Origin of the sequence: Pseudomonas sp. TREG-RG-20F-10-E-6-01, from assembly GCF_022662455.1 — a bacterium.
GTDB lineage: Bacteria > Pseudomonadota > Gammaproteobacteria > Pseudomonadales > Pseudomonadaceae > Aquipseudomonas.
In genome coordinates this window covers 1-55,328 of the sequence record NZ_JAKNQP010000004.1, presented here as the reverse complement: position 1 = coordinate 55,328, position 55,328 = coordinate 1, and the positions used below count along the sequence as shown (strand labels likewise).

General features: G+C 59.0%; 57 protein-coding genes and 4 pseudogenes (1 of these 61 running past the window's edge). 37 read left to right on the top strand and 24 right to left on the bottom strand.

Translation table 11 applies throughout. The features are described 5' to 3' along the window. The 22 genes and pseudogenes from L8K08_RS14310 to L8K08_RS14205 form a co-directional block, all read left to right on the top strand. A protein-coding gene (locus L8K08_RS14310) for a phage portal protein (RefSeq protein WP_242198040.1) crosses the window boundary here: on the top strand, window positions 1-1,404 show its 3' portion. The gene continues 78 nt to the left of window position 1, outside the view; the window shows 1,404 of its 1,482 coding nt (coding positions 79-1,482); its start codon lies beyond the left edge, outside the window; it ends in the stop codon at window positions 1,402-1,404. Next, window positions 1,401-2,537 (top strand): head maturation protease, ClpP-related, encoded by a 1,137-nt coding sequence (locus tag L8K08_RS14305; RefSeq protein ID WP_242198038.1) that lies wholly within the window; start codon window positions 1,401-1,403, stop codon window positions 2,535-2,537. Before L8K08_RS14310 ends, L8K08_RS14305 begins: the two co-directional genes overlap by 4 nt. After that, window positions 2,534-2,872, top strand: coding sequence for a head decoration protein (locus L8K08_RS14300; RefSeq protein WP_065929222.1), 339 nt, complete (start codon window positions 2,534-2,536; stop codon window positions 2,870-2,872). Before L8K08_RS14305 ends, L8K08_RS14300 begins: the two co-directional genes overlap by 4 nt. 62 nt (window positions 2,873-2,934) lie before the next feature. After that, window positions 2,935-3,930 (top strand): major capsid protein, encoded by a 996-nt coding sequence (locus L8K08_RS14295; RefSeq protein WP_099489030.1) that lies wholly within the window; start codon window positions 2,935-2,937, stop codon window positions 3,928-3,930. Between the two features lie 2 nt (window positions 3,931-3,932). Further along, on the top strand, window positions 3,933-4,253 hold the full coding sequence (locus tag L8K08_RS14290; protein ID WP_242198036.1) for a hypothetical protein: 321 nt from the start codon (window positions 3,933-3,935) through the stop codon (window positions 4,251-4,253). Next, complete coding sequence (locus tag L8K08_RS14285) at window positions 4,250-4,915, top strand: phage tail protein (RefSeq protein ID WP_242198034.1); 666 nt, start codon at window positions 4,250-4,252, stop codon at window positions 4,913-4,915. Before L8K08_RS14290 ends, L8K08_RS14285 begins: the two co-directional genes overlap by 4 nt. Beyond that, the gene (locus tag L8K08_RS14280; protein WP_242198033.1) at window positions 4,908-5,423 is read left to right on the top strand and encodes a hypothetical protein; all 516 of its coding nucleotides are present in this window, start codon (window positions 4,908-4,910) and stop codon (window positions 5,421-5,423) included. Before L8K08_RS14285 ends, L8K08_RS14280 begins: the two co-directional genes overlap by 8 nt. A gap of 29 nt (window positions 5,424-5,452) precedes the next feature. Further along, a complete protein-coding gene (locus tag L8K08_RS14275; RefSeq protein WP_124418879.1) occupies window positions 5,453-5,986 on the top strand; it encodes a phage baseplate assembly protein V in 534 nt (177 codons plus the stop codon). Between the two features lie 56 nt (window positions 5,987-6,042). Further along, entirely contained in the window at window positions 6,043-6,321 is a 279-nt protein-coding gene (locus L8K08_RS14270; RefSeq protein WP_242198031.1) for a hypothetical protein, read from the top strand. 5 nt (window positions 6,322-6,326) lie between these two features. Beyond that, window positions 6,327-6,653 carry a GPW/gp25 family protein gene (locus tag L8K08_RS14265; protein WP_124417579.1) on the top strand — a complete coding sequence of 109 codons (327 nt, stop codon included), beginning with the start codon at window positions 6,327-6,329 and terminating at the stop codon, window positions 6,651-6,653. Continuing rightward, window positions 6,650-7,531, top strand: a complete 882-nt coding sequence (locus L8K08_RS14260) for a baseplate J/gp47 family protein (protein WP_124417578.1) — start codon at window positions 6,650-6,652, stop codon at window positions 7,529-7,531. Before L8K08_RS14265 ends, L8K08_RS14260 begins: the two co-directional genes overlap by 4 nt. Before the next feature lies 1 nt (window position 7,532). Next, window positions 7,533-8,222 (top strand): phage tail protein I, encoded by a 690-nt coding sequence (locus L8K08_RS14255; protein ID WP_242198029.1) that lies wholly within the window; start codon window positions 7,533-7,535, stop codon window positions 8,220-8,222. Continuing rightward, window positions 8,219-9,760, top strand: coding sequence for a phage tail protein (locus tag L8K08_RS14250; protein ID WP_242198027.1), 1,542 nt, complete (start codon window positions 8,219-8,221; stop codon window positions 9,758-9,760). The genes L8K08_RS14255 and L8K08_RS14250 overlap by 4 nt, the downstream gene beginning before the upstream one ends. Then, window positions 9,757-10,188, top strand: coding sequence for a phage tail protein (locus tag L8K08_RS14245; protein WP_124417576.1), 432 nt, complete (start codon window positions 9,757-9,759; stop codon window positions 10,186-10,188). The genes L8K08_RS14250 and L8K08_RS14245 overlap by 4 nt, the downstream gene beginning before the upstream one ends. A gap of 104 nt (window positions 10,189-10,292) precedes the next feature. Continuing rightward, a complete protein-coding gene (locus tag L8K08_RS14240; protein ID WP_242198024.1) occupies window positions 10,293-11,459 on the top strand; it encodes a phage tail sheath family protein in 1,167 nt (388 codons plus the stop codon). Window positions 11,460-11,471: 12 nt separating this feature from the next. Beyond that, window positions 11,472-11,975, top strand: a complete 504-nt coding sequence (locus tag L8K08_RS14235; RefSeq protein WP_124417574.1) for a phage major tail tube protein — start codon at window positions 11,472-11,474, stop codon at window positions 11,973-11,975. A gap of 14 nt (window positions 11,976-11,989) precedes the next feature. After that, window positions 11,990-12,298, top strand: a pseudogene (locus tag L8K08_RS14230) (phage tail assembly protein); the annotation flags it as partial. A gap of 6 nt (window positions 12,299-12,304) precedes the next feature. Beyond that, window positions 12,305-12,589: a phage tail assembly protein gene (locus tag L8K08_RS14225; RefSeq protein ID WP_242198626.1), complete on the top strand. Its 285-nt coding sequence runs from the start codon at window positions 12,305-12,307 to the stop codon at window positions 12,587-12,589. A 150-nt stretch (window positions 12,590-12,739) separates the two neighbouring features. Continuing rightward, window positions 12,740-16,018: a phage tail tape measure protein gene (locus L8K08_RS14220; RefSeq protein WP_242198020.1), complete on the top strand. Its 3,279-nt coding sequence runs from the start codon at window positions 12,740-12,742 to the stop codon at window positions 16,016-16,018. A 9-nt stretch (window positions 16,019-16,027) separates the two neighbouring features. After that, window positions 16,028-16,873 (top strand): phage tail protein, encoded by an 846-nt coding sequence (locus tag L8K08_RS14215; protein ID WP_242198018.1) that lies wholly within the window; start codon window positions 16,028-16,030, stop codon window positions 16,871-16,873. Continuing rightward, window positions 16,848-17,054, top strand: coding sequence for a tail protein X (locus tag L8K08_RS14210; protein WP_124417570.1), 207 nt, complete (start codon window positions 16,848-16,850; stop codon window positions 17,052-17,054). Before L8K08_RS14215 ends, L8K08_RS14210 begins: the two co-directional genes overlap by 26 nt. Before the next feature lie 92 nt (window positions 17,055-17,146). Continuing rightward, on the top strand, window positions 17,147-18,193 hold the full coding sequence (locus L8K08_RS14205) for a contractile injection system protein, VgrG/Pvc8 family (protein WP_242198016.1): 1,047 nt from the start codon (window positions 17,147-17,149) through the stop codon (window positions 18,191-18,193). A 153-nt stretch (window positions 18,194-18,346) separates the two neighbouring features. Here L8K08_RS14205 and L8K08_RS14200 read toward each other — a convergent pair whose 3' ends face one another. Then, window positions 18,347-18,667: a hypothetical protein gene (locus tag L8K08_RS14200; RefSeq protein ID WP_242198014.1), complete on the bottom strand. Its 321-nt coding sequence runs from the start codon at window positions 18,665-18,667 to the stop codon at window positions 18,347-18,349. 131 nt (window positions 18,668-18,798) lie between these two features. On the opposite strand from L8K08_RS14200, the gene L8K08_RS14195 reads away from it, so the two are divergent. The 3 genes from L8K08_RS14195 (at window position 18,799) to L8K08_RS14185 (ending at window position 20,830) form a co-directional block, all read left to right on the top strand. Next, window positions 18,799-19,362, top strand: a complete 564-nt coding sequence (locus L8K08_RS14195; RefSeq protein WP_242198012.1) for a glycoside hydrolase family 19 protein — start codon at window positions 18,799-18,801, stop codon at window positions 19,360-19,362. After that, window positions 19,344-19,886, top strand: coding sequence for a lysis system i-spanin subunit Rz (locus L8K08_RS14190; RefSeq protein WP_242198010.1), 543 nt, complete (start codon window positions 19,344-19,346; stop codon window positions 19,884-19,886). The genes L8K08_RS14195 and L8K08_RS14190 overlap by 19 nt, the downstream gene beginning before the upstream one ends. 149 nt (window positions 19,887-20,035) lie before the next feature. Beyond that, window positions 20,036-20,830: a DNA adenine methylase gene (locus tag L8K08_RS14185; RefSeq protein WP_242198008.1), complete on the top strand. Its 795-nt coding sequence runs from the start codon at window positions 20,036-20,038 to the stop codon at window positions 20,828-20,830. A gap of 283 nt (window positions 20,831-21,113) precedes the next feature. Here the strand turns inward: L8K08_RS14185 and L8K08_RS14180 are convergent, their stop codons facing one another. From L8K08_RS14180 to L8K08_RS14170, 3 genes are all read right to left on the bottom strand, one after another. After that, entirely contained in the window at window positions 21,114-22,085 is a 972-nt protein-coding gene (locus L8K08_RS14180; RefSeq protein WP_242198006.1) for a hypothetical protein, read from the bottom strand. A gap of 619 nt (window positions 22,086-22,704) precedes the next feature. After that, a complete protein-coding gene (locus L8K08_RS14175; RefSeq protein WP_242198004.1) occupies window positions 22,705-23,688 on the bottom strand; it encodes a DUF3644 domain-containing protein in 984 nt (327 codons plus the stop codon). A gap of 529 nt (window positions 23,689-24,217) precedes the next feature. Beyond that, window positions 24,218-24,433: a hypothetical protein gene (locus L8K08_RS14170; protein ID WP_242197999.1), complete on the bottom strand. Its 216-nt coding sequence runs from the start codon at window positions 24,431-24,433 to the stop codon at window positions 24,218-24,220. Window positions 24,434-24,886: 453 nt separating this feature from the next. Between L8K08_RS14170 and L8K08_RS14165 the strand changes: the two genes are divergently transcribed. After that, window positions 24,887-25,060: a hypothetical protein gene (locus tag L8K08_RS14165; RefSeq protein WP_242197995.1), complete on the top strand. Its 174-nt coding sequence runs from the start codon at window positions 24,887-24,889 to the stop codon at window positions 25,058-25,060. Window positions 25,061-25,242: 182 nt separating this feature from the next. Here the strand turns inward: L8K08_RS14165 and L8K08_RS14160 are convergent, their stop codons facing one another. After that, window positions 25,243-25,566 (bottom strand): hypothetical protein, encoded by a 324-nt coding sequence (locus L8K08_RS14160; RefSeq protein ID WP_145161003.1) that lies wholly within the window; start codon window positions 25,564-25,566, stop codon window positions 25,243-25,245. A 636-nt stretch (window positions 25,567-26,202) separates the two neighbouring features. Here L8K08_RS14160 and arr point away from each other — a divergent pair. Further along, a pseudogene (gene arr / locus L8K08_RS14155) lies at window positions 26,203-26,627 on the top strand (NAD(+)--rifampin ADP-ribosyltransferase). A 29-nt stretch (window positions 26,628-26,656) separates the two neighbouring features. Here the strand turns inward: arr and L8K08_RS14150 are convergent. The 7 genes from L8K08_RS14150 to L8K08_RS14120 form a co-directional block, all read right to left on the bottom strand. Then, on the bottom strand, window positions 26,657-26,914 hold the full coding sequence (locus tag L8K08_RS14150) for a hypothetical protein (protein ID WP_242197993.1): 258 nt from the start codon (window positions 26,912-26,914) through the stop codon (window positions 26,657-26,659). A 110-nt stretch (window positions 26,915-27,024) separates the two neighbouring features. Then, window positions 27,025-27,786, bottom strand: coding sequence for an SDR family oxidoreductase (locus L8K08_RS14145; RefSeq protein ID WP_242197991.1), 762 nt, complete (start codon window positions 27,784-27,786; stop codon window positions 27,025-27,027). Window positions 27,787-27,824: 38 nt separating this feature from the next. Beyond that, the gene (locus L8K08_RS14140; protein WP_242197989.1) at window positions 27,825-28,652 is read right to left on the bottom strand and encodes a DMT family transporter; all 828 of its coding nucleotides are present in this window, start codon (window positions 28,650-28,652) and stop codon (window positions 27,825-27,827) included. 74 nt (window positions 28,653-28,726) lie between these two features. Beyond that, window positions 28,727-29,632 carry a transcriptional regulator GcvA gene (gene gcvA, locus L8K08_RS14135; RefSeq protein ID WP_242197986.1) on the bottom strand — a complete coding sequence of 302 codons (906 nt, stop codon included), beginning with the start codon at window positions 29,630-29,632 and terminating at the stop codon, window positions 28,727-28,729. Between the two features lie 63 nt (window positions 29,633-29,695). Beyond that, window positions 29,696-31,117, bottom strand: a complete 1,422-nt coding sequence (locus L8K08_RS14130) for an efflux transporter outer membrane subunit (protein ID WP_242197984.1) — start codon at window positions 31,115-31,117, stop codon at window positions 29,696-29,698. Then, window positions 31,114-32,679, bottom strand: coding sequence for a DHA2 family efflux MFS transporter permease subunit (locus tag L8K08_RS14125; protein ID WP_242197981.1), 1,566 nt, complete (start codon window positions 32,677-32,679; stop codon window positions 31,114-31,116). The genes L8K08_RS14130 and L8K08_RS14125 overlap by 4 nt, the downstream gene beginning before the upstream one ends. Further along, window positions 32,672-33,781, bottom strand: a complete 1,110-nt coding sequence (locus tag L8K08_RS14120; RefSeq protein ID WP_242197979.1) for an HlyD family secretion protein — start codon at window positions 33,779-33,781, stop codon at window positions 32,672-32,674. The genes L8K08_RS14125 and L8K08_RS14120 overlap by 8 nt, the downstream gene beginning before the upstream one ends. Before the next feature lie 98 nt (window positions 33,782-33,879). Between L8K08_RS14120 and L8K08_RS14115 the strand changes: the two genes are divergently transcribed. From L8K08_RS14115 to L8K08_RS14090, 6 genes are all read left to right on the top strand, one after another. Continuing rightward, entirely contained in the window at window positions 33,880-34,590 is a 711-nt protein-coding gene (locus L8K08_RS14115; protein WP_242197977.1) for a CerR family C-terminal domain-containing protein, read from the top strand. A 32-nt stretch (window positions 34,591-34,622) separates the two neighbouring features. Then, complete coding sequence (locus L8K08_RS14110; RefSeq protein WP_242197975.1) at window positions 34,623-35,144, top strand: DUF1993 domain-containing protein; 522 nt, start codon at window positions 34,623-34,625, stop codon at window positions 35,142-35,144. A gap of 234 nt (window positions 35,145-35,378) precedes the next feature. Continuing rightward, entirely contained in the window at window positions 35,379-35,843 is a 465-nt protein-coding gene (locus tag L8K08_RS14105; protein WP_145160981.1) for a hypothetical protein, read from the top strand. Between the two features lie 403 nt (window positions 35,844-36,246). Continuing rightward, window positions 36,247-36,855 carry a LysE family translocator gene (locus L8K08_RS14100; protein WP_242197974.1) on the top strand — a complete coding sequence of 203 codons (609 nt, stop codon included), beginning with the start codon at window positions 36,247-36,249 and terminating at the stop codon, window positions 36,853-36,855. 438 nt (window positions 36,856-37,293) lie between these two features. Next, window positions 37,294-38,277, top strand: coding sequence for a GlxA family transcriptional regulator (locus tag L8K08_RS14095; RefSeq protein ID WP_242198624.1), 984 nt, complete (start codon window positions 37,294-37,296; stop codon window positions 38,275-38,277). Between the two features lie 50 nt (window positions 38,278-38,327). Further along, window positions 38,328-39,242 carry an ADP-ribosylglycohydrolase family protein gene (locus L8K08_RS14090; RefSeq protein ID WP_242197972.1) on the top strand — a complete coding sequence of 305 codons (915 nt, stop codon included), beginning with the start codon at window positions 38,328-38,330 and terminating at the stop codon, window positions 39,240-39,242. A 22-nt stretch (window positions 39,243-39,264) separates the two neighbouring features. Here L8K08_RS14090 and L8K08_RS14085 read toward each other — a convergent pair whose 3' ends face one another. Genes L8K08_RS14085 through L8K08_RS14065 form a run of 5 tightly spaced genes read right to left on the bottom strand, consistent with a single transcriptional unit; the run spans window position 39,265 to window position 45,710 of the window. Next, complete coding sequence (locus L8K08_RS14085; RefSeq protein WP_242197970.1) at window positions 39,265-40,524, bottom strand: FAD-dependent oxidoreductase; 1,260 nt, start codon at window positions 40,522-40,524, stop codon at window positions 39,265-39,267. A 3-nt stretch (window positions 40,525-40,527) separates the two neighbouring features. After that, a complete protein-coding gene (locus L8K08_RS14080; protein ID WP_242197968.1) occupies window positions 40,528-42,099 on the bottom strand; it encodes an aldehyde dehydrogenase (NADP(+)) in 1,572 nt (523 codons plus the stop codon). Between the two features lie 59 nt (window positions 42,100-42,158). Next, window positions 42,159-43,106 carry a dihydrodipicolinate synthase family protein gene (locus L8K08_RS14075; protein ID WP_242197967.1) on the bottom strand — a complete coding sequence of 316 codons (948 nt, stop codon included), beginning with the start codon at window positions 43,104-43,106 and terminating at the stop codon, window positions 42,159-42,161. Between the two features lie 39 nt (window positions 43,107-43,145). Beyond that, window positions 43,146-44,072 (bottom strand): 4-hydroxyproline epimerase, encoded by a 927-nt coding sequence (locus L8K08_RS14070; protein ID WP_242197964.1) that lies wholly within the window; start codon window positions 44,070-44,072, stop codon window positions 43,146-43,148. 12 nt (window positions 44,073-44,084) lie between these two features. Beyond that, window positions 44,085-45,710, bottom strand: coding sequence for an APC family permease (locus L8K08_RS14065; protein WP_242197962.1), 1,626 nt, complete (start codon window positions 45,708-45,710; stop codon window positions 44,085-44,087). A gap of 176 nt (window positions 45,711-45,886) precedes the next feature. On the opposite strand from L8K08_RS14065, the gene L8K08_RS14060 reads away from it, so the two are divergent. Both L8K08_RS14060 and treS read left to right on the top strand, forming a co-directional pair. Further along, window positions 45,887-46,657, top strand: coding sequence for an AraC family transcriptional regulator (locus tag L8K08_RS14060; protein WP_242197960.1), 771 nt, complete (start codon window positions 45,887-45,889; stop codon window positions 46,655-46,657). 256 nt (window positions 46,658-46,913) lie between these two features. Continuing rightward, window positions 46,914-48,980: a maltose alpha-D-glucosyltransferase gene (gene treS / locus L8K08_RS14055; RefSeq protein WP_242197958.1), complete on the top strand. Its 2,067-nt coding sequence runs from the start codon at window positions 46,914-46,916 to the stop codon at window positions 48,978-48,980. An 8-nt stretch (window positions 48,981-48,988) separates the two neighbouring features. On the opposite strand, the gene L8K08_RS14050 is transcribed toward treS, so the two are convergent. Further along, window positions 48,989-49,159, bottom strand: coding sequence for a LysR family transcriptional regulator (locus L8K08_RS14050; RefSeq protein ID WP_242197956.1), 171 nt, complete (start codon window positions 49,157-49,159; stop codon window positions 48,989-48,991). Window positions 49,160-49,277: 118 nt separating this feature from the next. Between L8K08_RS14050 and L8K08_RS14045 the strand changes: the two genes are divergently transcribed. After that, window positions 49,278-49,670, top strand: coding sequence for a tautomerase family protein (locus L8K08_RS14045; RefSeq protein ID WP_242197954.1), 393 nt, complete (start codon window positions 49,278-49,280; stop codon window positions 49,668-49,670). Window positions 49,671-49,716: 46 nt separating this feature from the next. On the opposite strand, the gene L8K08_RS14040 is transcribed toward L8K08_RS14045, so the two are convergent. Further along, the gene (locus L8K08_RS14040; RefSeq protein WP_242197952.1) at window positions 49,717-50,322 is read right to left on the bottom strand and encodes a cysteine hydrolase; all 606 of its coding nucleotides are present in this window, start codon (window positions 50,320-50,322) and stop codon (window positions 49,717-49,719) included. A 108-nt stretch (window positions 50,323-50,430) separates the two neighbouring features. Continuing rightward, window positions 50,431-50,616 (bottom strand): annotated as a pseudogene (locus tag L8K08_RS14035) (aldo/keto reductase); the annotation flags it as partial. Between the two features lie 275 nt (window positions 50,617-50,891). On the opposite strand from L8K08_RS14035, the gene L8K08_RS14030 reads away from it, so the two are divergent. After that, window positions 50,892-51,431: a GNAT family N-acetyltransferase gene (locus L8K08_RS14030; protein WP_242197950.1), complete on the top strand. Its 540-nt coding sequence runs from the start codon at window positions 50,892-50,894 to the stop codon at window positions 51,429-51,431. Window positions 51,432-51,630: 199 nt separating this feature from the next. Here L8K08_RS14030 and L8K08_RS14025 read toward each other — a convergent pair whose 3' ends face one another. The 4 genes and pseudogenes from L8K08_RS14025 to L8K08_RS14010 all read right to left on the bottom strand — a co-directional run. Beyond that, a complete protein-coding gene (locus tag L8K08_RS14025; protein WP_242197948.1) occupies window positions 51,631-53,145 on the bottom strand; it encodes a PAS domain-containing sensor histidine kinase in 1,515 nt (504 codons plus the stop codon). Continuing rightward, the gene (locus tag L8K08_RS14020; protein WP_242197946.1) at window positions 53,135-53,956 is read right to left on the bottom strand and encodes an alpha/beta hydrolase; all 822 of its coding nucleotides are present in this window, start codon (window positions 53,954-53,956) and stop codon (window positions 53,135-53,137) included. The genes L8K08_RS14025 and L8K08_RS14020 overlap by 11 nt, the downstream gene beginning before the upstream one ends. Before the next feature lie 498 nt (window positions 53,957-54,454). After that, entirely contained in the window at window positions 54,455-54,985 is a 531-nt protein-coding gene (locus L8K08_RS14015) for a GAF domain-containing protein (protein ID WP_145160951.1), read from the bottom strand. Between the two features lie 84 nt (window positions 54,986-55,069). Beyond that, a pseudogene (locus tag L8K08_RS14010) lies at window positions 55,070-55,328 on the bottom strand (methyl-accepting chemotaxis protein); the annotation flags it as partial.

Sequence of the window (55,328 nt, the reverse complement as noted above, 5' to 3'; positions counted from 1 at the left end):
GGTGAGGGCCGACGCTCGGCCAGTTGGGAAGCCACCGACAACGGCATCAACAGCATCAATACCCCGGCCCTGCGCAACCTGCGTGCGCGTTCGCGGGCGGCGGTGCGTAATGACCCGTACGCGTTCAACGTCATCGACAAGCGCGTCAGCAACCTGATCGGCACCGGCATCACGCCCAGGCCGACCACGGACGACGCCGAGCTGCGCAAGCTCAAGCAGCAGCTGTGGGATGACTGGGTGGATGAGGCGGATGCCGATGAGCTGACCGACTTCTACGGCATGCAGGCTCTGGTGGCGCGCACCGTTGAAACGGCCGGTGAATGCTTTGTGCGGTTGCGACCACGCAGCCCCAGTGAGGGCTTGGCGGTGCCGCTGCAGCTGCAGGCGCTGGCGCCTGAGTTTGTCCCCCATGACAAGTTCGAGACCGCCAAAAACGGCAACATGATCCGCGCCGGTATCGAGTTCAACCCGGCCGGTAAGCGTGTGGCGTATTGGATGTACCTCTCACACCCACGCGACTCGTCGTCACTGAACGTTGGTTACAACCAGTTGGTTCGCGTACCGGCAACACAGGTGCTGCATATCTTCGAACCGATGGAGCCCGGGCAGTTGCGCGGCGTCCCACGGTTGGCCCCGGTGCTGAAGCGCCTGCGCAGCCTCGACAATTACGACGACGCGGTGCTGTTCCGGCAGGAAGTGGCGAACCTGTTCGCGGGCTTCATCAAGCGCCCGGCACCGGAGGCTACGCAGCAGCCTCGCGATCCCGTTACTGGCATGCCATTGAACGTTGACCGTGACGGCTTCACGCCGATGGTCGCCTTGGAGCCCGGCACCATGCAGGAGCTGGGGCCAGGTGAAGAGGTGGAGTTCTCCAAACCACCGGATGCCGGCAACAACTACCCGGACTTCATGCGGCAGCAGTTGATGGCGGCGGCGGCGGGTTCGGGCACCCCGTACGAGATCCTTACCGGCGACATGCGCGAGGTCAACGACCGGGCACTCCGGGTAGTGCTCAACGAGTTCCGCCGGCGTCTGGAGCAACTGCAGTTCGGCGTGTATGTGCACCAGTTGTGTCGCCCGGTGCGTGCCGCCTGGATGGACATGGCGGTGCTGTCCGGTGCCCTGGCGCTGCCGGACTACGCGCAACGTCGACGCGAATATCTGCGCACGCGTTGGGTGCCGCAGGGCTGGGCCTACATCCAGCCGGTGCAGGACGTTCAGGCGCGTCGGATGGAAGTGCAGGCGGGCTTTGGCTCGCGCAGCGAGATGTGTCTGCGCAACGGCTACGACGCGGAAACCATCGACGCGGAAAACGCCGCTGACCTCGCCCGGTCCACGGACCTCGGCCTCAACTACACCACGCTTGATGCCATCGAGACGAATGACGACAAGGAACAATCATGAGTAAAAAAGCCAAGCCCCGCGTCTTTGACAAGGCGGGCAAGCAGGTCAAGGTCGCCGACAAAAGCTGGTACACCCTTCAGGCTAGCGGCGAAGCCGAGCAACGCAGCATCGAAATCTTCGTGTATGGCGAGATCGGCGCCTGGGGCGTTACCGCCAATCAGTTCGTGCAGGATCTGCGCGCCATGGATGACGGCGCATCACCGGTGATTGTTGCCTTTAACAGCATCGGCGGGGACTTGTTCGACGGCCTGGCGATCCACAACGCGCTGTCGCGCCTGGGCGAGCGCTGCACGGGTCGCATTGATGCCCTGGCGGCGAGCGCTGCCAGTGTCGCAGTGTGCGGCGCTCACCGAGTGGTGATCGCGGCCAATGCCATGTTGATGATCCACAACCCCTACACCTTTACCGGTGGTGATGCCGAAGACTTCCGCCGTGTCGCGGATGTGCTGGACCAGACCCTGGAAGCGATCATCGCTGCTTACAAGGCCAAGGCGCCTGACATCGACGAAGCCGAGCTGCGACGCATGGTCAATGCTGAAACCTGGCTTACGGCCAACGAAGCGGTGGCACTGGGTCTGGCTGATGAGGTGGGCGACGGCTTGAAGGTCAGCGCCTGTCTCGGCCAAGGCAGTGTGCTGCAGCGTTTCCAGAATGCTCCGGCCGAACTGCTCGCCCAGCTTGATGAAGAGCCGGAAGTGGAGCTGCCTGAGCTTGTCGATCCACCGGCACCTGTACTGGATGCGGCCGGGCTAGCGCTGATGGTCACCAAGGGGTGTGCGGCGGCCGGCATCAGCAACCTGGTAGATCCGATACTCGCTGCGACGAAGTTGGAAAGCGAAGCCGTGATCCAAGCCGCGCTGACCAATGCCAAAGCCCTGCACGGCCTGTGTGTCGCGGCACGCTTGCCCGAGCTGACCGGCGAATTCATCGCTGCCGGCCTGGACGAAGCCGCCGTCAGGGCGCGGTTGTTCGACAAGCTGGTGAGCAGCGGCGGTGGCTTTGAAATCAACAATAGCCTGCCGCTGGACGATGACCCAGCCGCAACGATCAAGGCCAAACAGGTCGACACCCACTCAATCTGGGCCACCCGTCAGGCGGCACAGAACGGAACCTCGAAAGGAGCAAGAGCATGAAAATTGAATCGATGCACGCGGGCGAGTTCCTGCTGTCCGAAGGCGCTGGCAACATCTCCCGCGAAGCGATCAACGTCGCCGCCGGTGCCGCCTTGGAGCCTGGTCAGATCCTCGGCCTGGTCACACTCACCGGCGAGTTCGCCCCGTATAAGCCGACCGCCGAAGACGGCACCGAAAACGCCATCGCGATCCTCTATGGGCCACTGGGCGAATCGGATGTGCCACGTCGTGGCCGCGCCATCGTGCGGCTGGCCGAGGTCAGCGAGGCACATTTGACCGGCCTTGATCCTGCTGCTGAAAAGGCCCTGGCTACCCACTTCGTGATCGTCCGCTAAGACGTTCACCCCCTTTTATTCATCCCGCTGCGTGCGGGATTTTTTGTTTCTGGAGAGTACCCATGGCCGATATCGCCATTTTTGAAGACGATGCATTCAGCGTTTCCTCGCTGACCGCTGCAATCAATGACCAGGAATACCTGCCAGGTCGTATCAGCAGCCTGGGACTGTTTCGCGAAGAAGGCATCAGCACGCTGACCGTGCAGATCGAGAAGGACGGCGACACCCTGGCGCTGGTGCCAGCTGGCGAGCGCGGTACCTCAGGCTTGGTGGTTGGCGGTACCAAGCGTCAACTGATCCCGTTCAACACCGTCCACCTGCCGGAACGCTTCACCATCAAGGCCGACGAGATCCAAGGCATCCGCGCCTTCGGTACCCGCAGTGAGTTGCAGGCCGTGCAGGACGTGGTCAACAAGCGCCTGGCGAAAGCGCGCCGCCAGTTGGATGCCACTCACGAGTTCCAGCGCATGGGCGCGTTGAACGGCCAGGTATTGGACGCCGATGGCAAGACGGTCCTGTTGGACATCTATAAATCGTTCGGCGTGAATCGCCAGAAGCTTCAGATGGGCTTGAACAGTCCAGACACCGAGCTGCGGGTTAAATGCGGCGAAGCGTTGGACATGCAGGAGGAAGCCCTCGGCAGCGTCACCAGCAGCGGCTCCCGCGCGATGTGCGGCAAGAACTTCTGGAACAAGCTCATCGTGCATAAGTCGGTCAAGGAGACCTACCTCAACACCATGCAGGCCGCGTCCCTGCGTGGCGATGCCCGTGAAAGCTTCGAGTTCGGCGGGATCGTCTGGGAGCGTTATCGCGGCAAGGTGGCCGGTGTTGCTTTCGTCCACGACGACAAGGCGCTGCTGATTCCCGAAGGTGTGCCGGATCTTTACATCTCTTCCTTCGCGCCGGCCGACTATATGGAAACGGTCAACACCCAGGGCATCCCGTACTACAGCAAGATCGAGCCGCTGCCGTTCAACAAGGGTGTCGCCGGTGAAGCCCAGTCCAACCCGCTGCACCTGTGCACGCGGCCTCGGGCGCAGATCCTGCTGGAGATGTGACCGTGGCTTTCCGCGAACTGATCGACGACATCGACGCGGTGGTGTTCGAAACACTGGGCGATACCGCAAGGATCGAGGGTCGTGACGAACCAGTGCTCGGCATGTTCGCGGCGCCCTGGTTGCAGCCCAAGCTCGGCAAGCTGAACACCGGCTTGCGCGAGCCTCGGTTTGAGATCCGCGTCAGCGATTCGGAAGGCTTGAAACGCGGGCTATTGGTTAGCGTCGATTTGCCTGCTTTGGACGGCGGCGGCGATTACGACCTGCTGCAGCTGGAGCCGAGCGGCGACGGTCTGGTCGCCTTGATTCTGAGGTTACGCCCATGAGCATCGGTAGCCATTACAAGCCCTCGGCTGGCGGCGGCATGATTTCTATCCAATCTTCAGCAACAGACCTGCAGGCGTTTCAGGACTTTGCCAAGTTGGTGCCCAAGGCAGCTGCGACTGCTCATCGTCGAGCCATCAACAAGACGCTCGGGTGGTTGCGCACACACATCGCCCGGGCGGTCAGTCGGCAAGAGCGCATCGCTGTTGCGGCGGTGCGTCAACGGTTGCGCAGTTACCCGGTGTCCGGCGGGGCTTCAAGCGGCAAGCTGTGGTTCGGTCTGAACGCTATCGAGTCCAGCCGGATCGGCCGCGCGCGGCAGACTGGGAGCGGTGTATCGGTGGCGGGGCGGCGTTATCAAGGCGCGTTCCTCAAGAAGGTCTACGGCAACAAGCCAGATATTTGGATTCGCACCGCGAGCAAACATTTTAATGCTGATGATTATCCTGACAGCACGGTGTCACCTGGTCGCGGGGCAAGTTCTGGATGGGTCGCGGAAAATGGCAATCGCTTTCCGTTAGCCAAGGCCAAAGTGTCACTGGAGCAAGCCCGTCCCCATTTTGAAAGCTGGGTACAAAAGGCCGATGAACGTTTGCTGGAGATCCTGAAACAAGAGCTCAACTACGAGCTGCAGAAATACCTCAAGAGGATCGGTAATGGCTGACGAACCTTTTAGCCTGGATCAGCTTTATCAGGCGATAGAGCAACACCTGTCGAGTCACCTGCACGGGGTTCAGGCCGTAACTGCCTGGCCGAACATCGAAGAACGTATCGCGTTGCCGGCTGTGTTTCTGGAGCTGGCTGAGATTGAGCCGGGTACCGACATCGGCACGGGTGAAGCCGTGTTGGTGTGCAAGTTCGAGGCACGCATCATTGTTGACCCGATTCATCCCCGACATCAGCAACAGGCGGTGCAGTTGGCTACTCAGCTCGCCGTTCTACTGCGCGCACAGACCTGGGGGTTGGCGGTCGAGCCAGCGGAGTTCGTCCAGGCCTTACAGGATTGGACACAGCCAGCGCTCGATGGGTACACCGTATGGCTGGTGGAGTGGACGCAGCAAGTGTATGTCGGTTCCGAGGAATGGCCTTGGCCTGACCAGCCGCCGGGCATGCTGTTATTCGGTTTCAACAACGACGTCAAAGAGGACTTTGTTCCTGCGGAGGACTTGTGAGCGGATACGCCACTGCCCAGCACGACCGGATGCTGGCGGGGGTAGTGAAGGAATGCTTCGTAGTGGCGGTCGATCTGGCCGCCTCCCCGCCGGTTTGTCGGGTTTCAGATGGCGAGTGGGTTAGCGCATGGGTGCGCTGGCACAGCATCGCCGCCGGCAAGGCCAGGCACTGGCGGGCACCCTCCATGGGGGAGCAGGGGACTTTGATAAGTGCCAGCGGTGACGTGGCCCAAGGCACTTTCATACCCGGCCTGTATGGCAATGCAGGCCCACCACCGGATAACCGCGATCATGTAGAAGTCTGGCGTTTTGACGATGGCGGCTCGCTGATCTACGACTGGCAGGCCAAGAGCTACAGCATCACCCTGCCGAGCGGTACGGTGACTATCAGAGTCGCCAGTACAGAGGCAGTCATCACGGACAGCGCCGTGAACGTGACCACCGGCAACATCAATCTGAAAGCAGCGGTGCTGATCGACGGTGCATTGCACGTTACAAAGGGCATCACTAGTGCTGGCGCGATCATTGACGCCGGTGGCAACAGCAACCACCACACACATTAATTTCAACTCACAACAGCCCGCCCAGTGCGGGCTTTTTCACATCTGGAGTCTGCCTTATGAGTAAGCCTAGAACTGATGGCGATCTGTCCGGGTCTGTCGAAGCGGTTGCGGCCTCGGGATTGAAGCACGCACTGCTTGGTCCACCCGTGAATGCTGACACGGTGGCGTCCATCGTTCCCGCACGCGTATTTCGCGACAAGGTTTTCACCTCGCGCACACTGATCCTTCCCAGCGGCGAGGCGCTTCCTGTGATTGCAGGTCGCGTCACCGCATGTGGCGATGATCAATTTGCGTTCTTGAAAGCGCATCCAGATCTGGAGCAAGTCAAGGAGTAATCACAATGATCGGAATGGACCGCCACACCGGCCAGCCCATCTCCGGCATCGCGCACTTACGCCAATCAGTTCCAGACATCTTGGGCACCCCGTTGGGCAGCCGCCGGCATCGGCCGGAATACGGCAGCATGCTACGGCGGTTCGTTGACTTGCCCGTTAATGAGGGCTGGAAAAGCGCCGTACAGGCGGAAGTCGCCCGCGCCCTAGGGCGCTGGGAGCCGCGCTTAAAAATGGACCAGGTGCGCGTCATTTCCGTGATCGGCGGGCAAATCAATCTGAAGCTCGTCGGCCAGTATCTTGGCGACGCCGTCACGCTGGAGGTGGCCGTATGAGTACCGTAGATCTTTCGTCGTTGCCGGCGCCGACCGTGTTGGAGCCGCTAGACTTCGAAGAGGTGTACCAGGAGGCGTTGGGAGTCTTTCGCGGCTACATGGGCGGTAACTGGACCGCCGCGCTGGAAAGTGATCCGGTGGTCAAGGTGTTGGAAGTCGGCGCTTACATCAAGGTTGGTAATCGCGCACGGGTCAATGATGCTGGCAAGGCGGTGCTGCTGGCGCACGCCGTGCGCGGCGACCTTGATCACCTGGGGGCCAACGTCAATCTAAAGCGCCTGGTCATTCAAGCTGAAGATCTGCTGGCAGTGCCACCGGTGCCGGAGGTCAAAGAGGATGACGATCCGTTTCGGGAGCGCATTCAATTGGCCTATGAGGGCCTGACCACCGCCGGGCCGCGTAACAGCTACATCCTGCACGCCCGAAACGCATCTGGGTTGGTGGCAGATGCTACGGCCGAAAGCCCAGCGCCTTGCTACGTGACGGTAACGGTGTTGGGCCTCGACGGGGAGGGCGTGGCTTCGCCGGCATTGCTGGCTACGGTGTCTGCCGCGCTGAATGACGAAAACGTTCGGCCGGTGGGAGATCGAGTGACGGTGCAAAGCGCCCAGGTGATCCGCTATCAAATTAACGCGATTCTGCACATGGCCAGTGCTGGCCCTGAAGCCGACGCCAGTTTGGTAGAGGCGAAAGCTCGATTGGCTGCCTGGATCAATCCGCGCAAGCGGCTGGGCGTCGAGGTGGCACGATCCGGCGTAGACGCTCAGTTGCACGTTGCCGGCGTTTCTCGGGTGGAGTTGATCGGCTGGCAGGACCTGGCGCCCACCAAGGCTCAGGCGGCGTTTTGTACGGGCTACACCGTGACTCTGGCGGGTTGATATGAAAAGCCTACTGCCGATCAACAGCACGCAATTGGAACGGGCCATGGAGGCTACGTTTTTTGAGAAAACGATTGTCCCGCTCCGTGACCTCTACAACGCCGATACCTGCCCGGTGCATTTGCTGCCGCACCTGGCGTGGGCGTGGTCAGTGGATCGCTGGGATTACCGATGGACTGAAGCGACAAAACGCGCCGCGATCAAGGCGTCTTACTACATCCATGCTCACAAAGGCACCATCGGTGCGTTGCGCCGAGTAGTCGAGCCCCTGGGCTACCTGATCGAGATTGTCGAGTGGTTCAAGATGGTGCCGGAAGGCATCCCGGGCACGTTTGCGCTGAAGGTTGGCGTTCTCGACACTGGCATCACTGAGGAAATGTATCAGGAGCTGGAGCGGCTGATTGATGACGCCAAGCCCGTCAGCCGTCACCTGACAGGGCTCGCTATCAGCCTTGAAACCACCGGTGTGTCGAACATGTTCGCCAGCGTTTATGAAGGCGATGAAATCGACGTATATCCTCCCGTCCTGCGCGACATCAGCACCACTGGCGTGATTGGCAGTACCGGCCGTGAGCACTCTATCGACACAGTTAGCGTTTATCCGCCGATCACCGGCGTCATCGACCTTGCCTGCTACATCGGCGCAGCCGGGCGGGAACATTCCATTGACACACTGGACATCTACCCATGATCGATTCCAATTCGCAGTTTTTTGCGCTTCTTACCGCGACCGGTGAGGCCAAACAGGCCAATGCCGACGCGCTGGGCATTCCCTGGAAACTCACCGAACTGGGTGTGGGCGACGCCAACGGCACCGACCCTATCCCTGACCGTACACAAAAAAAACTGATCAATGAACGGCGCCGGCGGCCACTGAACAAGCTTTCAGTTGACCCGTCAAACCCCAATATCATCGTGGCCGAACAAATCATCCCAGCCGATGAAGGCGGTTGGTGGATTCGAGAGATGGGTCTGTACGACTCCGATGGAGCCCTGGTAGCTGTCGCAAATTGCCCGGCTACCTACAAGCCATTGATGTCTCAAGGATCTGGTCGCACTCAAGTTATTCGCATGAACTTCATTGTCTCCAGCGCGGCGAACGTTGTGCTGAAAATCGACCCGGACGTCGTTCTGGCTACACGCCAGTATGTCGATGATTCGGTGGTCGACGGGATCAACAGGCAAGACGTGAAGCAATCAGTACTGGTGGCAACGACTGGGCCGATCCAGCTGGCTGGTGTACAAACGATTGACGGTGTGGCAGTGCCGCTCGGCTCGCGGGTGTTGGTCAAGGACCAGGCGCAGGCAAAAGATAACGGGATCTACCTCACAGCGGAGATTTGGAAGCGCACCAGCGATGCAGATACCAGCGTCAAGGTCACCCCGGGCTTGTTGGTTGCCGCCGAGCAGGGCGCGGTGAATGCCGATACGTTGTGGTTGCTGTCGACCGACGGGGCGATTGTCCTGGGAACCACGGGACTGAATTTCAAAAATATTACGCAAGGTCTCGCGCCGATCAGTTCGCCGGCGTTTCTGGATAAGCCCACAGCTCCAACAGCCCCTCTGTTTGACAGCGGTAAAACGCTGGCTAATACAGAATTTGTGCAGCGGGCGCTCGGTAACCTGAGTGGTATCAGGATCTATGAAATCACCGCCAGCATGGCCGCATCAGATTTTGGTCGTCTTGTTCTGGCGAATTCTGGGTCTGCAATCTCATTGACTCTTCCTCCAATTGGCAACGTGCCAATTGGAGCGACGATCCACATCAGAAACGTCGGTGGGGCTCCGTTAACAGTAGTGCCACCCGCTGGTGGAACTATGTCCGCCGTTGCCACGCGCACGCTGCCGAGCGTTGTGGTCAACGTCGGCGGGTCTCTTGACGTAACCGTGCAAGGCTCCAATTACTTCATGGCCGGTTCGGCGTCTTTGAAGCACATCGCCGACTTTGCCGAATCGACAGGTCATCAAAAGTTACCTGGTGGGGATGTTGAACAATGGGGTCTTTATGTTTCGGCTCCATCAGGTTCTGACACGGTAATCCCGCTGCCCTACGCGCTTTCGGCGGTGCCTACAGATATTCAGCTGACGTTCGCCGATTTTACTAGCGGTCAAAGAGTTGGTGAATATCCGGTATTGCAAGCGAGAAATAGCACGCTCGGGAGCATCACCGTTCGAAATCTCTATAGCGCTAACGCCTCATTTTTCTGGCGAGTCAGGGGTAAAGCATGACTGTCTTTTATAGTCCTGAAACAGGCTTCTTCTACGACGATCAGGTATGCACGTTTATCCCTGCTGATGCGCGGGAGTTCTCCGCCGAAGCCAGGGACGAGCTGTTGGCTCAAGTCAGTCATGGAAAGCGTTTGGTTTGTGGGCCGGATAAATGGCCTGTTGTGGTAGACGCTCCGGAGCAGACAGACGAACAGTTGGCCGAAGTCGAGCGGTATTGGCGCTCGGTTCAGTTGACGTCTACAGACGGCGTAGTGACCCGGCATCGTGATGAGATTGAAGACGGGTCGCCAACCTCGCTAACACCGGAGCAATACGCCGAGTTGCAAGCATATCGGCGCTTACTCCGTAACTGGCCTGAAGCTGGTGAGTTCCCTTTGAGCGAACATCGCCCTACGGCCCCTGACTGGCTCTTGTCGCTGCAGCAGTAAACGCCCCGCACTGACGGGGCGTTTTCTTTTCCACTACACGTAACACGTACATCCCTAACGGCCTCGCTCATGCGGGGCTTTTTCGTTTCTGGAGATCGAGCTTTATGAGTTTCTTTCATGGCGTTACCACGACCGACATCAAGACTGGCGCACGCACTATTTCGTTGCCGTCTTCTTCCATTATCGGATTGTGCGACACCTTCAACCCGGGCGTGCTTGGCGGCGGTACTGCCAAGGCAGGCGAGTTGAAGCTGATCACCTCTGAGCGCGAAGCCATTGCCGCTTTCGGTGAAAGCTCGGCGATCACCAAGGCCTGTAAAGCAATCTACGCCAAGGCCAAGGCGGTGATTGTCGCCATCGGCGTACCGAAGCTTGAGGACGCGGCGCTGCAAACCTCGGCGATTATTGGCGGCGTCTTGGCATCTGGTCAGCGGACCGGCCTGCAGGCGTTGCTGGATGGTAAAAGCCTGTTCAACGCGCAACCACGGTTGTTGATCGCGCCGGGACATACCGCCACGCAAGCAGTGGCTACACCACTCGATAGCCTGGCGCAGAAGCTGCGGGCTATCGGCATTCTCGATGGTCCTGGCACCACGGATGAGGCAGCGATGCTCTACGCCGATAACTTTGGCAGTCGCAATCTGTTCATGGTTGACCCGGGCGTTCAGTACTGGGACACCGAACTCAGCAAGACTGTTGATGCGCCGGCGTCGGCCTGGGCGGCGGGCTTGTTCGCCTGGACCGATGCTGAATATGGCTTCTGGGCCTCGCCGTCGAACAAAGAGTTCTCGGGTATCACCGGCACGACTCGGGCGGTTGAGTACCTGGACGGTGACGAGACTTGCCGCGCCAACCTGCTGAACAACGCCAATATCGCGACGATCATCCGCGATGACGGCTACCGCTTGTGGGGCAACCGCACGCTTTCGAGTGATCCGAAGTGGGCATTCGTCACCCGCGTTCGCACGCTGTTCATCCTTATGGACGCGGTGCAGGCAGGCCACAAGTGGGCCGTAGACCGCTCGATCACCAAGACTTACGTCAAGGATGTGACTGACGGCTTAGACGCCTTCATGCGCGACCTGAAGGCCCAGGGCGCGATTATCAATTTTGAGGTGTATCCGGACACCGAGCTGAACACCGCCAGCCAGATTTCCCAGGGCAAAGTTTATTGGCGCATCCGTTTCACCGACGTGCCGCCGGCAGAAAACCCGAATTTCCTTTTTGAAGTCACCGATCAGTGGATGACCGAAGTTCTCGAAGCAGCCTAAGGGGCCTAGTCAATGATTCCTCAAACTTTGTTTAACACGAACCTGTTTGTCGACGGCGTGAACTTCGCCGGCGATGTGCCGACTCTGACGCTGCCTAAGCTGACGGTAAAGACCGATGAATATCGTGCCGGTGGCATGGCAGGTGCCATCGAGATGGCGCAAGGCCTGGAGAAAATGGAGGCGTCCTTCGTCACCAAGGGCGTGCGTCGTGAGTCGTTAAAACACTTCGGCTTGGCTGATGGCACGGCGTTTAACGCGACATTCCGAGGGGCTTTCAGAGGGCAAAAAGGCGCAGTGACGGCGGTGGTCGCCACCCTGCGCGGCTTGCTCAAAGAGGTCGATCTGGGCGACTGGAAAGCCGGTGATCCGGCTGAGATCAAGCACGCCATCGCGCCGTCTTACTACAAGCTCGAAATCGACGGTCGCCTCATGTACGAAATCGACATGGTCGCGGGCGTTCAAGTGATCGACGGCAAAGATCAACTGGCTGACATCCGCACCGCGCTGGGCCTTTAAGGGAATAGATCTAAATGAATAAAGCTACTTTCAAAGAAGTGCCGGCCTGGCTGTCACTCAATGCGCTCGCCGCCGTCGTGACGCTCACGCGGCCAAGCAATTCCAACGGCGTGTTGGTCGAAACGTTGACATTGCGTGCGCCGGTCGTTCGGGAGGTGCGGGCAGCCGACCGCGCCTCTAATGGCGACGACGAACAGCGCGAACTGATGCTGTTTGCGGGGTTGGCAGATGTCGGTGTCAAGGACCTGGAAGGCCTCAAATTGGCGGACTATCGCCGTGTACAAACCGCTTACTCGCACCTGGTTCCCGATACCGACTACACCAACGTAATGCCGTCGTGGTTGTCTGTGACCACGGATCAGGCAGTGGTGACGCTTTCCTGTCCGAGCACAATCAATGGAGTGTCGGTTGATAAATTGGCCCTGCGCTCTCCGACGGTGGGCGATGTGCGTACGGCAAATCGTGACGCGGGCGGGGATGACGAGCAGCGGGAGCTGATTTTGTTTGCCGCGCTTGCCGGTGCGCCTGTCGCAGATCTGGAGGGCCTGAAGTTGGTGGATTTCAACCGTCTGCAGGCCGGCTATTTTCGTATGGACCAAGACGACGGGCTTTGATCCTGGCGTAATGAAAATGGCCGCGAAACGTCTGGCGGCGGAAACCGGATTTTCCGCTGCCGAAATTCAGTCGATGCCGTTTGCTGAAATGGTGTGGTGGCTCACGGATTGAGCTGCCGTCGGTAATGCAGTGCAAATGGGGGCCATGACATGGCGAACAAAATCGCCCTCGGGCTGGTGATTGGCGGCGCCGTCAGTGCGACTGTCGGTGCCGCGTTCAAAGATGTAACGGGCCGTATTAAACGTCTTGAGGCGGAAGGCCTCAAGGCGCGGGTTCTGCAGCGAACTATCGGCGATACCATTCGCTTGCGTGATGAATGGAAGAAAGCCCATGACAGCGGTTCTGAGGGAGCATCCAAGCTGCTGGGGCGGTTGAACTCCAATCTCGACAGCTTGAAAAAGCAGGGTATTGAAGTCGGCCGGCTGGAGAAGGCCTATCGGTCAATGGGTCAGACCGCCAATAAAGCGGAACTGAAGGCCCGGGGGCATCAGCAACTTGATGCAGGTAGGACCGGGATGAAAAGCACAGTCGGCGCCGCTGTCGTCGGAATCGGTGCTCTAGCTGTTCCGACTAAGGTCAGCGCGGACTTTGGAGCCATTGTTCGTGATATCGCGATCAAGGCTGGCATTGCCAATAAGCCGCAAGAAAAGGAGGTGTCACGCAAGATCATTGATACCTCGCGCGACACAGGCATGGCGCGCAACGATGTGGCCGACGTGGTTAACCAGTTGGTGAGCGCCGGCATGGATTTGAGCAAGGCCCTGGACTATGCGCCAGTTGCGGCCAAATTTGTTGTAGGACAGGGATCGAACGGTGTTGATACTGCGAAGATGATCAACGCGCTGGGTCAGAACGCCAAGATCACTGATCCCAAGCAGATGCAGCAGGCTCTGGAAGCGATTGCCTACCAAGGACAGGCGGGCAGCTTTGAGGCGGTCGACATGGCCAAGTGGTTCCCTGAGCTATTGGCGAACATGGGCAGCCTCGGTATCACTGGCATTGATGCGGTGACGCAGTTGGGCGCCATGCTGCAGGTGCAGATGAAGTCTGCCGGCGGCGCCGATGAGGCGGCGAACAACCTCAAGAACTGGATGAGCAAAATCGGCTCTGGCGAAACCGTCAAAGCGTATGCAAAGGCGGGTATCGACTACAAAGGGTCGATGCAGACCGGTTTGCAGAACGGTATGTCTACGCTTGAAACCAGCATGGCGTTGGCGCAGAAGTACATCCAGGCCACTGATCCGAAGCGCGCGGCGGCGATGGCTGAGGCGACGGCAAAGATCAGCAAGGAATCCGACCCGGAGAAAGCCAAGGCCATGATGGCCTCGCTTGAGGAGTCACTGCGCACCGGCGATCTGTTCGCCGATATGCAGGTCAAGGCTGCGCTTTCCGCTTACATGCAGAATAAGGCGCTATACAGCCAGCTCAAGAATGATTCGCGAGACGCAACGGGCATTCTCGATAAAAACCTCAGCGAGCGACGTGAGGCGTCGTCGCAGAAGTGGGCCGAGATGGCTCAGTCGATGGATGATGCAATGCGTAGCGTCGGGGACGCCTTGCGTCCGGTCACGGACACCGTGGCTGAAGCATTGACCAAAGTCACCAAGGGCATTACCTCGCTGTCTGACAGCGCGCCCGGCGTTGTGACGGGCATCACTGCAGTCGGTGGTGGGCTTGTCGCTCTCAAGGGCCTGCTTAGTTCGTTCAAAATCGCTAAAGGATTGCTCAACGTTGCGCGGGGCTCGTTAGGTGGCAAGTCCGGTGAAGTACAAAAAGTCTTTGTGACGAACTCCCCGGATGGGGGCGGTTTTGATGGCAAGGGCAGCGACCCCAAGGGGAAGGCCGGTAAAGCCCTGTCGTTGGTTGAGTCCGGGCTCAAGGCTGTGGCCGCTTTCAAGGATGACTCAGATGATGTCGAGGGTAAGGATGATAAGAAACCCGGCAAGTTCGACATTGTTGCGACAGGCCTTAAGGTTGTCTCTCTGGCAAAAGAGGCGGCGTCTGGCAATGAAGGCGGCGCCACGGTTGGCGATTCGGCAGCGGGCGGCGCTGATGTTCAAAAGGTTTTTGTCGTCAATGCAAACGCTATGGGGGCGTCGAATGGAGGTATAGGCGACCTTCGTCGACGTGGTCCCGGCTCAAGGCGTAACCCTTCGCGTCGGCGGCCCATACCGCCTCGTGTGGCTAGTTCGCCGCGACCTCGGGTACCGGCGCCGCGCCCGTCAATGCCACGGCCACCAGCTCCGGCCCTGCGCCCGTCAGTGCCACGGCCAACAGCTCCGGCCCTGCGCCCGTCAGTGCCACGGCCACCAGCTCCGGCCCTGCGCCCGGCAGCGCCACGGCCACCAGCTCCGGCCCTGCGCCCGACAGCGCCACGGCCACCAGCTCCGGCCTTGCGCCCGGCAGTGCCACGGCCTCCGACTCCGGCCCTGCGCCCGACAGTGCCACAGCCTCCAGCTCCGGGCCCACGTCCGCCAGTGGAGCGTTCGCCTGCTCCGAGCTCGCGTCCGCCAGTGCCACGGCCGCCGGTTGCAGTTCCGAGTTCACCGGCGGCTCGGCCTCCTGTGCCCGGTCCGCGTCCACCAATGCCGCGACCACCGGTACTGGCTCCTAGTCCGCCAGTGCCAAGGCCTCCAGCGGTGATCCCCCGGCCGCCGCTTTTACCAGTTACGGTTCCAACGGGGGCGTTAGCTAAATTGGGTGGGGTGGTGCAAGCGGTCGGTAAGATTGGCAAAGCGGCCAAGATGATACCCGGCGGTTCGCTGATGGAGGCCGGCGCCATGGCCTTCGATACCTATCAAAACGCCAAGACCAAGGACGAGAAGGCCGAGGGGTATGGTGCCGCCGCTGGTAATCTGGCCGGTACCATGGCCGGCGCTGCTGCAGGTGCGGCTATTGGTTCGGTAGTGCCGATTATCGGCACAGCTGTTGGCGGGCTGATAGGCGCCTACCTGGGCAGCATGGGTGGGGCTGCGGTGGGTGGCGCTGCGGGTAAGTCGTGGTTTGGGGGCGATGACGAAAAGCCTGCGCCTCCGGTAACACCTTTGCTGATGGCGCCTCGGCCGGGGCCGGCTATTCCAAGCTTGGCTGCCATGAGCAAGTCATTCAATGGCCAGAACGGTTCGGGTGCGCTGCTGATGGCACCTGCGCCGCATTCGCCGGCGTTGGGTGACGTGGCGCGCTCGATGGCGGTGTCTGCACCGACCAAGCCGGCGGCAGTGGCAATTCAGCCCAAAGAACCAGAGAAGCCCGTGCCAGCCAAAGTGGATCAGAAGTTTGAGTACTCGCTGACGATGCCAATTACGGTGCAAGGGGATGTGAAGGATCCCCAGCGCTTGGCGCAAGACCTCATGCCGCATATGCGGCTCATGATGGCGGATGCGGCTAAACAAAACGCCGCGAAGCTGTACGACGAACCCCACCTGTAAGGAGGCCCAATGGCTTATATGGAACAGATGCAATCGGGCCTCAAGTACCTGGTCGAAGCCGGAGAGGCTGGCAGGCGAAGTGCTGACGGTATGCTTGGGCCAGTCAACGGCGCGATCAGGGAGATAACCGGCGCTGCATCAGAGTTGGAAAATATCCCGTTTGTGGGGCCGTCAGTTGGTGCCAAGTTACAGCGGGTCATGCGTGGTGTGAATGCAGCACAGGCCAAGGTCGGCCAGGTGGCGGCCGTGTACGGCCGTGCGACACGGGCGGCCGCCGAAGTTCAGGAACGAATGGGCACACTGAAGGAGCAGGCGGGCAAGGTTGCTACGGCAATCAACAAGATCGCCGGTAATGTCAGTCCTTCGTTGGCGAACATTGTGCCTACCAGTGCCTTTGCGATGGATGCAACGCCGGCACCGGAAGCGGTGAAACCGTTTCCGCACCTGCTGATCATCCAGCCCCGCGACCCCAAGATTCAGCCGTACTACTTCAATTTAGATACGGCTGCCTTTGACGAACTGAGTCGCTCGACTGAGTTTCGCTGGGCTTCCCAGGAGCGACTGACGCGACGTCCGGCGCAGCAGGCTGTGGGCATGGGAGAGGAAAAGCTCACGCTTAAAGGGACGATCTACCCAGGCTTCAAGGGTGGCCTCAAGCAGCTTGATACCCTGCGCACCATCGGCGGCCGGCTCCAGCCGCTCACGCTGACCACGGGCTATGGTGAGGTGATCGGCACCTGGTGCCTGAAGACCATCAACGAGGAGCAGGGCGCGCTGCTACACGGCGGGATTCCCCGTAAACAAGGGTTCACTTTGGAGTTTGCGCGCTATGGCGACGACATGCAGAACATCTGACGGTGACATGCTCGATGTCATTTGCCATAACGTTTACGGCCATCTCAATGGCACCGTTGAGGCGGTACTTGATGCCAATCAGGGATTAGCAGATGAGCCCCAGCCTTACCGTGCTGGCGTGGTGATCGTGCTGCCAGACCTGCCAGGCCCGACCGAGGAGGGGATTAGTTTGTGGGATTGACCCCGAACAACACCGCCAGCAGCACTTCACGATAAACGTGACGATACTTTGATCATGACCCGCCCTGTGCGGGTTTTTTTTGGACTAAATCCATGACTCCCACTTTTCGAATCGTCGCCGACGGTGCCGATATTACAGCCAAGATCAATGATCGCCTGTTGTTGCTTCGGACTTCAGACAAGCCGGGAATGGATTCCGACGAGTTTGAATTACGAATAGATGATCGTGACGGCCAAGTGGTACTGCCTCGGCGCGGCAGCTCTGTCGAGATCTATCTGGGATATGCCGAAACATCCCTGAAGCGCCTGGGGCGTTATGCGGTGGATTCGGTCGAGGTGTCCGGACCGCCGGATACGATTGTGATAAAGGGCAAGGCCAGCGACATGCGAGGCAGCGGCAAGACCATCCGTAGTGGTAGTTGGGAGGACGTGCCGCTGTCCAACATTGTGGCTGACATCGCCGCACGCAATGGATGGCAAGCGGGGTGCCAGGTAGCGACGAAGGTCGCGCGCGTGGATCAACTCAACGAGTCTGATTTTAATTTCATGACGCGCCTGGCAAAGCAGTACGACTGCACGGCTAAGGTCGCAGACGGCAAGTTGTTGGTGATGCCGCGCCAGGGCGGGCAGACCGCCAGCGGTAAAGCGTTCGGTGCGATCACCCTGACCCGCAGTGACCTCAGCCGATGGCAATTCAGCTTGGGGGATCGCAATTCGCACAAGGCCGTATCGACCAAGCACCAGAACAAAAAGGACGGCAAGTTAGTGGTGGTCACCGTCGACAACGTCGATGCTCCTGATGGCTTGCCGGCGGTTCATACCGACCGACATATCTATCCGAACAAAACCGCCGCTGAAGCGGCCGCCAAGGCCCGTTTGGCAGCGTTCAATCGTTCGACTGCTGACGTGCGGCTTGAGATGCGCGGGCGGACAGATCTGTTCGCGGAGCGATCAATCAACGTGCAGGGTTTCAAGGTTGGTCTTGATGGCGAATACATGGCGGATTCGGTCGAGCAGGTGTTCACCCAATCAGGCTGGTCGACCACGGTGGAGTGCAATGCGGGCAAGCAAGGTAAATCCAAAGGCAAGAAAAAGAAGGAAAAGAAGCCGCTCAAAGTATTGAGCGTCGAGAAGCAGTAGTGGATCGCATCGCTGAGTTAGTGCGGTTTTTTGTGTCTGTGAGTGGACCGCGGCTGCATAAGCATAGAACCGAATGCTCGCCGCCAAGCCGGTGTTTTTGCTCCTGCACGATACATACGGAGCATGATTTACTACGGCATCGTGGAATTTTCGTCAGAAACCCTGCCTATATTTTAAAGTGTTATCCCAGCGACAAGGGGGCGCTTTAACTTCGCTAAACGAGCCGTCAAGACTCGCTTTAATGCGGGTAATTTGCATATGTCCCGACGAGGTGAAAGGGAGTTTTGACGTCCATGTTATGCAATATTGCCCTTGATCAAGGAGGGCAACTTTGCAATTTAGCAGTCCGCACTCCCCAAGCTTTTTCACCGCTTCAAAATCATGAACGCTAGATTGAATATCGACCAGGGAAGCCCCGGTTTGAAACTCTGCACTCAATGATAATAAAGCCTTGTTCAGCCGAATTTGCTCCATAAAGCCTCCTGTCCTCACGCTAGCAATAAAGGCTTACTGCCATTAGTAGAGAGGGTGATCTTCTCAAAGTTGAAAAAAAAATGAAACAACCGTCAGAGTTCGCTCATCGGTTTTTTTGAATGGAGAAAGCCATGCCAATCACCGAACATCAGTTACTGCAAATCCTCCCGAACGCCCGCCGCCAAGCGGGCGTTTTTGTATCCGCCTTAAACGCAGCCATGATCAACCGTAAGATCGATACGCCGAAGCGCCAGGCGGCATTCCTCGCCCAGGTGGGACACGAGTCTGGTCAGCTGCAGTACGTCCGCGAACTGGGCGGCGATCAGTACCTGAGCAAATACGACACCGGCGCCCTGGCTGCCAAGCTTGGTAACACGCCGGAGGCCGACGGCGATGGTCAGCGGTATCGCGGTCGTGGGTTGATTCAAATCACCGGCCACGACAACTACCTGCGCTGCAGCCTGGCACTGTTCGGCGATGAGCGATTGCTGCGCACGCCGGAATTACTCGAACTGCCCCAATGGGCCGCAGAGTCTGCCGCATGGTTCTGGTCTGTAAGCGGGCTGAATGCGCTCGCGGATCAGGACCAGTTCAACACGATCACTCGCCGAATCAACGGCGGCCTTAATGGCCTGGAGGATCGGCTGCAGTTGTGGGCCAGGGCGAGGGCGGTGTTATGCGTCTCTTCGATCTGATCCCGGCGCAGTTCCGTATCGCTGCTATCAGCTTGCTGTTAGTGGTGGTGGTCGCAGGATCTGCAGCATTGGCCTGGACTGCTCAGGACTGGCGTTATGGCAGCGTGCTGGAGCGGCAAACCCGGCTGCAGGCGGACACCCTCAACGAAATATCCCAAGCGTTTGCTGCTCAGCTGCGTACAGAGCAGGACAAGCGCCTTGCCCTAGAGCTCCGCCTGCATAACAAAGACGAAACCCACTACAAGGAATTGACCGATGAGCAAATCAAGCAAGCTCGTCTGCGTGATCGCCTGGCTACTGCTGATCTGCGGCTGTCAGTCGTACTCGCCGCAACCGAAACCACCGGCAGCTGTTCAGTGCCAACCACCACCGCCACCGGCCGTGTGGTTCATGGCCCCACAAGAGCCCAACTTGACCCAGCGCATGCTCAACGAGTTATCGGAATCACCGATGCCGGCGACCGAGGATTGATCGCCCTGCGGGCCTGTCAGTCCTACGCAAAAGAAGTTTCTACACCGAAGTAAAAGGAGCGGCCGGGCAGGATGCGTCAACATCCAATCCGGCCACCTTCCCCGCAGAACGTCCCTGCAAGTCCAGCCATGGCTCCTGCTTCGTGCACAAAGCGGAGCGAGCCTAGCACTGTTTATCCATACAGCAAAGGTCTTGCTTTTATATGTCCACACCCATCATCTCTTGGATGGGCGGCAAACGCCGCCTGGCCGACCGCCTTATACCTCTCTTCCCACCCCACGAATGCTACGTTGAAGTCTTTGCCGGCGGCGCCGCGCTCTACTTCATGCGTCCCCAGGCCGCGCCGGTTGAGGTCCTCAACGACATCAACGGCGACCTGGTGACGCTGTACCGCGTCGTGCAGAACCACCTGGAGGAATTCGTGCGCCAGTTTAAATGGGCGCTCAGTTCCCGCCAGGTATTCGAGTGGCAGAAGATGACCCGTCCCGAAACTCTCACCGATATCCAGCGTGCCGCTCGGTTTTTCTACCTGCAGCACCATGCCTTTGCCGGCAAGGTGACCGGGCAGACGTTCGGCACCGCGACAACTGGTCCAGCTATCAACCTGTTGCGGATCGAGGAAAATCTATCTGCAGCGTGGCAGCGCCTGTCCGGCACCTACGTTGAGAATCTGGGCTGGCTTGAGTGTGCCGAACGCTACGACCGCGGCCATACCTTCCACTACATGGATCCGCCTTACTGGCAGACCGCCGGGTATGGCGTGGATTTTCCCTTTGAGAATTACGAGCGCATGGCTGACTTCATGCGGCGCTGCAAAGGGAAGGTCATGGTCAGCATCAACGATCATCCGGACATTCGGCGGGTGTTCGAGGGCTTCCATTTTGAAGCGCTCGACATTCGTTACACCACAACCAACCAGCGGCAGGGAAAAGCGGAGGTCAGCGGCGAATTGGTTATCATGAACTGGGAGCCGGCGGCCTTGGGCGGGCTTTTTTGAAAGCGTACCGATCTCAATCCGTGTTGTTAATTATATCTTCCGGTAACGTGTTACTGGAGTCATAAGTCATCCCCGTTGTTCCTGCTCACGGCCTCCACAATTTAAACCCGTCGCTCACTGAGCGGCGGGTTTTTAGTGTCCGTAAAACCAAAGATTGACCCTCGTTGGGGAGGGCTAATGGTCAGCTTAATTCTTAGACGCTAAATAGCCGCTATCGACAATAGCGACTTATTCATAATTTATTAATGGACACCTTAGTCAAATCATCTTGCCTGCAAATTTATTATTCGTAATTCAATTCACCGAATAGACTGTACATTAGGTCCCCTTTCAGAACCTCAAATGGAAGGTCCACGTAGTCATTCCGGTGACGCGGTAGAGCTTTACCATCGTGAGGTGCATTTTTAGTATGTCCCTGCACTTGCTCCCCGTTCTCTTTGATGTAAGGCAGTACAACGATTCGTCCATGGTTCTTGGATAGAATCGTACCTTCAAGCCACATCGCTTCTCCAGTCTCCGAATTACCTGAAGCACCTACTTGCTTCACTACCCACTGCGGAACATTGCTATTCTCGTACCAAAACACAAAGCTACCCACGATCAAAACCCGCTGCCCTCGATGCAGGGCATCTGCGAGCAATAGTTTTACGCTTGAAAGATGTAGTAGCTTATTTGCGCGAGGAAGAAGGGCATCACGAATTGCAGCTTTGGTTCGGCCCCAGTGGTCGGTACCACTCATCCCAAACCCTCGCGCGATTTTCTCGCGGTAAGCATAGACGGCCACCTTGTGACTATTACCTCCAAAGCTGCGCCAAGTGTTATTCCCCTCGCATTCAAGACGCACGCCGTACCGCGCCAAGAAAACCAGCTGAACATAGGGGTGTTGCAGTAGGCATTTATGAAGTTCTGCTCTTAGGACGTCATTATCACCCAAGACAGTCAGGTCATCCTGTCGAGGTCGAGGGTCCGCTTCATGACGCTTGATAGCTTCCATCAACATGAGCCTTTCCTCGCTCATCAAACGTTCTTCAGCTGTCAGCGCTTTTTGCACCTTCAAACGCATCGACTCGGTCTGTTGAAATGGCAAGGTTAGATTGTTTACAGCATGTTCAAGCAGCAGATTTGTGGATTTGGCCTCCGTGACAGCAGTGTCGTAATCTCGATAGATAATCGAACCAAAGCCGCCCTGAGCGACCTCGTCGCGACGAAGGTACCAATCAATATTCCCGTCCGGCTTCAGCTGTAACTCAAACATATGCCAGACGGCATCATTTTTGACGCATGGCTGTGGCCAGCAACCCAATACGGGTAGGCGGTCACGGTGTCGCCTCAATGACTTCATGGTAAGTCGCTCTGTTTACCTGGATGCTTGATCTTAGGCAGAAGCATTCCTACAAAGCCATTAGTTCTACTCAATCTTTCTTTTAGCGATCGTTGTAAGCTGCCTCCGTCACGCTGTCTTAGAAAGGGCTGCCTTTATACGCCGTCGATCGAAGCTGTCCATGCCAGTCAGATTGTGACCGGAAGTAGTCTGTCAGATTATTTATATTGAACATCATCAGGGTTGCTGCTGGCTAGCTCGATTCTGAACTGTTGGACGGCCGCTTTCGACCGATTCTGTTGAAAAAGTCGGTCTGCCCAAACTGCCTGATCATTGACTGGAGAAAACACCTTTTTTGCACGCTGCTACGTGAAATCCGAGTCCGGAAGCCTCTGCCTAAAGTAAAGATTTCAATCTCGGGGGCGTACTTTTCTGATGCGCAAACCATGGCCGGCTTTTTCAACAGAATCGACCCAAAGCAGCCATTGGGCGAAATCGTAGACACCTCATAGGCAAGCTTTTGTCGATTCAGAAACGCCACGCGGCGCATACCTTAGGTGAATTCCTGTTTTCGAATTTCGCACTCGGCTAGTACATTTTCTAGCCAAGATTCATACCAGTACCACGTGTTCATTACGGTGACACCAAAACCTTTCCCTTGTTTCTTTGCATCGTGGAACTGCCACATTTGGGTGTGATGCATCATATTGAATCGTGGGTAGCCCGAATTTTTTACTTTTTCAACAATCTTTGAAGGTAAGAATTTAGGGCGCTCAATCTCTTTGATTTGAATATACTTAGTATTCATGCCCTGAGCCATTTCAGATCCCGGCTTAATGAATTCAATAACCTGATCTGCCTGGCCCTTGTGGTTCGCAGTTTTAGGAACAAAAAAAACACGATATGAGAATTTTGGATCATTAAACTCCTTATCGGTCAAAGTCAAATCAAATGCAGTTATATAAGCACGAATGTTTTCAGGAAGGCCGTCCGCTTGTGATAGTCTATCTACTTGATCCTTGTTTAATGACGAGAATTGCAGGCTAAAAGACAAATGCTTATCTATTCCAAAGCTATCACCAAATAACGACTTAATTAGTTCATTGTAGTTTAGGCAGCAAGCCTGAAATCTAGCGCTTAACAATTGATCTATTCTAGTCGTCATTTGGTGTTCGATCTCATGCCTCAATCCGATTAGAAATCTGAGGTTGTTCGCAGCACTCACATCAACTGGTGATTCTGCTTGATTCAAACACTTCTCTAGCTCCCAATGCTTTACAGCACCCTTAGAAGTTTTTTGAAATCTTTTCCGCTTCCCTACTAACTTAAAGTAGCGATATTCAACCCCTTTTTTACGGTAAAAAGCATGGAGCAGATAAGTCCAAGAAATCATCATCAGAACTATAAATATCTCGGATTTAAATGTGAGCGCAGGGTTGTTGAATATCTGGACTGAAGCGAGGGCTGCTTCTCTCGATTTTTTTATAAGCTCACCGGCCACAGAACCAACCGATCGCACTCTTTTCGCTGGTACCATTCTCATTATCCTTAATTTGAATCACATGTGGTTAACATACGGCTATGAGGATGACCGTTGCCCGCGCTCAGCACCAGCCTTTTGCTCCGAAATCATAGCGATAGATCTCGGGAAATCTAGGCTGCGCTTGCGGTTTGATGAGTTGAGTGGTGGTCTCGATCCGACACTTAGCCGAACGTGGATGGGCGAATTTGAGGCTATCCTGTGAATTGAATTAGAAATGCCGCTTCCAGGGCTGCCACGACCCTTTTGCACGAGCGACCGCTCTTGGCCGATTCTGTTGAAAAAGTCGGTCTGCCCAAACTGCCTGATCATTGACTGGCGAAAACACCTTTTTTGCACGCTGCTAGGTGAAATCCGAGTCCGGAAGCCTCTGCCTAAAGTAAAGATTTCAATCTCGGACGCGTACTTTTCTGATGCGCAAACCATGGCCGACTTAATCGGCCGAAAGCAGTCAGTCAGTCAGAAGAATTAATATTGCCCATCATCAGGCTTACCGGCAGCGATACTGAAATGACATAGAAGTGGCTTAGCCGGCACTTGAACCCTTGAGCTTGGCTAGGCCCTGTTTGATATGGCCGGCGTTTTCACCAATCGTTTGCAGTGCTCCGCGGACATTCTCCCCCACCTCTGACGCCCCCTGCAGTTCGACATGCAGTGTCAGCTCCATCAAGGCGGCCTCAAGCCCCAACTGGTTGGTGTACATCCTCTCCACTACATCTGACAGCGAATAATCACCTGGCATGGCGTCGACTCCTTTCGAAAAAAGTACAAGCATAGTACCGGTAGTGCCCTTGTCAGGCAGGAATCGCAAATTGCTACAAAGCGAAGCGACTACGGCAGGTTAGACAAGCTGGCCGGTGCATTGGAGGAGGGCTATGCCCTATGCATCATCGGATCGACTATCCAACAGTAGGCGACGATGCGCAAAATCCATTCCGCAATCGATGCAGAGCCGCCCGATTTTAGAGGCCTCTAAGGCCGATTAAAAATTGATGACGCGGAATTGAATTCTGCCTAATTACTTGATTAGTAACACTATTTTGGTGGATTGCAAATCCGCCTACGCCGGTTCGATTCCGACCTCGGCCTCCACTCTTAGAAACCCCGTAGATTAGCGTCTACGGGGTTTTTTATTGCCTTCAAATTGACTGCGCTCAGCCTTGAGCGGTTTCGCGAGCGATAGCCCGGTATTCCCTTGCAGCTGGCGACCGGCTTGAGCGTGGTGCTTTCGCTGTCAGCCGCGCCGGGCCTCAACGGCAGTTCCCCGTTTTCCGCCGGGCTGTATAGGCCCCAGCTACTTGCGAACGCCGAGGCGTATCTGGATGAATTGCGCCGCGCAGGCGCAGTTATTCGCGAAGACATTGAGTAACCGTCACCTGATGACAACACGAGGCAACTTTCAAAGTAAAAAAGGAACGGCTCTATTCAACTAAATAGATCCGTTCCTTTATCAGTCATGGAAGCAAGTGACGCGATTTACACTGACGCTGCACTATAAAAAGACTGACAGCGAGAGCCAATTTGATCACGCCATTGTTGTTGGCGTGACAGTCATCCCCCAAACGGCCCGCTCTTTATCTGCTCGCCTTTTTTCGCACAAGAGGGTGGGTTGGACATGCCGAAGGTCAAGATATTGCCGCCGTTGATAATGCAATTGAATTGCTTGTTATCGTTGGTTTTCAGCAATACGTAGGTGTTGGTGCCCTGGGTTTGACGATTGACAATAGTCAGGTCCGCAGGGGCGTAGCCCAGTGCGCCGGCGCTTTGCGATTTCACGTCATCATCGCTCAACATGTTGGTCTTGCCTGCGAGCGCATTGCAGCCGCCCAACAATGCCACAGTGATGACCAGTGCAAATAACTTGTGCAGTGACATGTTCCTTATCCTTTTGCCTATAACACGTGAATTAAGCGCTTATGCGGTTCAGCTATCGTCAATTAACAGCGCAAGTGATAAACCTGCGCTGTTGTTTCGCGATGGCTGTTAACAAGCGTCAATTATAAAATGTTACAAAAAGTTCCAGAGAGAAATCTCTTGTCTCTCCGTCTCCATTACTTGTCTGTGTGTCTCGTCGGTGACCCCCGCACTGTCATCGCCTGCGAACCCTCGCAGTTGAACCTGTAAGAAAATGTAACCGTTCGTCGGAACCCACGCACTATCAAAGGGATACAGAGGTCGATCTACAGAACAAATAAGACAGGTAGCTATGCGATCTCTAATTTTGGATATGCCTAACGGGCGCCAGCTCGTAGAAGAACTGGACCTGGCAACGGAGCAGATGATGGCGACGCCCGTCGAGCAGATTGGCGGTGAACAATGGCAGGCGGCATTTGCCAGGCAGCAACGGGCGTTCAGGCTGTGGAGCGATTATCTGCATTGCAAGGCTGACGGCAGGGGGCTGGACTGTCCTCGTAAGGTTGCTTAGGCGTTTGACTGTCAGTTACAAGAAGGGCATGCCTTGCTCTGCAGACGGGCGGGCCTGGCACCACGCATCCTTGGAGTAGCGAGCCCATGTCAAACGCCGCCAGCATGTTTACGCGACAGTTCTTTCACGGCACTCGGGCTGACCTCGAGCCGGGAGACATGATCCGCGTCGGTTATCCGTCCAATTTCACCGAAGGGCGTGCGCTGTCCTGGGTCTATTTTGCGGGTTTGCGGGCACGTTGGACGCCGCTATCTGGGGGGCCGAACTGGCACTTGGCGATGAGCGCGAACGCATTTATGTCGTAGAGCCCACGGGCCCGATCGTGGACGATCCCAACGTCACGGATAAGAAGTTTCCCGGCAATCCGACGCTGTCCTATCGCTCCCGCGATCCACTGCGGGTCGTTGCCGAAGTGGCCCAGTGGCAAGGGCATTCGCCAGAGCGGTTGCAGCAAATGAAGGACAATCTTGCCCGTTTAAGGGCCGAGGGCGGCGATGTCATCCTCGACTGATGGGCCAGTACCTGCGCGTTGAATAGCGATCAAGCCTGGGCCTCGGATCTGGCGATACGCTGCGCTTTGACCTCATCTGCATACAGGCAAATTTTCCCCTGCTGAGCTGTCAGCAACGCACATATTTTCATCAACGCCACCGCTTCGGCCGGCGTCCTGCCAGTGCCGGCCATGGCCTTCAGTTCAACCACTGACCAGCCGATAACCGCCGCCGCATCTTCAAGGTCATAAAACAGTTCTTGCTGCGCAGTCCTGAGCCCATCGAGCCCCTGCATAAACTCTTCCATCTGCTACCTACCTGACATTGCTTGAAGTCCAATCCATTCACCCCCACCCCTCTTTCAGCCAGGTCTGGGGGATTACCCAAATGCCTCATGAAATCCCGTGCGTCCTGCCCTCACTTGCCCCCGGTGACGTCAAGAAACGTCCCGGTAATGAACGACGCTTCATCGCTCGCCAGCCACAGGATAGCCCGCGCAACTTCTTCGGGTTGTCCGCCGCGGCCCATGGGGATTGAGTCCTTGACCCGATCCACCCGACCCGGCTCTCCGCCACTGGCGTGCATGTCGGTGTAGATATGGCCGGGGCGGATACAGTTGACGCGGATGCCGTCTCGCGCAACTTCTTTGGCGAAGCCGATGGTGAACGTCTCCAGGGCGCCTTTTGAGGCAGCGTAGTCGATATATTCGTTCGGACTGCCGAGCCGAGCCGCCCCGGAAGATACGTTGATTACAACGCCGCCGCGGCCGTTATGGCGATGGGACATGCGTTTGACCGCTTGTTGCGCGCACAGCATCGGGCCGATGGCATTGACCGCGAAGATGCGCTGCATGCGTGCAAAGTCGAGGTCTTCGAGGCGCGATTGTGGGCCGAGTATGCCCGCGTTGTTGACCAGCACATCGATGCGGCCGAACTCGCGGTCAATCGCGGCGAATAAAGCCGCGACCTGCTCCGGCTCTGCGCTATCTGCGCGGACCGCCAGCGCTCGACGTCCGGCGGCTTTCACGTCGTTCGCCACGGCCAGGGCGGCGGCCTCGTCGGACACGTAGCTGATCGCGACATCGTAGCCGCGCGCGGCGGCCAGACGTGCGGTGGCCGCACCGACGCCGCGGCTGCCACCGGTAATCAGGATGACAGGGGCCTGGGGAAGGGTGCTCATAACGCGTAAACCTCACTGTGTGACAGCAACGGACGGCCTCAGCCGATAAGTACAGTGCCGAGCGCGATCACCGCGCAGGCCAGAAACTTGCGCAGCGTGAATGCCTCGCCGAGAAACCAATAACCGATCAGCGCGGCAAACAACACGCTGGTTTCACGCAATGCAGACACCGCGCCCATGGGCGCAGTGGACATGGCGTAGATGATGATCCCGTAGGCCAGCAGCGAGACCAGTCCGCCGCCCAAAGCCGTCGCGACACCGGGCCGCCAGCTGAACAAACTGCGCGTCCCGCGTAAACCGATATACACCAGAGGCATCAACACGCCCCACAACGCGCACATCCACACGGTATACGCCAGAGGCGCGCCAGACAGCCGTGCGCCAACACCGTCGGTCACGCTGTAAGCCGCAATAAAAACCCCAGTGCCCAATGCGTACGGCAGGCTGGGAACGGCAAGCCTGCGTTTATTGAGCGCCAGGGAAATGATGCCGCCAGACACCAGCGCAATGCCCAGCAGCGCAGCGCCGGTGACTGCTTCCCCGACAAAAACCGCAGCACTCAGGGCGATCAGAATAGGCGAGGAACCGCGGGAAATCGGATAGGTTTGCCCCAGGTCGCCAACCTTGTAGCTGCGTACCAGAAACAGGTTATAGCCCACATGCAGTACCGCCGACAGCCCGGCGTAGCACCAACTGGCCCGGGCGGGCGGCGCCAGGAACGGCGCGATGAGCACGCTGGCAGTGGCCACCGCCAGGCACATCACCGTCATCGACCACAACCTGTCGGCGCCGCCACGCAGCAGCGCGTTCCAGCTGGCGTGCAGGAGGGCGGCGAACAGAATGAGCAAAACGATATGAAAAGGCATGCGCCATCCTAAGCAACGGCGCGCCTGCACTAAAGCGAAGTCCCCTCATCCTGGCATGAGCAAACGTTCATGCTTTAGCGGTAACTCAGTTGAGCCTGCTGTGACGCTTCCATCAGCCAGTGACGAAAACTGACGACGTGGGGCTGCGATTCGATGCCTTTTGGGCAGACAAAATAGTAGGCCACCGGGGAGTCGAACGGCACATCAAACAGCCTGACCAAACTGCCGTCGCGGATCTGCGCTTCGACATGCCCGCTGCGCGCAAGCGCGACGCCCTGGCCCAGCAGCGCAGCCTCGATGGTCATGTTGGTGTCTGCAAACCGCACACTTTCCTTGAGCGCCGCGATGCCCGTGCCGACATGCTGGAACCAGGCCTCCCACTTCGGCACCAAGTCTGCGCCGTCGCGCGTCAGCAATGGGTAACGCAATAACTGCGCAGGCGTTTGTGGCATGCCAAAGCGGTGCAGGAGATCGGGGCTGGCCACGGGGAAAATCTGTTCCCTGAGCAGAAACTCCGAGTGCAGGCCCGGATAATTGCCATTGCCCAGGCGAATCGCCACGTCAGACTCGCTGCTGGAAAAGGTGATGGCTTTGTCGCTGGTTTCCAGCGTGATCAGAATTTCCGGGTGCTGCTGCGACAGACTCGGCAACCTGGGAAGCAGCCATTTGAGCGCAAAGGAGTAAGTGGTGCTGACCTTGAGGCGCACCCGGCCTTTGTGTTCCCGAAGGTCAGACAGGGTGGCTTGCAGGTTCATGAAAAACTCACGCACGATCGGCGCAAGCGCGGCGCCGGCGGGTGTCAACGTCAGCGACTTGCCGCGCTGAAAAAGCTCCAGACCCCAAATCGCTTCAAGGTGTTTTAACTGATGGCTGACAGCACTTTGGGTGACATGCAATTCCTGCGAAGCCGAGGTGAAGGTGGCATGCCGTGTGGCAACCTCAAAGGCGCGCAAGGTGGCGGTGGGCGGTAAGTCTCTCATCGGATGCAAGCCGGTGGCCATGAATGAAGGCTCATGGTAGTTGATTTGCCGTCAATCGCCTGCTCACCGTGTCCATCCCAGCCCCAGCGCCTTGTGCAGCGACGCAAAATCCTTCAGCAACTCTGCGTCCGCGGAAATCCGGCTTTCTTGTGCCTGATAGCGCGTGCGCTCCGCATCCAGCCAATCCAGCGTACTCGCGGTACCTGCACGGTAACGCTGACGCGTCAGGTCGGCTGCACGCACTGCGGAAGATTCCACCGTGCGCAACAGCAGCACGTTCTGGCGCTGGTGCCCGTAACGCGCCAACGCCACGTCGGCATCGCGCAAGGCACTCAACACCACGCTTTTATAGTTGGCCAGGGCCTCGTCCCGTCCAGCCTCTGCCCCTTTGACGCTGGCGGCAACACGGCCGAAATCCAGCGCGTTCCAGGTGATCCGAGGCAGGATCAACCAGGTGCCGTTGTCCTTGCGTGCAAGGTGCCCGGGGTCACCGGCCGAGAATGACAGGTCACCCATCAAGCTCAGTTTGGGAAACCAGTCTGCGGTCTTCTCGCCAATCTGGGCATTGCTCGATGCCAGTTTGCGTTCGGCGATGCGGATGTCCGGGCGTGCCTTCAAGAGTGCGGCCGGGTCGGCGACCGGCACCGCCTCCGGGATAGAAGGCAGGGGCTGCGCGGTGGCCAGTTGGCTGTCCAGCTCGCCGGGTTCCAGGCCGCAGAGCAGGCCAAGCTGGTCGAGCGATTCGACGATGGCGGCTTGCAGCGGCAGGCGTTGGGCCTGGGTGTTTTGGGCCTGTGTCAGTACCTGCTCCAGTTGCAGTTGCGAGGCCACGCCGCGCTCGCGCCGTTGCTGGGTGAGGTCCAGGGCCTGGTTTTCGATGCCGACGCTGGCGTCGACCAATGCCAGGCGTGCTTGCTGGTCGCGCAGGTCGGTGTAGGCCTGCACTATTTCCGCAGCCAATTGCACTTGGGCGTCAGCCAGCTGGGCTTGGGAGGCGTCGGTCTCGGCTTGGGCGGCTTCGACTGCACGGCGTGTGCCGCCAAACAGGTCGGCCTCCCAGCTGGCATCGAAACCGGCGAGGTACAGGCTCAACGGGCCGCGGCCACCACCATTGTTGCCACCCAGCGCGGAGGTGTCCGGGGAGCGCAGTTTGAGCATCGCGGCATCCCCAGTGACCTTGGGCATCGCGTTGGCTTGCGCGCCGCTGAGGCTTGCGCGGGACTGCTTGAGGCGCGCCTGGACCGTGGCAATGTCCGGGCTGTTTTGCAGGGCTTGCTCCACCAGCTGGTTCAGTTGCGTGTCGCCCAGGGTTCGCCACCACTGCGCGACACCGGGAGTGCTTGCCGATGCGCTGTCAGCGTGCGGCAGGTGCCCGGCCGCCAGGGTTTTTGGCGCGACGTTGGGGGCGCCGTGGTAATCCGGGCCGACGGTGCAAGCCGACAACAGGCCGACAGTCAGCAGGAGGGGAAGGGTGCGAGGAATCATCGTTGTACCGTGCGCTTTTTCAGGATGAAGATCAGGGGCAGGCACGCCAGCATCGCGAGTCCCAGTACATAAAACGAGTCGTTGTAGGCCATCACCGAGGCTTGTTGCGCAATGTCATTGGCCAGTTGTGCGAACGCCTGCACCTGCGCCGTCGATGCATCGCCGGTTTGCGCGAGGTAGCTGGCGGTGTGGCTGGCCATGTGGTCTTGCGCCAACTGGCTGTTGGCCTGGATGCCTTCGCGCAGCCTGTCGTCATGAAAATGGCTGCGCCGGTCCATCAGCACGCCGAGCAGGGCCAGGCCGATGGTGCCGCCCAGGTTGCGCGACATGTTGTAAAGCCCGGCGGCGTCCCCGGCGTCACGGGTCTCGACCGAACGCATCGACAGTTGGCTGAGCGGCATCATCACCAGAATCTGCCCAAAACCACGCAATAGCTGCGACCAGACAAAGTCGTGCCCGACACTCTCGGTGGTGAGTTGGGTGTCGACAAAGCAGCTGGCCCAATACAGCAACAGCCCGGCCCCGACCATCCAGCGCAGGTCATAACGGCCGAGCATGCGCGGCAAAATGGGCATCAGCAAAAACGCCGGTATGCCCGACAGCAACATGATCGCGCCGGACTGCTGCGCGTTGTAGCCCGAGAGGATGCCCAGGAACTGCGGCACCAGATACGCCGTGCCATAAATCCCGGCGCCCACGGCGGTACCGATCAATAGCACGCTGCCAAAGCTTTTGTTCAGCACCAGCTGCAGTCGCACGATCGGCGTACTCGAGCGCAACTGCCCGACAGCAATCAGGAAAAAGCCGATCACCGTGGCGATGCTCAGCCACGTGATCAGCAGCGAGTCGAACCAATGCTCACGCTGGCCTTCTTCCAGTACCACCGTCAGCGAACTCAGGCCCATGGCCAGGCCGAGGATGCCCAACCAGTCGGCACTGATGAAGCGTTGCAGGTTCATGCGCTCGCTTGGCAGGCCGGTGATCAGCAGGGTGATCAGGGCGATGCTGATGGGCAGATTGAGAAAGAAGCACCAGCGCCAGTTGATGTTTTCCGTGAGCCAGCCGCCGATGACCGGGCCGAGCAAGGGGCCGAGGATCACGGTCATGCCAAACATCGTGGTGCCGATGGCCAACTGGTGCGGCGGCAGGCGCGTGCGCACGATGGTTTGCGCGGTGGGAATCATCGCGCCGCCGGCGAAGCCCTGGCCGATGCGCCCGGCGATCATGGCGCCGAGGCTTGAGGACAGGCCACAGAACATCGAAAACGCAGTGAACATCAAGGCCGTGCCGATCAGGAACCGGCGCAGGCCGAACACCCGGGTCAGCCACGCGGCGAGGGGGATCATGACGATTTCCGACATCAGATAGCCCGTGGCGATCCACGTGCCTTCGGTGCCAGTTGCGCCGATTTGCCCCTGAATCTGTGGCAGCGCCGAGTTGGTGATCGACACGTCCAGCGTCGCCAGCAGGGCGCCGAGTGCGCCGGCAGCCACGGCGATCCAGTCGGTCAGCGAGGCGTTGCGCGGTTTTTCTGCGGCCTCGGCCATCCGCGCTTCAGCCATGATTGGCGTCCGCGGCATGGGTGCGGGTGTCGACGTCAACGGTTGCCGACAGGCCAGGCATCAACGCCGCGCGCACCTCATCGGGTATGTCCAGCGAGATGCGCACTGGTACGCGTTGCACGATTTTGGTGAAGTTGCCGGTGGCATTCGACGGCGGCAGCAGCGCGAACTGCGCCCCGGTGCCCGGAGACAGGCTGTCGATATGGCCTTGCAGATCACGCCCTGGCAGCGCGTCCACGTGCACGCTGACGGATTGGCCGGGACGCATGTCGCCGATCTGGGTTTCCTTGTAGTTGGCGGTCAGATAAATCGCGCTGATCGGTACCACTGTCAGCAAGCGAGTGCCGGGCTGCACGTACTGACCGACACGCACGCCGCGGTCGGCCACGCGCCCGTCCAGCGGGCTGCGAATCACTGCATCATCCACGTCCAGCTGGCTTTGCGCCTCGCTGGCCTTGGCCACGCCGAGTTGCGCCTGGGCTTGTTTGAGTTGTGCTTCAAGCGTGCCATAGCGGGTCTGACTGGAGCGCAAGGCGGCCTGTTTGGCCGCCACGGTGCTGCGGGCCTGGGCCAATTGGTTATTCAGCTGCGCCAGGCGCTCTTCCGGCTCGGCACCTGAACGCGCCAGCGGGGCGTAGCGCGCGACTTCGGTCTGTGCGTGTTTTGCATCGGCCTCGGCGCCTTGCAACTGCGCGCGGGCTTCGGCAATGGTCGAGTCCTGCTGCACCAGGTCGGCCTGGGCCTTGGCGTAGTCGGCCGTGCGCGCGGCAATGGTTGCCGAGGCTTCATCGCTGACGGCCTGGTATTTGCGCGCATCCAGGCGCACCAGCACATCGCCGCGCTTTACGTCCTGGTTGTCGCTGACCAGCACTTGGGCCACGTAGCCATTGATTTTGGGCGCCACACTGATGCTGTCGGCTTGCAGGTAGGCGTCGTCGGTGGTCTGGATGAAACGTCCGGTGAGCCACCACCAGGCAGCCCAACCCACAGCACCCACAAGTGCGACGGTGGCGATGGTCAGCAGTATCCGTCGAGCCTTGCCGCGTTGACGGTTGACGGTGTCTTCAGGAATGACCTGAGGCGAGGGAGGTGCAGCGGACATCGGGTCACTCCAGATTTATAACAGATGGAATAAATTCTATTTTTCGCGAATTTTTGTCAACTGGTATATTTTGGTCCGGTATTCGAAAGGAGCTGCACATGGCACGACATAAACCTGCCGCCGAGGGTGGTTATCAGCGTGGCGAAGAAACCCGCGCGCGCATTGTCGACGCGGCGGTCGTGGTCTTTGGCGAGCGCGGCTACGACGGCGCGTCGACCCGCGACATCGCCACGGCCGCGGGCGTCAACGCGCCGGCGATTCAGTACTATTTTGACGGCAAGGAAGGCATCTATCTGGAGTGTGTCGAGCACTTGATCACACTGCTGTGGCGCAAGATGGCGCCGTGCGTGGAGGCCGCCGAATGCGCGTTGGCTGATGAGGCCTCGGACGATAAAACCCTGATCGACGTGTCGCTGGGCATCCTCGGTACGGTGGTTTCCACCATCCAGGACAGCCCGCAAACCACCGCCTGGCGTGCGTTTCTTGACCGCCACCAGGCCGGCCTGTGTCCAGAAAGCGCGACAACCGCCTTTGAGGATCGCTTCAAGGCGCGCATTGGCCGGGTTATCCGCCAACTGATCGCGCGCCTGGCCGGTTTTGCGGTGGAGGACGAGCGCACCGTGATTCATTCGATGGCACTGTTCACCCAGGGCCTGGCATTCCGGGTGCAAAAACCCAAGCTGCTTGAGGCGTTGAAGTGGGCCGAAGTCAACCAGAAGGAAATGGAACTGGTGCGCGACGTGGTGCTGATGCAGGCCCGGTTTACCCTCGAAGGCCTGGTCAAGCAACGCGGCGTGATCGCTACGTGATGTGATGTTCAACCCCAGACAAGGACGCAACGATGTCGCTCTATACCGTTACCATTCCCTGCTTCGCCCAGATGCTGAACTCGCTCAAAGGCCTGCTCGCCAAAGGTGAGGCTCACGCTGCAGCGCTGGCTTTCGACCCGCAAGTTCTTCTCGATTCACGCCTGGCACCCGACATGCACCCCCTGGCGACTCAGGTTCGCTACGCCTGCACCCAGGCGCGCGAGGCGGTCGACCGGCTAAGCGGGCAGCCGCTGTCGACGCTGCAGGCACCGACCTCGATGGCTGATGCGCGCTCACTGATCGACCAAACGCTGGCAGTGCTCGCCGGCGCAGATCGCAGCGTGATTGAGCGTCGGGCAGATGAATCCATCGCCATCGAACTCCCCGGCGGTATCGCCTTCCAGATGACCGGCAACGAATACGCCGTCAATTGGGCCACGCCGCAGTTCTATTTTCACCTGATGACCGCCTACAACATCCTGCGCCATAACGGCGTGCCGCTGGGCAAAGCGGACTATGTGCCGCATATGTTTGCGTATGTGCGTCAGGGCTGAACGCAGCACTAAGGGCGGCGGCGATTGGGGGTCTGCGCAGTGTCGACACGTGCTGTACGAGTGGTCTGCCGCCGCGCTTTTTTGCGGATGACCTGTGCCCAGATGCCGCGAAAATCGGCCAGCCGTTGTGAAATGTTGTGAAGCATGGGGAATGGCCCTTTGCCCATGCTAACGTCCGCATCGGGGTATCGTCAGCACGACGATTTCATTCGTTCCATTGAGGGAGCAGCGCCGATGTCTACTACCGTAACGCCCGCGTCTGGCGGGTCGAACACGCCAAAGTCCTCGCCGTCGTCTTTCGACGACAAGTTGAACATTGCCAAGTCCAGCAAGGTCATTGCCGATTACATGCGCCAGACGGGCAAGTCGGCCATCACCAAGCAGGAGCTGTCGCAACTGGCCAGCAATGCCTCAGGCAAGGTGCCAGCGAACGTTTCCGACGCTGCCAAGTACATGGAAAAACACCCGGATGTATTCACCGCCATCGAAACCCACGACGTGGCCGGCGCCGACAACCTGTCCGGCGTGTGGAACTTCGACTGGGCAGCCAATGGCGGGCTGAAGGGCACGGCGACCGATGCCATCGCCACCATGCAGGACACGTTTGACATGGCCATCGCCAAGTCTGCGCAGATCACTGAAATTTCCACCGCTAAAAAAGCCGAACTGGACTCGACCAAACAACGGCCGCAGAACTGAGACCGCAGGTTGTCAGCCACGCCCAAAACGGTTCCCGGCGCTTCAGTGGGGACCGTTTTCTGCCTGACCGGCGGTCAGTGTCACTCAATACCCGCAACTCAACCACGGCGCTGTGCCGACACTCATGGCTTGGCCTTTTGTGATGCGTTCAGCGCAGATTCAAGCAACGTGAGCAATATACCGGTCAGTGAAAGCAATCCACTCGCCACTGCCGGAGAAACCTTGATGCTTGTGATCGTCGGCGTACTTGCCAGCGTGGCCGTGTGGATCTGGTGGACCTATCCCCCGCGAGTTTCTCGACAACGCCAAAGTGTATTCCTCGATCCGACCCTAGCTGTACGGGGCAGCCAGGGCTGCAACCGATTACTGTCGCAGGCAACCACCGCCGTCTGGATGCCGCGCCATGTTCATGTCTACCAGCCTGCTCTCAGCCTTCGTGCTGTTTGCCTTCGTGTCCTCGATCACACCCGGCCCCAACAACACGATGCTGCTGGCCTCGGGCGTGAACTTCGGGTTTCGCCGGTCGATGCCCCACGCGTTGGGAATCAGCATCGGCTTTATGCTGTTGGTGATTTCGGTGGGGCTCGGTCTGGGCGAAGTGTTCAAGGTATTTCCGTGGGCCTACACCCTGTTGCGGTATGTGGGCGCGGCTTACTTGTTGTACCTGGCGTGGAAGATTGCAACCTCCGGCGGCATGTCCGAGAGCGAAAACGAACACGCCAAACCCATGACCTTCCTCGGGGCGGCGGCGTTTCAATGGGTCAATCCCAAGGCGTGGATCATGGCGTTAGGGGCGATCACCACCTACACGCCGGCCGAGGGCTATGTGACCAACGTGCTGGTGATTGCCCTGGTGTTTGCGGTGGTCAACTTGCCCAGCGTGTGTGTCTGGGTGGTTTGCGGCACTGGCCTGCGCACTGTGCTGCGTGAACCGCGTTGGTTGCGTCTGTTCAACGTGTCGATGGCCGGGTTGCTGGTGGTGTCGCTGTACCCGATGCTCTTTGCGAGTTGATAAAGTTCGAGACGGTGACGCACTCACACAGGCGAGATGGTCGCCAGCAAGCCGATGCCGATGGTCAACACCAAAAAGCCGAACAGGAAAAGTGCCATCTTGGTCATAAGGCCTCCGAAGGGAAGGGAGCGACAGGAATGTCGGGTTGGCGCCATTGTCCGCCTCGAGGCGTTTTCGATACAGACGCAGATAGCAAAGAAAAAACCGTATCAGATGGCCCCGCGCCTGCCCGGCAGCAGGCCTGGAAGGCGGGCGGGTTTCTAAAGATCAGGCACGCGGCTGGCGTTCAACAGCGCCGCCGGGGCAACCGCACGCCCAGGCACCACGCCTGGGGAATGCCGAGGGACAGCGCCTGCATTTGCCCCTAAGATAGCGCCCACTGCATCAACAATAAGCGTGGGCCAACCCTCGATGGAAAGACGCCAATTCAGCGGTGGCATGCAAGGCAAGAACCTGCGCTACCTGAATGACTCCCCCCAGCAGCGGCCGCCGGTTACCCGTGTGGGCTTCCTGCTGCTCGAACACTTCTCCCTGCCCGCATTCACCCAGACCCTCGACACGCTGATCACCGCCAACCTGCTGCGTCCCGAACTGTTTTCCACCCGTACGTTTGGTTGCGGCGACGGCGAGGTGATCAGCGACCTGGGCCTGGTGATCCGTCCCGATGCACGCCTGGACGTGTCGGCGTTGCCGCAGTTGGACCTGTTGGTGGTGTGCGGCGGCTTTCGTACCGAACTCAAGGCCGATGACGAATTCAGCCAGCTGTTACGCAGCGCCGCCGAACAGGCTGTCGCCCTTGCCGGGTTGTGGAACGGCGCCTGGTTTCTCGGCCGCGCCGGCCTGCTGCAGGGCTATCGCTGCGCCATCCACCCGGAACATCGCCCGGCGCTGGCGGAGGTCTCCAAGGCCGCTCAAGTGACCAGCGAGCCCTATGTGATCGACCGTGACCGCCTGACGGCCTCCAGCCCCTCAGGCGCGTTTCACATGGCCCTGGACTGGATCAAGGGTCTGCACGGCAAGGCGCTGGTCGAGGGCATTGAAGACATTCTGGCGTTTGAGGAGTCGCGTTACCGACGCATCAAACCCACGGAAAATGTCTGCGTCAGTGCGCCGCTGCGTGAGGTGGTAAAGCTGATGGACGCCAACCTTGAAGAACCGCTGGAACTCGACCAGTTGGCCGTCTACGCCGGTCGTTCACGCCGTCAGCTGGAGCGGCTGTTCAAGGAACAATTGGGCACCACGCCGCAGCGCTACTACATGGAACTGCGGGTCACCGAGGCGCGGCGCTTGTTGCAGCACACCGAACTGTCCCAAGTGGACGTGCTGGTGGCGTGCGGTTTTGTCTCGCCGAGCCATTTCAGCAAATGTTACAGCGCGTATTTCGGCTATCGCCCCTCCAAGGAGAAGCGGCTGGTCAAGTAGTCTGCGCGCGTTGATTGTCTATCTGGACGACGTTCTATCAAGGAGTACCGATGCCTATAACACTGTCAGACCGTTACCGTGGCAGCCTGCTTGGGCTGGCCTGTGGCGACGCGGTCGGCACCACGGTTGAGTTCATGCCCCGCGGCACATTTGCCGCCGTGACGGACATGGTCGGAGGCGGGCCGTTCAGCCTGAAGCCTGGCCAGTGGACGGACGACACATCGATGGCCCTGTGCCTGGCCGAAAGCCTGCTGAGCAAGGGCGGCTTTGATGCGAAGGATCAGATGGGCCGTTACCTGAACTGGTGGCAATGGGGCTATTTGAGTGCCACGGGAGACTGCTTTGATATCGGCATGACCGTGCGCGAGGCCTTGACGGCTTTCCAGCAGCATGGCGACCCATTTGCCGGTTCTACACACCCGTATTCGGCCGGCAATGGCTCGATGATGCGCCTCGCGCCTGTGGTGTTGTTCTTTTTCCCGAACCTGCAACGTGTGCGCGCATTTGCCATCGACAGTTCACGCACAACCCACGCGGCTCCAGAGGCCATCGAGTGTTGTGTGGTGCTCGCGCAGGCGCTTTGCAAGACCTTGAGCGGCATACCCAAAGACGAGGTGTTGCGCGTCTCGGACAGTGCGCTGACGGCGCCCAAAGTGCTGGCTATCGCCGCCGGCGAATACCGTAACAAGGCGCGTGGCGAGATTGCCGGTTCCGGCTATTCGGTTGCCTCGCTGGAAGCCGCGTTCTGGTGCTTCTACCACACCGACAGCTTTGCCGATGCCGTGCTCGCCGCTGCAAACCTGGGTGACGATGCGGACACCACGGCTGCCATCGTGGGCCAGTTGGCGGGCGCCTACTATGGCGTCCAAGGCATCCCCGCCGGCTGGCTGGAAAAATTATGGATGCGCGAGGAGATTCAGCAGATGGCGGATGCCTTATCGGACGCCTCCAGGGCCGGCCACTGAGGCCGGCACCCGGCAGCGTTGCTCAGAATCGCCCCAGTCGATAGGGCGCAAGCGTGGGCAGCCCGGACAGCGAGGGTTGTGCGGCGGCCAGTTGCGCGACGATCTCCGCCGTCACCGCCGCTTGCGTCAAGCCCAAATGCTGGTGCCCAAAGGCAAGCAACACCTTGCCGTCGCACAGCCGATCAATGATCGGCAATGAGTCGGGCAGGGAAGGGCGAAACCCCATCCAGGCGGTCGCGTCCTGCGCGTTCAGGTCCTGACGGAACAACCCTTGGCTCAGCCGGTGCAATTGCCAGGCACGCTGCATATTCGCCGGGCGCTCGAGCCCTGCGAACTCGACGGTGCCGGCCAGGCGCAAGCCATCGCTCATGGGCGTCATGATGAACTTGCGCTCAAACGAGGTGACGGCAAACGGCAGGCGGTGCTGCTCCCTTGGCAGCATCAAGTGATAGCCGCGCTCGGTGTCCAACGGCACTGTTTTACCCGTGAGTGCCGCGGTGAGTCTGGCCGAGTGAGCACCGCAGGCGATCAGCACCTGGCGCGCGGTGACGACGCCTTGATCGGTCATCAGCGACACGCCAGCGCCTTCCAGCCGCCCATCCAGCACGCGCTGCTGCACAAACTGCACGCCACTGGCCTGGGCGGCGCTCACCAGTGCGCAGACCACGGTGTACGGGTCAATAAAATGCCCGGTGGCGGGGAAAAACAGGCCGCCTCGGATAGCCTCGCTCAGTTGCGGCGCCACCTGGCGTATCGCCTCGCCTGGCCAGAATTCCACCGCCACGTTCTGCTGCTGCATGCGCAGGCGCAATGCATCGATCGCCTCAGCTGACGCGGCGCGCTCAAACACCAGCAAGGAACCGTCTGGACGCAACAACTGTGGCCGGTCGATGCTCTGCAACAAGCGTTGCCACGCCGCCAGGCTGGCTTCATTCAGCGCGCGAATACCTGCGACCGTGCGCCGGTAGCGCGCCGGGCGCAGGTTCAGCAGCAGGCGCGCAAACCAGGGCAGGGCGCGCGGCAGGTATTTCCAGTCCAGGCGCAGCGGGCCCATGGGGTCCATCAGCATCGCCGGCAGGCGCTTGAGGATCGACACGTCGGCAATCGGAAACACCTGTTCGGTCGCCAAGTGCCCGGCATTGCCATAGGAGGCGCCCATACCGGGCTGCTGCGGGTCGATGACCACCACGCGCCGGCCTTGACGCGCCAATTGCAACGCGCAGGCCACGCCGATGATCCCGGCGCCGATGACGACGGTGTCTGCAGTGTTGGAATCGGACATGGCCTAGGCCTCTCTCTGACCGTCGAGCAAACGCCTTAACTGCAACGGGTTGCCCTGTTGCAGCGCGCAAGGCAACAAACCATCGGGGAAGTCCTGGTAGCACACCGGGCGCAAAAACCGCAGGATCGCCGCTGTGCCCACCGAGGTGCTGCGTGAGTCCGAGGTGGCAGGGAAGGGCCCGCCGTGGACCATGGCGTCACACACCTCCACACCCGTGGGCCAGCCGTTGACCAGCAAGCGCCCGGCCTTGCGTTCAAGCACCGGCAGCAAGGCTTTGGCACGTGCCATGTCCGCATCGTCCAAGTGGAGTGTGGCCGTCAGTTGGCCTTCCAAGTGTTCCGTGACCTGGCGGACTTCATCTTCGCTGGCGCACACCACCACCAGCGATGCGGCGCCGAAGACTTCTGCTTGAAGGTGCTGATTGCGCAAAAAGTCGTGGGCCGGGGCGACGAACAGGTGCGCCTGCCCCTGGTTGGAGCCGTCGGCCGCCTGACCTGTTGCTGCAATCCGGGCATGTTCGGCCAGCGTACTCACGCCGCTTTGGTAGGCGTGGAAAATGCCCGGCGTCAGCATGGTTTGGGCCGCGCAACCGCGCAGCAACTGCGTTGCGCTGGCGATGAAAGCATCCAGTGCGCTGCCTGCGACGGCAATCACCAACCCAGGGTTGGTACAAAATTGCCCGGCGCCCTGAGTCAACGACGCAACAAACCCCTGCGCCAATGCTTCGCCACGTGCCTGCAACGCGGCAGGAAACAAATACACCGGGTTGATCGAGCTCATCTCGGCGTACACCGGGATCGGCTCCGGCCGCGCCTGCGCCGCCTGGGTCAATGCGATACCCGCGGTGCGCGAACCGGTAAAGCCCACGGCCTTGATGCGCGGGTCGGTGACCAGCGCGATGCCGATGTCCGTGCCCGCGCCGTAAAGCAGTGAAAACACCCCGCCGGGCAAACCACAGGCCTTCACCGCCTGGGCCACCGCGCGTCCGACCAGTTCACTGGTGCCGGGATGGGCACCGTGTGCCTTGACGACCACCGGGCAGCCGGCCGCCAGGGCCGAAGCGGTATCACCGCCCGCCACCGAGAACGCCAAGGGGAAATTGCTCGCGCCAAACACGGCCACCGGTCCCAGTGGCACCTGCCGTTGACGCAAGTCTGGACGTGGCAACGGCTGGCGCTCGGGCTGCGCGGTGTCGACACGCACGCCCAGCCATTCACCGGCGCGCACGGTGCGCGCAAAGCTACGCAACTGCGCGCAGGTGCGGCCGCGTTCGCCCTGGATGCGCGGGCGCGGCAGGCCCGTTTCGGCCATGGCGCGTTCAATCAACTCATCGCCGAGGGCTTCGATAGTGTCGGCAATGACGTCCAGAAAGCTGGCGCGCTCGGCCAGCGAGGTTTCGCGATACGTGTCGAACGCAGCCCACGCCAGGGCGCACGCCTGCTCGACATGCTCACGACTGCCGCCGGCGTAAGCCGGTTCCAGTGGCGCGTCGGTGGCGGGATTGATGGCCCGAATCGCTTCGCGATGGCCGGAAATTGCTTGCTGACCGATAAGCATCTTGCCCGTCAGAGTCATGGGGTCGTCCTGGAAAAATGAGGGTTGGCCGCTGTGAGAAACACAGCGGCGCGCAGGGCTCAGGCGAGGTTCTGTTCGGCCGACCAGTTGGCGTACCACTGGCGGAACAGCGCGTACTGGTGCTCGGCATAACGCCGCTGCGCATCACTGAGCACGTCGGTGTCGTTGAAGTGCAGGGCGTAACCCCGGTCACCGTTAAGCACCATCAAATGCTTGTAATACAGCACCAGGTCGCAGCCTTCGTCGAAGGAGGACAGCACGCCCAGCGCCGCTTCCAGTTCGCGGGCCAGGCGCCGGGCCTTGGCGTCACCTTTGGCGGCTTGCTTGCTCAGGGCCACCAGTTGCAGCACTTCGCGCGGCAGCGCATTGCCGATGCCGGTGATGGCGCCGGTGGCGTTGCAGTTGACGAAGCCATGCACCACCTGGGTGTCGACGCCGACCATCAGGGTCACGTTATCGTCCTGGGAGGTGATGTTTTCAGCCGCGTAACGCAGGTCGGCAGCGCCGCCGAATTCCTTGAAACCGATGAGGTTAGGGTGTTCGCGGCGCAGTTCGAAGAACAGGTCGGCGCGGGTGGCAAAACCGTAGTACGGGCTGTTGTAGATCACCGCCGGCAGGTTTGGCGCGGCATTGAGGATGGCCGAGAAGTGCGCTTTTTGCGCGGTGGCCGACGCACCGCGTGACAACACGCGCGGGATCACCATCAGGCCATGGGCACCGACGTTGGCCGCGTGCGCTGCATGGGCCACCGCTTCACGGCTGTTGACCGCACCCGTGCCGACAATGGTCGGCACACCGGCAGCCACCAGGCGCGCCACACCTTCCTGGCGCTGGGCCTCGGTGAGCAGCGGCCAGTCCCCCATGGAGCCGCAGTACACCACGGCGCTCATGCCGATATCGATCAGCTCGCGCCCTTTGGCCACCAGGGCGTCAAAGTCCGGCGTGCGCTCATGCGTGCACGGGGTCATCAGCGCGGGGATGCAACCGGTGAAAATGTTGTCGCTCATTGTTTTAACTCCTTGCAGCGTTCAGTAAAAAATCGGGGCTCAGATGCCCCAGGCGAAAGGGTCCTGCGTGTCGATCAGCAGGGTGCTGTCGGCGGTCATGTAGGCGCGGCCGGTGATAAACGGGCGTACGCGCTCGCCGTCCCATTCATAGCGGCCTTCGAATTGGCTGCCGGTGATGCTGGCTTGCACCCAGATTGCACCGGGCGCGAGCTTGCCGTCGGCGGCCAGGCACGCGAGCTTGGCGCTGGTGCCGGTGCCGCACGGCGAACGGTCGTAGGCTTTGCCGGGGCACATCACGAAGTTGCGGCTGTCGGCGTTGGCGTCGTCTGCGAACAGTTCGACATGGTCGATCAGCGCGCCATCGGCGCCGTGGATGCCTTGGTTTTCCAAGGCCTTGAGCATCGTCCAGGTGTAGTCGGTGAGGGCGTCGACGTTGCCCATCTCCAGCGTTTGCCCGTGCTGCGAGACCAGGAAAAACCAGTTGCCGCCCCAGGCAATGTCGCCGTGGACCACACCATGGCCTGGCACGTCCACCGCCACGTGGTGACGATGGCGATAGGCGGGCACGTTGCGCAGGGTCACGGCGCCGTCTTCGTGCAGGGTGGCCGTTACAGGGCCGACCGGCGTGTCGATGCTGTGCACGCCGGGCTCGATGCGCCCCAAGTGGTGCAACGAGGCGACCAGCCCGATGGTGCCGTGGCCACACATGCCGAGGTAGCCGGTGTTGTTGAAGAAGATCACCCCGCACGTTGCACCCGGAGTGACCGGCTCGCAGTACAGCGCGCCGACCAGTACATCATTGCCGCGCGGTTCCAGCAGGCAGGCGCGGCGCCACAGGTCGTGCTCGGTGCGCAAGTTCTCCAGTTGCTCGGCGATGCTACTGCCTGTCAGCGTGGGAAAGCCGTCCAGCACCAGGCGCGTGGGTTCGCCGCCGGTATGGGAGTCGATCACGTGCAACCGTTTCATAAAATGCTCCATTCAGTGGGTGGCCGGGGACAAAAGCGTGCTGTGCCGGGGCTCGTTGGCGACTTCGCTTTCGTCGTCTTCGTGTTCCAGGCGCACGAGGTGGGCAGGCACGCCGGTGGCCGCGCCCCAGTAATAAATGCCCAAGGCGCAGGCCGCGACGATCAGCGTGTCAAACGGGTGGCTGAGCACGCCGAGGCCACCAAAACTGCCGAGTTTGGAGAGCAGGAGGGTCACCGCGTAGAAGCCGATCAACCACGCCGATGAGCGCACTTGCTGCTTGATGTTCAGGTGTGCGGTCGGCACCCAGCGTGCGCACAGCAGGTACACCCCGAACATGAGGATTTGCAGGCCGAGCAGCCACGACACGATGCTCCAGCCAGACCAGTACACAATCAGCGCGGCGATGATGAACGACAGCGGGCCGAGTACCGCCATGCCCTTGACCCGAAACGGCCGTGGCATGCCCGGTGCATTGCGGCGCAGCGCGGCGACGGTCACCGGGGCGACGGCGTAGCTTAGGATCAGCGCGGCCGACACCACATTGATCAGCGCTTCCCAGGAGGGGAACGGCAGGGTCCAGAACACCGACAGGCCAAAGGTCAGCCACAGCGCCGGGCGCGGGATGCCGGATTTCTCGTCGATACGCGTGAAGATCTTGAAGAACGTGCCGGTCTGCGCCCAGCCATACACCACGCGTGGCGTGGCATTCATGTAGATACTGCCGCAGCCGCTGGGCGAGATCACCGCGTCCGCCACCACCAGGTACGCCAGCCAGCCCACGCCCAGCGCCAGGGCGATATCGCGATAAGGCAGCGCGAGTTCCTTGCTGATCCCCGCCCAACCATTGGCGAGCATCTCGGTGGGCACGCCGCCGAGGAACGCGGTTTGCAGCAGCACATAGATGGCCGTCGAGAGCAGCACGGAGAGGATCAACGCGATCGGAATGGTGCGTTGCGGGTTCTTCACTTCACTGGCCACCGAGATGATCGGCGTCAGGCCCAGATAGGCAAAAATCACGCCGCCGGCCGACACCGCCATCTCTATGCCCGACAGGCCGAACGGGGCAAAACCCTGTGCCTGGAAGTTCGCCGGTTTGAAGAAGGTGAACAGCACGCCAATCACCAGCAGCGGCACGATGAACTTGAACACGCTCACCAGGTTATTGGCGATGGCGAAGGTCTTCACACTGCGGTAGTTAAGGACAAAGAACAGGCACAACAGCGCCAATTGCATCAGCCAGCCCAGGGTGGTGGGGTCGCTGGAGCCGGCCTTGGTCAGTTCGGGAAACCAGGCGGCCGCGTATTGGCGCGAAGCGACCACTTCAATCGCCACCAGGCTTGAAAACGCAATCAGCGTGATAAAGCCCATCAGGTAGCCCAACAGCGGGCCGTGGGAATACACCGGGTAACGCACCACGCCACCGGCACGGGGCAGGGCGGCGCCGAGTTCGCAATAGACGATGCCCAGCAGCAGCACGGCGAAACCGCCGATCAGCCAGGAAAAAATCCCCGCCGGCCCGGCGATGGCCGAGACGTGACTGGCCGCAAACAGCCAGCCCGAACCGAAGATGGCGCCCAGCCCGATAAAGGTCAGGTCCATCAGTGAAAGTTGTTTCTTGAACTTGCCTTGAGCAGACATGGCGGCGCCTTCTTGTGAGTTATTGGATAGGCAGGTAGTGGCGTTATCCTGAACGCATCAAGGGCGTGGCGATTGATGTTTTGCGCCTGTGTGGATGACGAATTCGGCACAGTTTGCCGCGCTCGACAGTCACTTCGGCATGGGGCAATCTGCTCGAAAACAGGGGAGTCCAGTTCATGCTGCCGAGCGCATTTGCGAGCCTTTTTCAGGCCAATCGTCCCCACGACATGCAGCAGCTATTGGCCGGGGTGGCGCAGCTGTTGCCGATGCTCGACGTGATCCCCAATGCCGCGATCTTCATCAAGGACATCGAGGCGCGCTACGTGCTCGCCAACCACACGCTGGTGCAGCGCTGCGGGCTCAAGCAGTTGCAACCGCTGCTGGGCAAGACCAGTGCGCAGGTGTTCCCCGCGCAACTAGGGCCGGGCTATACCGAACAGGATCGGCGCGTGCTGGAACAGGGGTTTGTGCTTGAGGACCAGCTGGAACTGCACCTCTATGGCACGCGCGAACCCGGCTGGTGCCTGACGCACAAATGGCCGCTGTACAGCGATGAAAACCAGATCATCGGCCTGGCGGGCATCTCCGTCGACCTGCAGTCAGCCAGCGAAACGCACCCGGCGTACCAGCGCCTGGCCGCTGTCGACGCGCACATCCGCACGCATTTCAACCGGCGCGTCAGCCTCGGTGAACTGACGCGCATCGCCGGCATTTCCGTGGCGCAGCTGGAGCGCTACTGCAAACGCGTTTTCCACCTCACGCCACGGCAGATGATCCAGAAAGTGCGCCTGGAACACGCGCACCGGCTGCTGCATACCGAACTGCCGATCACCGAGGTCGCGCTGCAATGCGGCTACACCGACCACAGCGCGTTCACGCGCCAGTTCAGGGCGTTGACCGGGTTTACACCGAGGCAGTATCGGCAGGCGACGCAAGGCCGTGCGTGAGACCTGAGCCATTGAGCTTCGCCGCGAGCAGCGCCCGCGCTGTTGCCAGCGCGCACGCGGCGAGCGACTAGATGGCGGTTCCCGGTGGCCACAATGACGCCGCGTGATTTTGCTCATGCGCCCGGCGAGTCGAGTGCGCGATTCAACGCCTAGGAACTGCGCTGCACGGACAGTGCAAATTGCAATGCAACGAATCGCACCCGTGGCGGCTCCTATGCTTACAGATAACTTTTTCACGCACACAGGTAACGGGCTTATGACGGCGGCGGACAACGATCATGTGAACTGGCTGGTTGAGCAATCGATGCTGCACGCGGCGCGCCAGCGCGCCAAGCTCTATTCGGGGCAAGGGCGATTGTGGCAGCAGCCGTATGCGCATACCCGGCCGCGTGATGCTTCAGCCTTGTCGTCGGTGTGGTTTACCGCCTACCCGGCCTCGATCGTGACCCGTGAAAACGGCACGGTGCTGGAGGCGCTGGGGGATGAAAGCCTGTGGCACGCGTTGTCGAAGATCGGCATCCAGGGCATTCACAACGGCCCACTGAAAAAATCCGGCGGGCTCTCTGGTACGCGGCATACGCCGACCATCGACGGCAACTTTGACCGCATCAGTTTTGAAATCGACCCGCAGCTGGGCACCGAGGCGCAGCTGCAGGCGCTGACGCGCATGGCCGCTGCGCACAATGCGGTAATCATCGACGACGTGATCCCATCCCACACCGGCAAGGGCGCGGATTTTCGCCTGGCCGAGATGGCGTACGAGGACTATCCCGGGCTCTACCACATGGTGGAAATCCGCGAAGAAGACTGGCCGATGTTGCCCGATGTCGCCGAAGGCCGGGACGCGCAGAACCTCAGCCCGGTGCAGGTGGATGCGCTGCGCGACAAGCATTACATCGTCGGCCAGTTGCAGCGGGTGATCTTCTTTGAGCCCGGCGTGAAGGAAACCGACTGGAGCGCTACCCCGGTGGTGGTCGGCGTGGATGGCAAGCCGCGCCGTTGGGTCTACCTGCATTACTTCAAGGAAGGCCAGCCGTCGCTGAACTGGCTGGACCCTTCGTTCGCCGCGCAGCAAATGATCATCGGCGACGCCCTGCATGCGATTGACGTGATGGGCGCCAAGATCCTGCGCCTGGATGCCAACGGCTTTCTGGGGGTGGAGCGCAAGCTCGAGGGCGGTGCCTGGTCGGAGAGCCATCCGCTGTCGATTACCGGCAACCAGTTGCTCGGCGGCGCGATTCGCAAGGCCGGTGGGTTCAGCTTTCAGGAGCTTAACCTGACGGTGGACGACATCGCCTCGATGTCACACGGCGGCGCGGACCTGTCCTATGACTTCATCACGCGCCCGGCGTATCAGCATGCGTTGCTGATGGGCGACACCGAGTTTCTGCGCCTGATGCTGCGCGAGATGCACAGCCAGGGCATCGACCCAGGCTCCCTGATTCATGCGTTGCAGAACCACGATGAACTGACCCTGGAGCTGGTTCATTTCTGGACCTTGCACGCCCACGACAATTACCTCTACCAGGGCCAGACTTTCCCCGGCAACATTTTGCGTGAGCATATCCGCGAACAGATGTACGAACGCCTGACCGGCGAACATGCGCCGTACAACCTCAAATTCGTCACCAATGGCGTGTCCTGCACCACCGCCAGCATCATCACTGCAGCGCTGGGGATTCGTGACCTGGAGGCGATTACGCCGGCCGATATCGAGCAGATCCGGCAGATCCATTTGTTGTTGGTGATGTACAACGCCATGCAGCCTGGGGTGTTTGCCTTGTCGGGTTGGGACCTGGTTGGCGCACTGCCGTTGGCGGCCGATGAAGTCGCGCATTTGATGGCCGACGGCGATACCCGCTGGGTGCATCGCGGCGCTTACGACCTGGTGGACCTGAACCCCGAGGCCGAGCTGTCGGCGGGGCAGATGCCGCGCTCCAAAGCCTTGTATGGCAGCCTTAACCAGCAGTTGCAGGATCCGCAGTCGTTTGCCTCGCAGCTGCAAAAAATCCTCGCGGTGCGCAGTGCCTATGGCATCGCCGCCAGCCGGCAGATTCTGGTGCCGGACGTCGAGCATCCCGGCTTGCTGATCATGGTCCACGAGTTGCCAGCCGGGAAGGGTACGCAGATTACCGCGCTCAACTTTAGCAACAGCGCGATCACCGAAACCCTGCACCTGCCCAATATCGCGCCGGGGCCGGTGGTGGACATCATCAATGAACGGGTTGAGGGCGACCTCACTGCCGAGGGTGAATTTACGATCACGCTGGATGCCTACGAGGGCCTGGCGCTGCGGGTCGTCAGTCATTCGCCGATGATTTGAGTGCGGCCTTAACGCGGGCTCGGAACTGCAGTGCGTGACAATGCTTCGCCCAAGGTTTCTTCCAAGTGCTGAATGCGACGAGAAACCGCGGACTGCGTCAGGCAAAGGGTTTGCGCTGCCTTGGTCAGTGACACGCTATCGACCACGGTGACGAAGGCCTTCAAGTCTTGAAGTAGCATGCGAAATACTCATCATCTTTTGGAAAATTATGCGCTTGATGAATCTTGTGGTGGCGACTAGCGTTGTATCACTGGCCGCCGGTGTGGATGGCCGATCAACCCTGTTAAGGATATGTTCATGCCTTTAGTCCGAATTGACCTTGCCGCCGACACTTCTACTGACACCGCGACGGCCATCAGCGAGGTGGTCTACGCGGCGATGACCAGCGTTGCTAACGTGCCTGAGCACGATAAATTCCAGATCATCAACCGTCATGCCAAGGATGAACTGGTGTACCCGGCGGCCGGTTATCTGGGGATCACCTACACGCCCAGGATTGTGTTTATCCAGGTGACCTGGAACGCCGGGCGCAGCATTGACGTGAAAAAGGCCTTTTATGCATTCATCGCCGAAGGCATTCACGCCAGGACCGGGTTGCGCAAGGAAGACGTGTGGATCAGCCTGGTGGATGTGAAGCGCGAAGACTGGTCGTTTGGTAATGGTGAAATGCAGTACGCGCCGACCGAGTGACGCATGCACAAAAAAAGGGGCGACTCAGTCTGAGTCGCCCCTTTTTTCATTCGGCGTTCAGCGCCTGCAGAAACGCTGTGTGTTGCAGCGTTTGCGAAAACATCGGCAAGGTAAACTGCTCGGCTGCGCGCTGTTGTTCTTCACTGAACGTCGCGGTGCAATCGGTCAAGGTCACCACGTCATAGCCTTTCTCGTACCCTGATCGAACCGTGCCTTCGACGCAGCAGTTGGTCAGGAAGCCTGCGACGACCAGGTTCTGGATGCCATTGTTGCGCAGGACCAAATCCAGACCGGTGGTGGCGAACCCGTCCAGCCCGCGTTTGCCTTCGATCACGATGTCGGCGGCTTCGCGCGTCAGCGCGTCGCTGATCTCGGCGCCCCAGGTGCCGGCACGAAAGGCGTTGCCGTCGGCGACGCCCTTGAGAATGCCGTAGGAGCGTGTGGTCAGCTCAGGATAGCCGTCGGCAAATTGGATCGGTAAGTGGATGATCTTCACGCCCAGCTTGCGTGCCTGCTCAATCGTGGTAGCGGTGTTTGCCAGCATGTTGGTGGTGTGCATGACGTCTTTCACGGCGTCATGGAACACTCCGCCGGGGGTGGTGAAGTCGTTCTGGTATTCAATCAACACAATTGCGGTTTTATGCGGGTGCATGGTCGCTCTCCGATCAATAGGGTTTATTCGTTACTGCCTTCAACCAGGGCGACGCTGTAGGTCGTACCCTTCAAACAGTGTGCGGCAACCGCCGGATACGCGGGGCTGTTTGCCCAGGCGAGTCTCGGACAAGCCGGCGCCATACAGCGGCGCTGTGTCAAAGAAACGGATGCCTTGAGCCCAGGCGGCAGCGACGTTAGCGGCCGCCTCGTCTTCGTCAATGGCGCGGAACATGTTGCCCAGCGGCGCCGTGCCGAAGCCCAGCTGCCCGATAATGTTGTCATTCAAACTCATCGCATCACCTCGGCCTCATCAGGCCTTTAATCGTAGGTCAAGCACGACGGTTGGGTCGTGTTCGTAGAGGAATTTCTCAAGCGAGAATGAAGAGGCATGGCTGCAAACATCCATTAAATAGATTCTACATAAAATCTATTGTAGGTTTTTGAGTGTTCAAGCGTGAGTGATGTTTGCCTGGCTGCTCATCGGCCTGGCGCAAACAGGCTGGTTATTGCGATGCTAACGGCCTACGCGTCACGACCCGCCCACATCGAATTTATGGAGAAACATCGATGCAATCGCTGCCCATTCCGCCGTCCATCGTCGGGCACACGCTTGAGTTGCGCCCGTTGGACAGCGCAGATTTCGAAGCCCTGTACCGCGTCGCCGCCGATCCTTTGCTGTGGGCTCAGCACCCGAGTCCAACCCGCTATCAGGCGCCGGTATTTCGTGAGTGGTTCGACGAGGCATTAACGTCGCAGAGCGTTGTGGTGGTGATCGACCGTGCCAGTCATGCGGTGATAGGCAGTTCTCGGTACTACGACTTCAGTGAAGAAAAACGTGAGGTTGCGATTGGGTACACCTTTTTAGCCCGCGAAAAATGGGGCGGCGCGGCGAATGGGGAACTCAAGCGCCTGATGCTCGACCACGCATTTCGCTGGGTCGACACCGTATGGTTCCATATCGGCGCTCAGAACATTCGCTCACAACGGGCCATGCAGAAAATCGGCGGGCGGTTGTCGCATTCCGCGACGAAGGATGTCGCCGGGCGCCCCCAAGAGACCGTTTTTTATAAAGTTGAGCGTGATGCGTTGGTGGGTAACGAGTTGTAGCGGATCAGGATGCGAGTGTGATCGTCGGTCGGCGGGACGCGGGGGGAGTTGCGCAGGGCAAAAAGAAAAGGGTCTGTCCGACGGACTTTGCTGGAACGCTCCAGCGCTTTCTCGCATCGGAGCTTAACAGCCGTCAATGCCCAGCCCGCGCTGGGCTTTTTGCAGCTGGCGAAAGTGTTTTTTAACAGGGGTCACAGGCTTACTTTAACGGAAAAGTAGCCTTGAATTCTGTCCCACTTTCAATGGTTGAGCTAACCGACACCGTGCCGCCGTGTGCCTTCACGATTTCGCGGACAATGAAAAGCCCCAATCCAACACTGCGACTATCTTGCGCAAGATTGACACCACGAGTCATCGGACTGAAGACCGTGGCGAGGAAGTCTGGAGGAATCGGTATACCCCAGTTGTGCACCACCAGCTCGAAACCTTGCTCCGTAATGGAGGAGGTTACTGTCACCGGGCGATCCACCGCTCCATATGTAACAGCATTGGATATAAGGTTACCTGCAAGCTGCGTAAGCCTATCGCTGTCAGCCATGCATAGACCCTGGCCATTGGTTGAATGCAGAAGCTCTCGTTTGGGATAAACGATTCGAAGCTGCTCGACAGCCGCAGCGATCAGCAGGTGTAGGTCGATAGTCGTTTTTGTAACCCCAATACCGCGCCCTATTCTGGCCTGCGTGAAATCCAACAAATCGTTGATAAGCCTGCGTGCCCTTTGCGCCGCTTCCTGAGTGTGCCGAACCAATTTCTGCTGCCTGGGGGACAGATCATTCCGCTCCAGCACCTCGGTGGCCATTGAGATCACCGATAGGGGATTACGCAGATCGTGACTCACTATCCCAATCATTTGCTCAGAGAATAGAGCACGGTCTTCTGCTGCTGCCTGCTCCCGTTTTACGTCTGTGATGTCATGAAGGATACCGACAAACTGAACGAGCTTGTTATTTGGGTCGAATGCCGCACGCCCAGTGGAGAGTACCGTGCGCTGAACGCCGTCAACGCCGTTCAATCTATAAATGCAGCGATACTCCTGAGCTACCGATCCGAGAGCCGCCGAAAATAACTCGGCCTCTCTTGGAAGGTCATTAGGGTCTATCAGGTCTGAGTAAACTGACGCTGAAACATCTTGGTTTGACGGGTAACCGAGCAATTGCGCGACGCTGTTATCGTAACGACGCTCAAGTGTCACCGGGTCGACGTCCCAAACGTGCATCTTGGCCGACTCTAGAGCAACTCGCAGCCTCGCATCGGCAACCGACAAATCCCGCTGAAGAGCTAGGTGAGCTTCGAGCGATTCCTCAGCTTGCCGTTTGGAAATCAGCACTTCCTGCTCGAATCGATGCCTCTCGATCACTACAAACGCGCAAACCTCATCGAAAATGCCGCCAAGGTGTTCCCGCCTTGTTGCATTGAGAATCATCGGTAATTTTTTACCCTCAGACGTCGCAAACTCAAGCTTTACCTCGGAGATGGAACGCTGCATCTCAAGCAAAGGCATCCAGTGAGTTTGATGGAAAATTCGTCCTCCGACAGTCAGCAACTCTTGTAGTTTACGTCGGCCAACCAACTGATCTTTGGAGTATCCCAACCACTCGCAGAAGGTGGCATTTGCGCGAAGGATTAAACCGGCCTTGCTGGTGATAATGAGGGCGCAGGGAGCGTGCTCGTAAAGCATGTCGGCATCAGGGACTGGGTCGTCATTAGCCGCCATGAGCAATTCGACCCTGAACGCTTGCAATGAAGCTTTGGATCGAATTGATGCATAGATCAGGGGCACTCAGGTGCGGGCAATGCCCCACGTTTTCTATCACCTCAAGACGATTATCCGGGATCACCTTGTTGAGGTAACGACCTACTTCGACAGGTGCAATGATGTCGTCGGATGACTGAATAATCAGCGCCGGCGCCAGTAGCTTGGCCACGTCAGTGCGGTTATCAGATAGGAACGTCACCCTGGCGAACCGCTTCGCAATATCAGGGTCTGTCTGGCAGAAGCTATTGGTTAATTCGACACCAAGATGGGGCTGTCCAGGCGCGCCCATGATGGCGGGGGCCATGGAGCTCGACCAGCCAAGGTAGTTGCTTTCCAACGTCTCCAGAAGAGAGTCGATGTCCTCCCTGCTGAAACCACCAAAATATTCACCATCGTTGATATACGACGGTGAAGGCCCAACCATGACATGCGCCCCGAATAGATCAGGCCGCTTATTCGCGGCGATTACGCCCGCCATAGCGCTGACAGAATGCCCAACAAATATGACCGGGCAGTCCGCAAACTCCTCAATAATCTCCACGATGTCCTGCGCGTACCCTTTCAATGATGAGTACCTCACAACCTCATAGGCTGAGAGGTCTGACTTCCCACAGCCTACAACGTCGAAAAGAATCGTCCGAAAGTTGTCGCGGAATGCCGGCTCGACGAGTCTCCACATGTTCTGATCACACCCAAAACCATGCGCAAAAACTAGAGTGACAGGGCCTGAACCGTGGACGCGTACATTGTTGCGGGTTAGGACAGACATTTAAGCCTCCTGCGCTGATCACACATGGAATTCGAAAGGGCGAGTTTAACAGTCTACGTCATTAACTGCCGTTGTCCGTCCTGCTTGGCAGCAAAAACCTGGACGATAGCAAGCCTCAACGGGCATGACGCAGCAGGCAAATGAGAACGCATGTATGGCAGCCGGTTTAAAAACTTGAGACGTGATGCTTAAGCGTATGCCTGGAGGTGGCTTTTCGGATGGTTAGCCAGGCGCCGTGAAAATCTCTTGTTTTTGTGAGGCCTGATGTTGGCGGAATGCTCGGCGCAGGCGAGCCCTTGGCTGAACGCTACATCGCTGACCAACTGCCGGTTGGACAGGAGGTTGGGGGGGACTGCAAGGTAGGCTTGCAGCGCTGCCCATCTCGCTCCCTAGATCTGGGCGGTGTCCGGTATGTTGGTACGCTGCGTAGGGGCTGCCATTCGGGCCTGCCAGGCATACGTTCGCGCTATTGCACGCTGACGATTAAATCAATTAGTTCTACGAAGCCTGACAAGGACTTGCCGGCTTTTGTTCAGCAGCAAGGTTGGTGAAAAAAATGCAGCCTATTAACTTGGCGAATAAAACTAAAGTCTCCTCAAGATCCGGGTCTTCAAACAATATTGAGCGTGAGTCCAGCGCGCATAAAGCACCAAAGAGTCGCCCATCAGGAAGGAAGATAGGAGCGCCTGCATAACTTTCCAGTCCGTATCGCTTGACGACATGGCGATCTGAATATCTGCGATCGCCACTGATTTTTGGAATGAAGAGGGCTTTGGGGTTTCTTCTCAGCTCGCTGCAGAGGGTGATTTCCAACTCCAGGATATTTCCAGCCTCTATCCCTAGATGGGTTGGGTCGAAAACTGAGCAAACTATCCAGTCCTTTTCCGTGAATTTGGCAATCCCGGCAAATCGCATTCCTGTAAGGCGCGTAACAAGCTGCAAAATAGCGCTTGTGGCCTCCAGTTCAGCTATTTCAGAGCGTTCATCTGCGCTCAGCACAGAGTGCAAGGCAATCTCATGAGAAGCCATTTTTATCCCCTGCTGTCTGTAGCTGAGCGTGTCACTGTTGATTGGTAACTCTGTGCCATGAACGCACTGTGCTTGATCCAGCTTTTAGGTCCGGAATCGGAGAACCAAGTCATTCAAGTTGACTGCTAGACGTGATAATTCATTGCTTGCAGTCAACGTCTGGCGGGTACCCTCAGTGCTTTGAATTGCCAGGTCACGAATGCTGATGAGACTGCGATCTACGTCACGTGCGACGTGAGCTTGCTCCTCGGAAGCGGTTGCAATCTGAATATTGCGGTCGTTGATTTCCAGTACGGAATCAATAATTTGGCGTAGCGATTGGCCTGCTTGCTCTGCCGTATCT

Excerpts from the sequence above, each read along its gene's own strand:
- L8K08_RS14305 (WP_242198038.1), top strand. The coding sequence starts at position 1,401 with ATGAGTAAAAAAGCCAAGCCCCGCGTCTTTGACAAGGCGGGCAAGCAG.
- L8K08_RS14300 (WP_065929222.1), top strand. The coding sequence starts at position 2,534 with ATGAAAATTGAATCGATGCACGCGGGCGAGTTCCTGCTGTCCGAAGGC.
- L8K08_RS14295 (WP_099489030.1), top strand. The coding sequence starts at position 2,935 with ATGGCCGATATCGCCATTTTTGAAGACGATGCATTCAGCGTTTCCTCG.
- L8K08_RS14285 (WP_242198034.1), top strand. The coding sequence starts at position 4,250 with ATGAGCATCGGTAGCCATTACAAGCCCTCGGCTGGCGGCGGCATGATT.
- L8K08_RS14280 (WP_242198033.1), top strand. The coding sequence starts at position 4,908 with ATGGCTGACGAACCTTTTAGCCTGGATCAGCTTTATCAGGCGATAGAG.
- L8K08_RS14275 (WP_124418879.1), top strand. The coding sequence starts at position 5,453 with ATGCTGGCGGGGGTAGTGAAGGAATGCTTCGTAGTGGCGGTCGATCTG.
- L8K08_RS14270 (WP_242198031.1), top strand. The coding sequence starts at position 6,043 with ATGAGTAAGCCTAGAACTGATGGCGATCTGTCCGGGTCTGTCGAAGCG.
- L8K08_RS14265 (WP_124417579.1), top strand. The coding sequence starts at position 6,327 with ATGATCGGAATGGACCGCCACACCGGCCAGCCCATCTCCGGCATCGCG.
- L8K08_RS14260 (WP_124417578.1), top strand. The coding sequence starts at position 6,650 with ATGAGTACCGTAGATCTTTCGTCGTTGCCGGCGCCGACCGTGTTGGAG.
- L8K08_RS14255 (WP_242198029.1), top strand. The coding sequence starts at position 7,533 with ATGAAAAGCCTACTGCCGATCAACAGCACGCAATTGGAACGGGCCATG.
- L8K08_RS14250 (WP_242198027.1), top strand. The coding sequence starts at position 8,219 with ATGATCGATTCCAATTCGCAGTTTTTTGCGCTTCTTACCGCGACCGGT.
- L8K08_RS14245 (WP_124417576.1), top strand. The coding sequence starts at position 9,757 with ATGACTGTCTTTTATAGTCCTGAAACAGGCTTCTTCTACGACGATCAG.
- L8K08_RS14240 (WP_242198024.1), top strand. The coding sequence starts at position 10,293 with ATGAGTTTCTTTCATGGCGTTACCACGACCGACATCAAGACTGGCGCA.
- L8K08_RS14235 (WP_124417574.1), top strand. The coding sequence starts at position 11,472 with ATGATTCCTCAAACTTTGTTTAACACGAACCTGTTTGTCGACGGCGTG.
- L8K08_RS14225 (WP_242198626.1), top strand. The coding sequence starts at position 12,305 with ATGCCGTCGTGGTTGTCTGTGACCACGGATCAGGCAGTGGTGACGCTT.
- L8K08_RS14220 (WP_242198020.1), top strand. The coding sequence starts at position 12,740 with ATGGCGAACAAAATCGCCCTCGGGCTGGTGATTGGCGGCGCCGTCAGT.
- L8K08_RS14215 (WP_242198018.1), top strand. The coding sequence starts at position 16,028 with ATGGCTTATATGGAACAGATGCAATCGGGCCTCAAGTACCTGGTCGAA.
- L8K08_RS14210 (WP_124417570.1), top strand. The coding sequence starts at position 16,848 with ATGGCGACGACATGCAGAACATCTGACGGTGACATGCTCGATGTCATT.
- L8K08_RS14205 (WP_242198016.1), top strand. The coding sequence starts at position 17,147 with ATGACTCCCACTTTTCGAATCGTCGCCGACGGTGCCGATATTACAGCC.
- L8K08_RS14200 (WP_242198014.1), bottom strand. The coding sequence starts at position 18,667 with ATGGAGCAAATTCGGCTGAACAAGGCTTTATTATCATTGAGTGCAGAG.
- L8K08_RS14195 (WP_242198012.1), top strand. The coding sequence starts at position 18,799 with ATGCCAATCACCGAACATCAGTTACTGCAAATCCTCCCGAACGCCCGC.
- L8K08_RS14190 (WP_242198010.1), top strand. The coding sequence starts at position 19,344 with ATGCGTCTCTTCGATCTGATCCCGGCGCAGTTCCGTATCGCTGCTATC.
- L8K08_RS14185 (WP_242198008.1), top strand. The coding sequence starts at position 20,036 with ATGTCCACACCCATCATCTCTTGGATGGGCGGCAAACGCCGCCTGGCC.
- L8K08_RS14180 (WP_242198006.1), bottom strand. The coding sequence starts at position 22,085 with ATGTTTGAGTTACAGCTGAAGCCGGACGGGAATATTGATTGGTACCTT.
- L8K08_RS14175 (WP_242198004.1), bottom strand. The coding sequence starts at position 23,688 with ATGGTACCAGCGAAAAGAGTGCGATCGGTTGGTTCTGTGGCCGGTGAG.
- L8K08_RS14170 (WP_242197999.1), bottom strand. The coding sequence starts at position 24,433 with ATGCCAGGTGATTATTCGCTGTCAGATGTAGTGGAGAGGATGTACACC.
- L8K08_RS14160 (WP_145161003.1), bottom strand. The coding sequence starts at position 25,566 with ATGTCACTGCACAAGTTATTTGCACTGGTCATCACTGTGGCATTGTTG.
- L8K08_RS14150 (WP_242197993.1), bottom strand. The coding sequence starts at position 26,914 with ATGGAAGAGTTTATGCAGGGGCTCGATGGGCTCAGGACTGCGCAGCAA.
- L8K08_RS14145 (WP_242197991.1), bottom strand. The coding sequence starts at position 27,786 with ATGAGCACCCTTCCCCAGGCCCCTGTCATCCTGATTACCGGTGGCAGC.
- L8K08_RS14140 (WP_242197989.1), bottom strand. The coding sequence starts at position 28,652 with ATGCCTTTTCATATCGTTTTGCTCATTCTGTTCGCCGCCCTCCTGCAC.
- gcvA (WP_242197986.1), bottom strand. The coding sequence starts at position 29,632 with ATGAGAGACTTACCGCCCACCGCCACCTTGCGCGCCTTTGAGGTTGCC.
- L8K08_RS14130 (WP_242197984.1), bottom strand. The coding sequence starts at position 31,117 with ATGATTCCTCGCACCCTTCCCCTCCTGCTGACTGTCGGCCTGTTGTCG.
- L8K08_RS14125 (WP_242197981.1), bottom strand. The coding sequence starts at position 32,679 with ATGGCTGAAGCGCGGATGGCCGAGGCCGCAGAAAAACCGCGCAACGCC.
- L8K08_RS14120 (WP_242197979.1), bottom strand. The coding sequence starts at position 33,781 with ATGTCCGCTGCACCTCCCTCGCCTCAGGTCATTCCTGAAGACACCGTC.
- L8K08_RS14115 (WP_242197977.1), top strand. The coding sequence starts at position 33,880 with ATGGCACGACATAAACCTGCCGCCGAGGGTGGTTATCAGCGTGGCGAA.
- L8K08_RS14110 (WP_242197975.1), top strand. The coding sequence starts at position 34,623 with ATGTCGCTCTATACCGTTACCATTCCCTGCTTCGCCCAGATGCTGAAC.
- L8K08_RS14105 (WP_145160981.1), top strand. The coding sequence starts at position 35,379 with ATGTCTACTACCGTAACGCCCGCGTCTGGCGGGTCGAACACGCCAAAG.
- L8K08_RS14100 (WP_242197974.1), top strand. The coding sequence starts at position 36,247 with ATGTTCATGTCTACCAGCCTGCTCTCAGCCTTCGTGCTGTTTGCCTTC.
- L8K08_RS14095 (WP_242198624.1), top strand. The coding sequence starts at position 37,294 with ATGCAAGGCAAGAACCTGCGCTACCTGAATGACTCCCCCCAGCAGCGG.
- L8K08_RS14090 (WP_242197972.1), top strand. The coding sequence starts at position 38,328 with ATGCCTATAACACTGTCAGACCGTTACCGTGGCAGCCTGCTTGGGCTG.
- L8K08_RS14085 (WP_242197970.1), bottom strand. The coding sequence starts at position 40,524 with ATGTCCGATTCCAACACTGCAGACACCGTCGTCATCGGCGCCGGGATC.
- L8K08_RS14080 (WP_242197968.1), bottom strand. The coding sequence starts at position 42,099 with ATGACTCTGACGGGCAAGATGCTTATCGGTCAGCAAGCAATTTCCGGC.
- L8K08_RS14075 (WP_242197967.1), bottom strand. The coding sequence starts at position 43,106 with ATGAGCGACAACATTTTCACCGGTTGCATCCCCGCGCTGATGACCCCG.
- L8K08_RS14070 (WP_242197964.1), bottom strand. The coding sequence starts at position 44,072 with ATGAAACGGTTGCACGTGATCGACTCCCATACCGGCGGCGAACCCACG.
- L8K08_RS14065 (WP_242197962.1), bottom strand. The coding sequence starts at position 45,710 with ATGTCTGCTCAAGGCAAGTTCAAGAAACAACTTTCACTGATGGACCTG.
- L8K08_RS14060 (WP_242197960.1), top strand. The coding sequence starts at position 45,887 with ATGCTGCCGAGCGCATTTGCGAGCCTTTTTCAGGCCAATCGTCCCCAC.
- treS (WP_242197958.1), top strand. The coding sequence starts at position 46,914 with ATGACGGCGGCGGACAACGATCATGTGAACTGGCTGGTTGAGCAATCG.
- L8K08_RS14050 (WP_242197956.1), bottom strand. The coding sequence starts at position 49,159 with ATGCTACTTCAAGACTTGAAGGCCTTCGTCACCGTGGTCGATAGCGTG.
- L8K08_RS14045 (WP_242197954.1), top strand. The coding sequence starts at position 49,278 with ATGCCTTTAGTCCGAATTGACCTTGCCGCCGACACTTCTACTGACACC.
- L8K08_RS14040 (WP_242197952.1), bottom strand. The coding sequence starts at position 50,322 with ATGCACCCGCATAAAACCGCAATTGTGTTGATTGAATACCAGAACGAC.
- L8K08_RS14030 (WP_242197950.1), top strand. The coding sequence starts at position 50,892 with ATGCAATCGCTGCCCATTCCGCCGTCCATCGTCGGGCACACGCTTGAG.
- L8K08_RS14025 (WP_242197948.1), bottom strand. The coding sequence starts at position 53,145 with ATGGCGGCTAATGACGACCCAGTCCCTGATGCCGACATGCTTTACGAG.
- L8K08_RS14020 (WP_242197946.1), bottom strand. The coding sequence starts at position 53,956 with ATGTCTGTCCTAACCCGCAACAATGTACGCGTCCACGGTTCAGGCCCT.
- L8K08_RS14015 (WP_145160951.1), bottom strand. The coding sequence starts at position 54,985 with ATGGCTTCTCATGAGATTGCCTTGCACTCTGTGCTGAGCGCAGATGAA.